Here is a 57,117-nt window from a genome sequence, read left to right as displayed (position 1 = left end):
GATGGACGGAAAAGATCGCGACTTGGTCTTCAGTCAATTGGGTCAGAAGCGGGATCGACTTGAAGCGACGTGTGCGCTTACGATCGCGGTTGAAAGCTTCTTCACGCTCTGGAGATATCTCTAGATATTGCCGTAGTGCCTGAATGGTCGCATCCATGTCTTTGACTTTTTCTGGCGTCACTTCTAGGTTGAAGACAGGGCGGTTTTCAGCAAGCAAGATCCCGTTACGGTCGTAAATAAGTCCGCGGTTTGGCGCGATAGGCACGACTTTGATGCGATTATCGTTCGAGCGGGTCTTGTAGTCTTGATACTGGTTGATCTGGATGTTATAGAGGTTAGCGACGAGCACTAACATCATCACAACGATACCAACAAACGCCACAATGGCGCGACTTTTAAATAGTCGCGCTTCGGCCTGATGGTCCCGTATCTGGCTGCGTTTACGTTTCATCGCTAGCTAAATTACTCTCTGTGATACGGGTGGTTAGCGGTGATTGACCATGCTCGGTATAAACTCTCCGCCATTACAATGCGTACCAGCGGATGGGGAAGAGTCAACGCAGACAACGACCAACTCTGGTCTGCAGCGGCTTTACAAGCAGGCGCTAACCCTTCAGGACCACCAATCAGGATTGAAACGTCACGGCCGTCGAGCTTCCAGCTTTCTAGCTGCTCAGCAAGTTGCGGTGTGTCCCATTTTTTACCGGGAATATCCAAAGTGACAATACGGTTGCCCTTTGGCACGGCAGCAAGCATCGCTTCACCTTCTTTTTGAAGGATGCGCGCGATGTCGGCATTTTTGCCTCGCTTACCTGCGGTTATTTCGATGAGCTCAAGTGGCATGTCGTGTGGGAAGCGGCGGCGATACTCTTGAAAGCCTTCTTCTACCCACTTCGGCATTTTGGTGCCAACGGCGATCAGTTGAAGTTTCAAACGATTAGCTCCAAAGCTTTTCTAGTTGGTATAGCTCACGGTGCTCTTCTTGCATCACGTGCAGCATGGTTGAACCCATATCAAGCACCACCCATTCACCTTCGGTACTGCCATCGATACCAAGCGGTTCAAGGCCGAGCTTTTTCACCTCTGCAGCGACATGATCCGCAATTGAAATGACGTGTCTTCTAGAAGTGCCAGTACAGACGATCATGAAGTCTGTGACGCTAGACTTACCTTCAACATCAAGGGTAACAATGTCTTGGGCCTTCATATCGTCCGCTTTATCAGCTAGAAAAAGTTTCAATTCTTCGCGTTGCAAAAGAGATTCCTCAGTATGTGTATAGTTAGGAGAGTATCGTTACTCAATCGATCAATTATTATATCACGATTTTATGGTTGCAAAGACAGGCCGTTGTCAGCACTGCTAAGGTTAAGCGAGAGTTGCTGCAAGTATGGCCAAGGGCTTTGCTCGTATTGGGTTTTCACTTGCACTTCAATGGCACTGAGCAACTGAATGTTTTGGCGCAGTTTTTCTGGTGATATTCGGTTTAGTGCCGAGCTATAGAGCGGCTTCTTATTTTGCCATACTCGAAACTGATCAAGCACCTGACCAAGTGACGATTGAGCTAACATGGCTTGCATCTTACCAAGCTGTACCAGCTCTTTTTGAATCGTACGGAGTAAAATCGTCGCTTCTACACCTTCAGCTTCAAGTTGGGTTAGCACACGGTGAGCGCGCTTTGGTTTGCCTTCCAACAGAGCATCAACCCAATGAAATACGGTGAAGTGATTGTGTCTGCTGAGTGACTCTTGAACTCGCAGCAGAGTCAATTGGCCATCAGGGTAGAGTAGGCCGAGTTTTTCAAGGCTTTGTGACAAAGCAAATAGGTTGCCTTCGTGCCATTGGCAAAGTAGTTGAACGGCTTCCCTATCAGGCATTAATTGATTTGCTCGACAGCGTCTCATGACCCATTGTGGCAACTGTTTAATATCAGGTGTGTTACAGCTAACTAGGCAGCCATTGAGTGCCTTAAACCATTTCGCAGACTCTTGCGCACGGGTGAGCTTGGTGCCTGTGATGATAAGCGCTATGTCTTCATGCAGAGTAGGCGCTAACTCCGCGAGTTGTTTGGCTATACTCGCGGTAACACCACCTTCAGGCATGGTAAGTTCAATGATCTGCTTTGACGAGAATAGACTGAGTGCTTGAGTACAGTCATATACTTCATTCCAGTCAATAGAGTTATCGACGCTAAAGCGGTGATGCTCTTCAAAGCCAAGCTGCTTAGCGTGGCGAATAACCGCATCTCTACTCTCTTGAACGAATAGTGGCTCATTACCAAACAATAAGAAGCAGTGGTGCCATTGCTTCGTTAGGTGCTCAGAAAGGCGGTCAGCAAAAATTCTCACAATCGGTTACCTATTAAGACGGTGAGTTGTCTTGCGTATTGCTATTCGATTCTTCAAGGTGTTGCTTTTCTTCAAACTCTTGAATTTCAGTTTTAAGTCTTGCCATTTGACGCATCATTTGCTGCGCAGAAAACTCGCGCATTTCATCTTCGATAAGCTTACGCTCAGCCGACTTAGCGAGCGCTGAAAGTGGGTTGTCTAGGTAGCTGCGAGTCATAGTCGCAGTAAAATCTTTTGCGCCCAGATCAGGAACGGTGACTCGATAGTTGACTTCGTACACTACTTCTTTCTCGGCAGCACGTGTGTTTTGGTACAGAGATAGAGTACGGTCGGTAATGGTTTCACCAATGATATGAATATTCGGAACATCTTTGTTTGGCGTCACTAGCTCAATTTGGCTGAGGCGCAGTTGCTCTTTTACCAAGCGAGTGATTTTGCTGTACTTATCATAACTCGTGACAGAGATAGCGGTAATGTCTTCGGGTACAGAGTACTCGCCACGTAGCTGAAATCCACATGCTGTCAGTAGAGAAGAGAGAAGAAGAATAAAACTGGCTTGTGTTAGTTTTTGTTTGAATCGAAACATAGCTACCGAAGGCTCTCGTTGAAAAGGCTTATGTAAATTTCCGAAGTAGAAACTTAAATAAGGCTTTGCTTAAAATGGACGAAAGAGCCGCAGTTGTTCGCTGCGACTCTTAGTATCATAAAGTGATGATGATTAGTTCGCTACAATATTCAGCAGCTTACCAGGTACATAGATCACTTTACGAACAGTTTTACCGTCTGTGAATTTGGTGACGTTCTCGTCGTTCAGACCAAGCTCTTCAACTTGCTCTTTAGACGCATCAGCAGGCACAGTCAGCTTAGCGCGCAGTTTGCCGTTTACTTGAACAACGATCAGCTTCTCGTCTTCGACTAGTGCTTTCTCGTCGTGTGTTGGCCATACTGCGTTGTCGACGTCCGACTCACCTAAAGCGACCCACATTTCGAATGAAATATGTGGAGTGATAGGGTAAAGCATTGCCACTACCGCTTTTAGTGCTTCATCTAGAATCGCACGGTCTTGCGCTGACTCTTGAGGCGCTTTCGCTAGCTTGTTCATCAGTTCCATGATAGCTGCAATAGCTGTATTGAACGTTTGACGACGGTCGATATCGTCCGTTACCTTCGCGATAGTCTTGTGAACGTCGCGACGAAGTGCTTTTTGGTCACCAGAAAGAGCGGCAGTATCTACTGCTTCTGCTGCGCCTTTCGATGAATGCTCATTCACCAGTTTCCAAACACGTTTTAGGAAGCGGTTAGCCCCTTCAACGCCAGACTCTTGCCACTCAAGTGTCATGTCTGCAGGTGATGCGAACATCATGAATAGACGTACTGTGTCTGCACCGTACTTGTCTACCATCTCTTGAGGGTCGATACCGTTGTTCTTTGACTTAGACATCTTAATCATGCCTGAGTGCTCAACGTCACGGCCTTGGTTGTCTTTCGCCGATGTGATGCGACCTTTACCGTCACGTTCAACAGCAACGTCAGTCGGTGCAACCCACTCTTTACCGCCTTTACCGTTCTCTACGTAGAACGCATCTGCCAGTACCATGCCTTGACACAGTAGCTGCTTGAACGGCTCATCAGAGGTTACGTAGCCCGCGTCACGAAGTAGTTTGTGGAAGAAGCGAGAGTACAGTAGGTGCATACACGCGTGCTCGATACCACCAATGTACTGGTCTACTGGTAGCCAGTAGTTTGCTTTTTCTGGGTCTAGGATGTCATCTGCTTGTGGTGAGCAGTAACGTGCGTAGTACCAAGAAGATTCCATGAACGTATCGAACGTGTCTGTTTCACGAAGAGCTGGTTCACCGTTAAATGTGGTCTTCGCCCACTCTTTGTCGGCTTTAATTGGGCTGGTTACGCCATCCATCACTACGTCTTCTGGAAGAATAACGGGCAGTTGATCCGCTGGTACTGGATGAACTTCACCATCTTCTGTTGTCACCATCGGAATAGGAGCACCCCAGTAACGCTGACGAGATACACCCCAATCGCGTAGACGGAAGTTCACAGTCTTGTGACCTTTGCCTTCTGCTTCCAGTTTCGCTGCGATGGCATCGAATGCCGCTTGGAATTCAAGACCATCGAACTCACCAGAGTTAAATAGAACGCCTTTCTCAGTATACGCTTCTTCAGAGATGTTTAGCTCGCTACCATCAGCAGGCTGAATCACAGGAAGAATGTCGAGACCGTATTTAGTCGCAAACTCAAAGTCGCGTTGGTCGTGACCAGGAACTGCCATAACCGCGCCTGTGCCGTAATCCATCAACACGAAGTTAGCCACGTAAACGGGTACTTCACGGCCGTTCAATGGGTGAACAGCAGTAAGGCCAGTCGCCATGCCTTTCTTCTCCATTGTCGCAAGCTCAGCTTCCGCCACCTTGTTGTTTTTGCACTCTTCGATGAATGCAGCAAGCTCAGGGTTGTTCTCAGCCGCGATCGCCGCTAGAGGGTGACCTGCAGCGATACCTACGTACGTCACACCCATTAGCGTGTCTGGACGCGTTGTGTAGACTTCTAGATCTTGTTGACCGTTAACCTCGAATTTAAGTTCAACACCTTCAGAGCGACCAATCCAGTTGCGCTGCATGGTTTTAACCATTTCAGGCCAACCTTCAAGGTTGTCTAGATCGTCAAGAAGCTCTTGTGCGTACTCAGTGATCTTGATGAACCACTGTGGAATTTCTTTTTGTTCAACCGGAGTGTCACAGCGCCAGCAGCAGCCATCTTCAACCTGCTCGTTTGCAAGAACAGTTTGGTCATTTGGACACCAGTTAACCGAAGAAGTCTTCTTATACACTAGGCCTTTTTGGTAAAGCTTAGTGAAGAACTCTTGCTCCCAACGGTAGTACTCAGGCGTACACGTTGCGAACTCGCGGTTCCAGTCGTAGCCAAAACCCAGCAATTTAAGCTGGTTTTTCATGTATTCGATGTTTTCGTACGTCCAAGGCGCAGGAGCCGTGTTGTTCTTAACAGCTGCGTTCTCTGCTGGTAGACCAAACGCATCCCAACCGATTGGTTGCATTACGTTTTTACCTTGCAGGCGTTGGAAACGAGATACCACATCACCGATGGTGTAGTTACGTACGTGACCCATGTGCAGTCGTCCGCTTGGGTAAGGGAACATTGACAGGCAGTAGAATTTTTCTTTATTTGGGTCTTCACTTACAACAAAGGTTTCATTGTTGTCCCAATGCTGTTGAACTTTACGTTCAATATCTTGTGGGTTGTATTGTTCTTGCATCGATGATGTCCGGTTATCTTGGAATTTGTGAGTTCTGTTACTACAGAGACTAATAGATCGTCATAGAATACCTAAAGGAAGCTCGGTCAACAATAGCCAATAACAGGGGGATGTATGCCTAAGCGTAAAACCAGTTATGAAGAAATGATCGAAGATGTGGTTGAGAACCTCAAACACAGTCCAGAAGAGTTACAGCACGTGCTTGAAAAGTCGGGACAAGTGGTGGAAGCTGCGAACGACATGACCAAGGATGAGATGGCGCTGATCTCAGCGTATGTTAAATCGGATCTTAAAGAATTTGCCGATAACTACGAAGAGAGCAAAAGCGGTCCCTTCTACCTAATGATTGCCAATTCTATTTGGCAAGGGCTATTGGACATTACTGATCGAACGAGAGTGGAATGGGTTGAGTTGTTCCAAGATTTAGAGCATCAGGGTGTATACACGTCGGGTGAGATGATTGGGCTTGGGGTATTGGTTTGTGAGCAGTGCGGTCATAAAACCGAGTATAACCATCCAACCGTGATCGGAGACTGTGCTAAATGTGGCAATCAGTCGTTTAGTCGTAAGCCATTAAAACCTTAATTGATAGAAACAAAAGCCCCAATCAAGGGGCTTTTGTTTTGTGGGAAATGTACGTAGCAGTTCACACCGTATTTAGGTGTGCTGCTGTTTAAATTCTTGCACCCACATAGCGGTCGCTCCGCATACTGAAACAGGTACGATAAACAGGTTTAAAATCGGAATAGCGGTAAATAGAGATACCAGCATTCCAAACCCATATGCCTTGCCTTGCTTTTGCTTAATAGATAAGCGCATGTCGTTGAAAGGGACTTTGTGGTTGTCAAACGGGTAGTCACAATATTGAATCGCCAACATCCAAGCGGTAAAGATAAACCATGCGAAAGGACCGATTGTTTGGCCGAGAGCTGGAATCAAGAGTAATAAGAACAGACCAATAGCTTTCGGTAGCGTGTAAAGCAGTTTGCGCCACTCGCGCGCCATAATCCTCGGCACATCTTTGACAACGCTCATCAGTCCTTCATCATTGATTTTATTACCGGTGAGCATTTCTTCTACTTTCTCTGCCAGCAATCCGTTAAACGGGGCGGCAATAAAGTTAGCCAGTGTGCTAAAAAAGTAGGAAAAGGTCGCCAGGATAGTAAGCGCTAACAAAGGCCATAGGATATAGCTGAGCCAAGATAAAAACTCAGGTAGGTAACCAAGCCAACCCTCAATCCAAGCGTTCAAGTGGGAGAATAGATAATACATCGCTGAGCCAACTAAAAGGATGTTGGCCAACAAGGGCATCAGCACATAGCGTCTTATCCCAGGCATAAAAGCGATTTGAAAACCTTGTATGAAGTAGCCAAACCCAGTGTTTGCTTTGTTCAAAATTGCTGTCCTTTATCTGGTTTTTGTATTGCTTATGATTTCGACTATAACAAAAAAGGGTTTACGAAATCACAAACTTCTTATACTTAGGTGTTCTAATCATCCATAGAGTTTTGGTAAAGTAGACAAAGTTGAAGTGTGTAAGCGCTTCTTTAAGGACTATTTTTAACTTTGAGAGCAAACAATGCAGGAATTGCGATTCGTACTCATTATTGTCGGTGCCTTAGCTATCGCGGCGCTGTTGTTTCATGGCTTGTGGTCAAGTAAAAAAGAAGGCCAAAAGAAATTCGGTGATAGGCCGCTAGGAAAGTTGGACGACAATGATAACGCTGACGATGAATACGTCGCTCCTGAAGATGATTTCGAAATCATCAGAAAAACACGCACCGAGCCTGATTTTGGACTGGATACCCAAAAGCCTGCCTATGACCCTCTAGAGTCTAGCCCTTCTGATGATGATACATTAGAGCCAGCGCATGACGCCGCGCCTAAATATGATACAAAACCAAAGTATGATGTTGAACCAAAGCACAACGAGCCTTCTCAGCAGTCAAAACAGGATGGGGAAATAGAGCCGACCTTCGCCTCTTCTCAGGAAACTGATGAACAAGAATCACTGCCATCATTCTCTGCGAGTAAAGATGCTGATGATATCGAAGCCAATGAACCTAGCATCGATTTAGACTCTTTGGACGAAAACTTAGAGCAAGAGCCACAAGCTGTAGTGAGTATTACTGACAGTGAAAAAGAGGTCAAAGAAGAGCCAAAAGAGCCTGAAATGCAGGTATTGGTTCTTAATGTCCATTGCTCTGGTGAAGTACCATTTGACGGCACCCAACTGTTTGATAGCATGCGTCAAAACGGCTTGATCTATGGCGAGATGGACATTTTTCACCGTCATACTGACCCCTCAGGCACTGGCAAAGTGCTATTTAGCGTCGCCAATATGATGCAGCCAGGTACGCTTAAACATGATGACCCTGCTACTTTTAGTACCAAGGGCATTTCATTTTTCATGACGCTGCCTTGTTTTGGCGAAGCTGACCAAAACTTCAAGCTGATGCTGCGTACCGCTCAACAGATATCTGATGATCTTGGCGGCAACGTGCTCGATGACCAACGTAATCTAATGACGCCACAGCGTTTGGATGCTTATCGTCAGCAAATTAAAGATTTTAACCGAGCGAAAGCCAGCGCTTAACCTAATAAATTCGAAGCAAAAAAAGGCTCCTTAGGAGCCTTTTTTATCAATACTATCAAGGTATAACATGTCGCAACAACGATTAAACGAACTCAAGCAACAGCTTCACTATCACGGTGTGAAGTACTATGTTGAAGACAGCCCTGAGATCCCAGACGTCGAGTACGACCGTCTAATGCAAGAGCTGATCGCAATTGAAGCCGAGCATCCTGAGTGGATAACGGTGGACTCTCCAAGTCAGCGAGTGGGTGGTTTACCGTTGGACAGCTTTAGCCAAGTTCAGCATGAAATTCCGATGCTCTCTCTCGATAACGCCTTTTCTGATGAGGACCTTGATGGTTTCAACAAGCGAATTTGCGAGCGCCTCAATCGAACCAGCATCGGTGATTACTGTTGCGAAGTGAAACTCGATGGTCTGGCGGTGAGCCTTCTTTATGAAAATGGCATTCTTGTTCAAGCGGCGACACGTGGTGATGGTACGACGGGTGAGAACATTACTGAGAATGTTCGAACCATCAGCGCAATTCCACTCAAGCTTCAGGGCGATGACATTCCTGCTCGTATCGAAGTGCGTGGCGAAGTCTTTATGCCAAAAGCGGGCTTCAACAAGCTCAATGAAATCGCTGCGAAAATGGGCGAAAAAGTCTTCGTTAATCCACGAAACGCCGCTGCGGGTAGCTTGCGCCAATTGGACTCTCGTATTACCGCTAAAAGACCGCTTAGTTTTTATGCTTACAGTCTAGGTGTTGTTGAAGGCACTGAGCTACCGGCAAGCCACTACGACCGCTTCCTGAAACTAAAGTCACTGGGTTTCCCTATGGGGCCTGAAACCAAACGAGTGAGCAGTATTGAGGAAGTGAAGCAATACCATAAAGCGATTCAAGAGAAGCGCGACGAGCTAGCGTATGAGATTGATGGTGTGGTTATCAAAGTCGACGAGATTGCGCTTCAGGAGCTGCTTGGCTTTGTCGCTCGTGCTCCGCGCTGGGCTATCGCATACAAGTTCCCAGCTCAAGAAGAGATCACTGTGCTGAACTCGGTTGACTTCCAAGTGGGTCGTACAGGCGCGATTACACCAGTGGCGAAGCTTGAGCCTGTATTTGTTGGTGGTGTAACCGTAAGCAATGCCACGCTTCACAATGCGGATGAAATTGAGCGTCTTGGCGTTAAGATCGGCGACAGTGTGGTTATTCGCCGTGCGGGTGACGTTATCCCTCAAATCGTTTCTTACGTGCCAGAGCGTCGTCCTGACGACGCCAAAGAGATTACGTTCCCAGCACACTGCCCAGTTTGTTCCTCGCTCGTTGAGCGCATCGAAGGTGAAGCTGTAGCAAGATGTACCGGCGGCCTAGTTTGCCAAGCTCAGCGTAAAGAAGCACTGAAGCACTTTGTATCTCGCAAAGCCTTGGATGTTGATGGGCTGGGTGAGAAAGTGATTGAGCAGTTAGTGGATAAAGAGATGGTGGAAACGCCAGCCGATCTGTTCCGCTTGTCAGCTGGTCAACTGACGATTTTGGAGCGTATGGGACCTAAATCGGCACAAAATGTGGTGAATGCCCTCAACGTATCTAAAGAAACCACATTGGCTTGTTTTCTTTACTCGCTGGGTATTCGAGAAGTAGGCGAAGCGACTGCGGCTAACTTGGCTGCGCACTTTAAGACACTAGAAGCAATCAGCAAAGCGACACACGAGCAGCTTATTGAAGTGCAAGACGTGGGTGAAATTGTCGCTAAGCATATTCAATTCTTCTTTAAAGCGGAATTGAATCAATCAGTGATCAGCGCGTTAATTGAAGCGGGCGTGCATTGGCCTGCTATTGAAGAGCTTGCAGAAGACACTCTTCAGCCGCTTGCCGGCAAGGTGGTGGTATTGACTGGTTCATTATCAGTACTTAACCGCAACGATGCGAAAGCAGCGCTGCAAGCCCTCGGTGCGAAAGTGACGGGCAGTGTATCTAAGAAAACAGATATTTTGTTTGCTGGTGAGAATGCGGGATCTAAACTGGCGAAGGCGCAAGAATTAGGTATTGAAATAAGAACTGAAGCTGATTTGATAGCGTTAATTAATTAAAGCTGCATTATTTGAAACTAGCCCTGCTTATAGCGGGGCTTTTTTTTGCGAGTAATATCAAATTATTCTCCCCTAGTGCAATGGTAATTTAAAAGCAAATGTCGCGATCGCTATATTTTTAATAATTTAAATAAAATAAATACCATGCGAGTCACTTCACGAAAAGTCATGGTTAAACTGCCCAAATAGCGTTGATTTATCAGTGTAAAGCATTTCATTAAAGTGCGTTTTAAAAATAAGATCTCCATCAATAACTAACCTTAAAATTTGTACTGCCTCCTATTTTTCCTACCCAAAATAAGTCTTGAATTGATATTTTTTCTCGCGAAGTTAGTCTTGTGATTATGGATACACAGAGTGTAGACAGTAACTTTAATCAGAAGTTCTGATTATAAATATAAAGGAAATAATTTGTTCTTCGGCGGCCAACTTAAGAATGAATTATGGATAACAGCTATACCCATTTTTAGGAGTTTATTCCATGGAAAAAATGTTTAAACGCACCCTACTCGGTGCAGCAGTGGCGTCAGTCGTTTCATTTGGTTCTTTTGCTGATGAAGGCGCTGGTGGTCAGGTTGGTATCAACTCGGATTTTGACGTTGAGGTTTATGGTGTTGCAGCAATTTCCGCAGTGAACTACAACACAACAGACAATAAAAGTGATAGCTCTGGCTTCGCTGTAGAAAATGAATCTCGAATTGGTTTCCGTGCGTCAGGTGATATGACAGACAGCATTCGCGTAACAATGCAGATTGAGTCTGGATATGTTGATAATACAGACTGGGCTCACGGTGGTGCTTCTGGTGGTGTGTTAGGTTTCCGTGATACATATATTGGTATGTCTGGCGATTTCGGTAACGTTCGAATTGGTCGTGTACTTACGCCACTATACGAAATTGTAGACTGGCCTTTCTCTAACCCAGGTCTTGGTTCTGTCTTTGATTGGGGTGGTATTAATGCTCACTACGATCGTCAATCAAACCAAGTACGTTACGACTCTCCTAAATTTGGTGGATTCACTTTTGCAGCTTCTGTTGGTCGTGATGACGATGATAATGGTGGCGGTAATGCAACACGTGATGCGTATTTTGCGGGAGCCAACGCGCGCTATGCATTTGAGAAACTGACATTAATGGGTGCGGTAGAGACAGGTAAGCGTCCAGGCAGCACAACGGCTGCTGAATGGAAGATTGCGCAAGAAAGTGGTACGGATGATAACGGTAATGCTTATCAACCAGGAGACAGCTACTATACCGCAGCATCTACAACAGACGACACAGACACTCTAGCGTACATCGTCGGCTTTGAAGCATCATTACCAGCAGGTTTCGGTTTAGCTGCAGCATATAAACAAGAGCAGTTGAAGCAGGGCGGTATTAAACATGATCAAGGATCTTACTCAGTTATTGGCCAATATTGGAATGGTCCAATTGGCTTTAAACTAGGCTACGCAGCGAACCTTGATTCGGAGAAAGGTGGTGTAAACCAAGATGACGCAGACCACACAATTTCAGGTCAGTTGATGGCAGTTGTTAATGGTTTTGTTCCTTATCTTCGTGTAGCTCAGCGCACAACAAATGTTGCGGACAGCACGGAAAACCGTTCAGATATCGTTACTCGCATCGGTCTTGAGTACGGTTTCTAAACCAAGTATTTTAAAAATAGTAATTTCGGAGCGTTAGCTGCTTTAAGTTAACGCTTTTTCTGTCAAAGGAGAGGAATATGTTGAGAAAAACTGTAGTTGTAATGTCGTTGTTGTTAGGAGCATGCTCTTCCCTTGATTCAGAAAGTGATTTTTCTCAGTCAGTGGAAAGCGTAAGCCACAAAGGTGATAAGATTACTGTGGTTGGAAAGAAATATAGCCCAGAGATCGATGCATCGAACGGTGGTGATATTCTTAAATCTAATGCTTTGGTTGTATTACAAGCTAGTCGAAACCCTGAAGAAAAATCAGTTACTGGTTACATGAACATGGAGGTGTCTTACTTTAAATCGTATACCGAATTTGAAAAAGCATCCTATCAAGGAAAGCTCTTTGATCTTACTGAGCTCAAACCTTCAACCAGTGTTTGTACAGAACATTGTACAGCCACCCAGTATATTAGTTTCCCGATAGACCAATCGGTATTAAACAGTGCTAATGGTGGAAACTTTAAATTTGATTTGGTCACTAATAGTGATTATAAAGTTACCTTTTTCATTGCGAACGGGTATATAAAATCTCTTAGTGATGAGCTTGCGAATCAGCGTGGCCAGACGAATGCAGTAGCGACTACTGCGGCAATAGCAGCTGCTCCTGTGATTGCAACTTCTGTGGGAGAGCCTGAAATCGAATCAGGAGCCAAATCGGTTCAGATGATTCAGTATTGGTATGATAAAGCACCTGCAGCAGAACGAGAAGAATTAGTAGATTGGGCATATCAATATCGCAAGACTGGCAGTGATGTTGCGACGTTTAAGTCTCAGCCTGCACAAATGATGCAGTATTGGTATAATGAGGCATCGCTTGAAGAGCGCCAAAAAGCTCTAGGTTGGTTGATTTCTCGTTAAATACAGAGTCTTGAGAGGGTTGAAATGAACATTAGTCAAGTGGCGAAGCTAACAGGCTTGTCATCCAAGTCGATTCGTTTTTATGAAGAACGAGATGTCATTTCAGCCCCAAAACGTGCTGAAAATGGTTACCGAATCTATTCAATGGATCAGGTTGAGGACCTAAAATTTGTATTTAACGCCAAAAAAGCTGGCTTTTCACTTGATGAATGCCGAGAGCTCTTGAAGTTGGCAAACAACTCTATGCGAACCAGTGCAGACGTAAAGAACTTTGCCACTAATAAGCTGAGTGATGTCAGAGAGCAGATTGAGACTTTGCGAAGTATTGAATCTAAGTTGCTAGAATGGGTTGAGCGCTGTCCTGGTGATGATCAGAGCGCTTGCCCAATCATAGATGGATTGAAGGAGGGGAGTTAACCCCCTCTCCTCTAGGATTCGCCTCGTTAGTATCGGGCGTGTCCATTTGCCATTTTACAGTAAAGTTGATAAGTGGTCTTTGTACTTCCGTCTGGTAATGTACACTCAACAACGCTTCCAATAACATTACCACCCGCCGAATAACTACTCGCTATGGATGGCATAGAAAACATCACAGCACAGACCATTGCTATAAATAAACGCTTCATCTTGATTCTCCATATTAGTTGTATAAAGTTTGCAAAAGCAACTTAAGTATGAAGCTAAAAGGATAAAGATCAAAAAAACTTGTGATTTTTAAAATTTTTTAAAGATAAATAAGGAGTTTGTGGTTTCTAGGTAGGGGGGGGGAAGTATCTGAATATTAATGGGTTATTAATTCGCTCATTATTGCTAATATGACTGCTTTGATAGAGCTAGTTATTGTTATCTCGTTACTTTGTTTCTAACATTATCTAACTACCAGTTAATTTAAATTATTGATTTTACAAATTATCTGTTTTTACACATTAATCGATAGCGTTAAAGATAAAACGAATGACCCCGATTTCAGATAATAAGTGCGACATTCATGGAAAAGTGTAGAAGAGGAAGCCAACTGCTGAAAGTGGTACGCTCTTCTCGCCAAAGAAACAAGCATTACTACCATGAATTATCAGCAGTTGACCGAGGGCAGAAGATACCAGATTTCTGCTCTTTTGGAACGGGGAATTTCGGTTTCTGAAATAGCTAAAACACTTCAGTGCCATCGCTCTACAGTGTACCGAGAGCTTAAACGGGGTCGCAAGGGAAGTCATTACTGCCCAGTTGAAGCTCAGATGTTGTCAATCAAAAAACGTATCTCAGCGCGTAAATACAGAATACCTCCGGAGCGTGTTGATTTTATCCGCGTCCTTTTAGAGTCAGATTGGAGTCCAGAGCAGATCTCCAATGTGTTAACTAAAGTCGGTGCCGCTGTCAGCCATGAGTGGAGCTATCGGTTTGTTGCGCAGGATAAACGCTCGGGCGGCAAGTTATACCGTCACTTGAGGCAAGGTCACAAGCGGTATCATCGCGGTAAAAAAGAGAAAGCCCCAGCGATCAAAAATGCGATTTCTATCGATGATAGACCAAGTATTGTTAACAGTAAGGAGCGATTTGGCGATTAGGAAATTGACACCGTATTAGGCAAGCACGGCACTGGCGCTATGGTGACTATTTTAGAGCGTAAAACACGGTTTTATGTAGTAAAGAAAGTGCCATCCAAGTCAGCGGATGATGTGACCAAAGCAACCATAGAGCTGCTCACGCCATACAAGGAGCATGTCCATACCATCACAGCAGATAATGGGAGGGAATTTGCGGGTCATGAAATCATCGCAAAGGAGTTGGAGGCTGATGTGTACTTTGCCCACCCTTATAGTTCTTGGGAGCGTGGAGCTAATGAAAATGCTAACGGTCTTCTGAGGCAATATGTGAAGAAAGGAACCGATCTAACAACGGTCACAGACAGCGATATTGAATTCGCTTTAACGCGGATAAATTATCGACCGAAAAAGTGTTTAGACTTCAAGCAACCAGCGATTGTTATTAAAGAAATGGTATTGGCTGCTTGATATTGGCGAGTGTCGCACTTCGCAGTTGAATTCGGACTAAAAAACAGTATTTCCTTTGATAGCGACAGATTTAATCGAAGATATTGTCTTAAAAATAAGACGCTATGCATGTGGTTTGATACTGCAGTATGCAGTTTCGGAATGACTTATTTGTTTAATTGAGAATTCTTTCTTCTCTAATAATGCCACTACACTCTCCTTTCCAACTAAATGCAGCGCCCCAACAGCAATGAAAAAAGTACCGTTCTGATAGCCATGTGATGTCGTTAAGTTCTTAACCCAGTCTTGATTTCTATCGACAAGAAATCGTTGGTAAAAGTCATCGTTTTCACTATCGATTTGTAACATTGCTTCAAGGTTGGTGATATCCCCACTGAGCCATGACCTCATCAAACATTGAATGTTGTTTTCGGTATAAGGCCATGCATCAATTGTTTGCAGCAGCATTTGCTTACCGCCTTTTGGCTGTTCGGCAAGTAAATTGATCTGAAATTGTAGGGATTCAAACCCTTTTATCGGTAAAGAATGATGCTGTGCCCAGTGACTGAGCTGACGTTCAACGCCAAATTCTGAGTGCAATTCGAGCTCTGAAAACACATGTTGTTGCAATACTAGCGCTGCTTGCCATGAGGGGAGAGTTTTTAGCATGTCGAGACTCAGTTGGGTTTGTGAGGCAATGCTATTGAGTTGTTCAAGCTCGCTGCTCGTTAGTACATCTCTGACGGGATGAGCAATACGGCTGGGAAAATGGATGTTGCCACCGAGTTTGGCTTCTAAAACCAGAGCATCACTCTTCTTTAGTGCATTTTCTACCTGCGGTGTTATGGCTTGCAGAGACCTTGAACCCACGTGAACAGTGCCAAATAGGTATAGAGTTTGAGTGCCCTTTTGAGCTTGAAACAATAATGGTTCAGCGAGTACACCAAAAGAATGTAACGAAATCAGCAATGTAGAAAACATCAAAACTAGTTTTCGTAGTCTAAAAGCTGACCAAATGAACTGCGAGACGACTAGCATTTTTAGGCTCAATGAAAATAAGGGGTAACCAAAGAATATCAAGTGCTTTGGATATGGGGAAGAAGTTCTAAAACATGCAGCAATAAAAGCATCATCTTACATGACAAAATGGATGCAAGAGCGTTTAAAAACTTAAACTATTCACGGTTGAATCTTAGTGGTTGCTCGATTGCTTTTGACACGACGGTAGCCGGCTTTGTTACCTCTTAGCCGACTAAGTCTGGTATTTATTACTTATACTTTGACGTGAATTAAGTGGTATTGCCCGTTAAAAAACAGCGTTGTTTTTTCTAAAATACATCACCAAGATCACAGTTTTAGCGTCTATTGTTAGGCTGACACCTACAATTTTCTGCCATTCTAACTACGAATTGTATATAAGTAGGACTTTTTTCGTGATGGCGATCTGGTTACATCGCTTTACAAAAATAGATATTGGTTTTTGTTTTGATTTAAGCTGTTGTTTTGGTTGGTTTTATATTTTATTTGGTTTGTTATTGGTGATAAGGATCACTAAAGGGCGCTTATTATTTGTTGGTGCGAATTAAATGTCGTTATATTGTGCTCAAGCCAAAACGGCAATGTAACAAGACGACAACATAAGTCGCCCACATACAATTAATTAAAGGTGTTCTAACCATGAAAAAAGTTCTCGCTCTTACCGCTCTAGCAGTAGCATCAACAAGCGCATTCGCAGGTTCTTCTTACGTAACAGGTAACGTTCAATTCCATGACTCTTACCTACAAGGCGCAAAACAAACTTCTACACTAGAAGCGGGTCATACTTTTGATTCAAACACGACTCTTTTGGTTGAAATCGATGCAATCCCTCTAGGTGATGTGCGCGATGCAGATCGCCCGCTACCATTCACTACTCTGGGTGCTGAGCAAGTGTTCAACATCAATGACAACTTCTGGGTAGCAGCCGGTTACCACCACCTAATTCAAGCGGGTGAAACTTTCCAGTACCGTCCACTTATCAAAATCGGTTACAACTTCGATAACGGTATCTCTCTGAGCAACCGTACTCGTCACCACATCCAAGCAGATGACGTACGTGGCGGTGTAAAAACTAACGACGAAACACGTCTAGATAACAAAATCGCTTACTCTTTCCAAGATCAGCCTCTAGCGGTTAGCTACAACAACATTTACGTAATTAAGCAAGGCGATGCTGACAACTCTATGGACCACGAGCTTCGTGCAACTTGGACACGTAGCGGTGTTCAACCATACATCGAGTACCGTAATCAAGCTAACAACGAAAACAACGCGTTGGTATTTGGTGCATCTTACGGATTCTAAGTCGTAATTTGACCCTATTGATTCAGGCTCCCAAATTGGGAGCCTTTTTTGTATTTTATAAGTGCGTAAAAAATACTAATGTTTGATGTTTACTATTTTAATGAGAAATTACTTTAATTGATGTGGTGTTTGTTTGAGCAGAGTGTGGTCGTAAAATGACACGTTAGGTCTTAACAGTGTCAACTTTAAATAAAACCTTAACGTTGACCTGACGTTTAAAGCCGTATTTGGCTTCTTTGTAGTTAACTGTATGATTTTTAATGTTTTATGTTTACATCTTCCTTACATTGTAAGTATTTGCCCTACTGTTGGTCGTGCCGCACAATCGCTGCAAATTTCTAATAGGAAGCTAGATAAATGCGCGCCACTATTGCCGTCTGCTCTTTACTTTTTTCAATAGCAGCAAGTGCTGCTTCCTCGTATATCGAGGGCAACATCCAATTCAACAGTACCTATCTCTATGAATCAAAGACCACCGCTAAAATGGAAGCGGGTCACACGTTTGATACCGATACAACAGTACGCTTTAAGATTGAAGATATTCCAATCGGTCAAACGCCACACAGTCACCATCATCACCATGACAATGTCTATTACGGTCACTCAGCACGTGCACCTCTGACGACGTTGGGGATTGAGCAAAAGTTTCAAATGTCGAAAAATTTTTGGCTAGGAGCTGGGTACGAGCATTTGATGCAACTTGGTGAGACGATGCAGTATCGACCATTGTTTAAGATTGGTTATGATTTTGATGAGGGAGTATCTCTCAGTCACCGTACACGTGTGGAAGCCTATGCGCAGCATGACCGTTTGGGCTATAAGCCAGACATCGATTATCGCTTTGACAACAAGATCGCATACCAACTGAAATCACATCCTATTAAATTACACTATAACAATGTGATTCATATGGGCGGCGCTTACTACCCATATTACAACTATCGCGATAATGCGATGGATCATGAGTTTAGGCTCACGCTCACGAAATACGCGTTTCAGCCGTATTTTGAATACAAAAGCCAAGGGCACTTTAGAACGCCTTACTACCCACGTGGTACCGCAAACTCGGCGTTTGTTGTCGGTGGTAGCTACCATTTCTAACGCATTGCTCTAGACGGCTTGTTAAACCTTGGAGTCGTTCAATCTGAAAATGGCCCAATGTAAAAGCGCCCACGGTAACGTGGGCGCTTTTGACTACATGTTATGCGAGCGGTAAGAAAAAACCTGCCCTTTTTCATTGTAAGCATAGACATGGTAAGGGTCTTTTTGATCGCCATACTCCATACCTGGTGAGCCTACTGGCATGCCAGGTACTGCTAGCCCTTTCGCGCCTTTAGGTGGGTTGTCTAAAAATGCTTTGATATCGTCTGCTGGAATGTGGCCTTCAAATACGTAGTCACCAATCACCGCGGTGTGACACGAAGCGAGCTCTGGTGTTACCCCTAACTTTTGCTTAATCGGGTTCATGTTTTTGTGGTCTTCTACAGTAACGGTAAAACCCGTGTCTTCCATGTGAGTCACCCAGTCCTTACAGCAGCCGCAGTAAGGCGATTTGTAGGTCAGTACGTTGGTCGCAAACGCCGAACCAGTGAATACGGCCAGTGATAGTGTGGCCAGTTTTACCATTCGTTTAGTGGTCGACATAATTCTTCCTTTTAAGTAATTATTCTTAGAAACAATGAGTTGCTATGTTATTAATGTCGCTCATAGCAACGGTTAGCCTTTGTGCTGAAACTTTCTTAACCTATTAGCATTAGTTACGACAGTAATCGACGAAAGTGCCATTGCTGCTCCCGCAAAAACGGGGCTTAGCAAAAATCCGAACAGAGGATACAGCACACCCGCGGCAATAGGGATACCTAGGGTGTTGTAGATAAAGGCGCCAAATAGGTTTTGTTTAATGTTGCGTACCGTCGCGCGGGATAGCGAGATGGCATAACTGACACTCGCTGGATTGCTGTTGAGTAGCGTCATAGGAGCACTTTCAATGGCGACATCACTGCCAGTGCCCATTGCAATGCCCACATCAGCTAGCGCAAGTGCAGGTGCATCGTTAATGCCATCGCCTACCATAGCAACATGTTGATAGCGGCCTTTTAGTGAGGCAATGTGCGCGGCTTTTTCGTCCGGCAGTACTTCAGAAATGACCTCATCTATGCCCAGTTGTTCTCCAATCACACTAGCAACATGCTGGTTGTCGCCAGTCAGCATAATAGTGTGAATGCCTTGTGCTTTTAGAGAGTTGATGGCATTCGCGGCATCGGTTTTTATCCCATCTGCAATTGCAATTAATGCGACAGCTTGACCATCGATAGCAACAACGATTGGTGTATGTGCTTGATTGGCGGCCTGAGCAAGAGGGACTTCAAGTGCCTGTAGGTCGACCCCTAGTGCTTTAATGTGATTGATTGAGGCAATCACTACTTGCTTGCTGTCAACGATGCCTTGCACGCCTTTACCTTTGAGGTTCTCAAATTGCTCTGGCTCAAGGGTATTCGCGTCACTCCAATAGTCAGTGACAGCTTTAGCTAGCGGATGTTCCGAGCGCTTTTCGAGTGGCACGACCCACTTTGCCAGTTCTGTTTCACTAATACCGATAGGATGGACAGCTTGCACTTTTGGTTGCCCAAGCGTTAAGGTGCCGGTTTTATCAAATACTACTGCATTGACTTTGCTTAGTTTTTGCAGCGCATCCGCATCTTTGATCAGTATGCCTGCTTGGGCGGCTTTACCAATACCGACAGTGATGGATAGCGGCGTCGCTAACCCAAGAGCACATGGGCATGCAATAATGAGTACTGTGGTGGTCACCACGAGCATATAGCTCGCCTTTGGCTCTGGCCCGATGAAAAACCAGACCAAGGCAGAAAGCAGTGCAATCGCAACGACAATGGGAACGAACAACGAGGAAATAGAGTCCGCAAGCTTGGCGATGGCTGGTTTACTGCTTTGAGCGTCTCGCACTAAATGGATGATTCGCGAAAGCATGGTATTTGCGCCAATTCCAGTCGCTTTGATCACCAAACTTCCATCGGTATTTACCGTTCCTGCGGAAACACTATCCTTAATACCTTTTAAAGCTGCGATTGGCTCACCCGTCAACATCGACTCATCAAGATAGCTGTGACCTTCAATGACTTCTCCATCAACGGGCACTTTTTCTCCCGGTTTAATGCGCAGCAGCATACCAAGCTGAATGTCACTAACAGAAAGTGTGACGTCCTGGTCATCGACAATGGCCGTTGCGACTTGAGGCTGCAAGTTCATCAATGCCTGTAAGGATTGATTGGTTTTCGCTTTCGCTTTCGCTTCAATAAAGTGACCGAGGGAGATCAAACCGACAATCATCGCGCTCGCTTCAAAATAGATATGGCGTGATGCTTCTGGAAACCAAGATGGCATGATCACAACGAGCATGGAATAAAGCCAGGCTGCACCCGTGCCAAGGGCGACTAATGTATCCATGGTTGCGCGTTTGTGTTTGAGGGCTTGGTAGGCGTTGGCATAAAAGGCACGACCAGCGGTGGCAAGAAGCCACAGACACAGCAAGCCAACAACGCCCCACGCAAGCTGATCTGTTGAGTTTTGTATCGTCATGCTGCCACCGAGTACACCCCACAGCATAAGAGGTGCGCCCATGGCCAATGCCCACATCGTATTGCGTTTTTGCAGCGCTTGATGCTGCTGTAGTGCTTGCTGCTGTTTTTTCTGTGTTGAGGCTAAGTCTTCAACTATTTCACCTTGATAGCCAGCTTCTCTGACAGCTTGAAGCAGTGGTTGTTCAATCTCAGAGTTGGCTAAGCTAGTAAGTACTAACGCGCTTTGTTCTGCAAGGTTAACTCTCGCTTTGTCGACGCCAGTTACCGATTGCAGCGCTTTTTCAACCGACGAAACGCAGCTGGCACATGTCATCCCTTGAATCAGTAGTTGAATGCTGGAGGCTGATTGAGAAGAAGCCGGTGAGTTGGTGGCTGAAGTTTTCACAGATTCGCGAGGCGTATTTTCGATCGTACTTTCTGTCGTATGGCTTAGCTCATTGCTAGCAATATCGCCTTGCGGGATATCGCTTAATATGGCTTGGAAGCCGACTTGCTTAATGTTGTTTTGGATGAGATTAACATCAAGATTTGATTCAATAGTAAGTGATTGCTTACTTAGCGCAATAATAGTACTTGAATCAAGCGTTTCAAGTTGAGCCTGAAGCTTGTCGACGCACTTGCCACAGTTAAGACCCGAGAGCTCAAAATGTCGTACAGGTTTCGCCTCAAAACCTAGGTTGGCGATAGGCTGGATAATGTCATCGATATGGGCATCCGTCGAGACAGTTAAAGCGTGCTTATCAAGCTGTTTGATTTCAATATCAGTCGAAGCCTGCTCCAATGCATTGCGAACTTTTTTTACGCAACCCATACAGGATAAGCCTGATAAATTGAGCGTATAAGTGACCATAACCAACCTCGATACTTGTTCATTAACGGTAAACATAAACCTTCCCTCAAGGGTAAGGTCAAGCGGTTTCATCTCATTTAGGTATAGAGATTGTAGAATTAGTGTAAGGTGATAAAATAGCGCCCAAAATTTGCAACGCACGATGACAAGCATTGTGCGACGTTGACAATAAGGTACTTTCGATGACGGTTAAAACACGTTTTGCTCCAAGCCCAACTGGCTATCTTCACGTCGGTGGTGCGCGTACTGCACTTTACTCTTGGTTATTTGCTAAAAACCAGGGCGGTGAATTCGTTCTACGTATTGAAGATACGGATCTAGAGCGTAACTCTCAGGAAGCGGTAGATGCGATCCTTGAAGGTATGCAGTGGATGGGACTTGAGTGGGACGAGGGTCCGTACTACCAGTCGAAGCGTTTTGATCGTTACAACGAAATGGTCGACAAGCTACTTGCTGAAGACAAAGCTTATAAGTGCTACGCACCAAAAGAGCTACTTGAAGAGATTCGTGCTGAGCAAGAAGCAAATAAAGAGATCCCTCGTTACGATGCAAACCACCCGAAAATCGTTGCGGCTAATGCGGCGGCGAAAGATGGTGACCCATGTGTGATTCGTTTCCGCAACCCGAAAGAGGGCAGCGTAGTATTTGATGATCAAATCCGTGGTCGTATCGAGATTGCTAACAGCCAAATGGATGATCTTATCATCCGTCGTACTGATGGTGCGCCTACCTACAACTTCGTTGTTGTGGTAGATGACTGGGATATGGGTATCACTCACGTAGTTCGTGGTGAAGACCATATCAACAACACACCACGTCAAATCAACATCTATGAAGCACTAGGTGCGCCAGTTCCGACTTTTGCACACTGTGCAATGATCCTAGGTGATGATGGTGCTAAGTTGTCAAAGCGTCACGGCGCCGTATCGGTTATGCAATATCGTGATGAAGGCTACTTGCCAAACGCACTAAACAACTACTTGGTGCGTCTAGGCTGGTCTCATGGTGACCAAGAGATCTTCTCTCAAGAAGAGATGATTAACTTGTTCTCACTGAATGCAATCTCTAAGTCAGCATCAGCGTTTAACACAGATAAGCTAAACTGGCTGAACAACCACTACATCAAGACATCTGAACCTGAGTACGTGGCTAAGCACCTGCAATGGCATTTAGATGAGCAGAAGCTAAGCACAGAAAACGGTCCAGCTATCACAGAAGTGATCAAGCTTGTGGGTGAGCGCTGTAATACGCTTGTTGAGCTTGCTGAGCAAATCCGTTACTTCTACGAAGATTTCTCTGAGTTTGAAGCGGGTGCAGCGAAGAAGCACCTACGTGGTGTTGCTAAACAACCACTCGAAGTTGCGCTTGCTAAAGCAGAAGCACTAGAAGAATGGACAACGGCAAACATTAAAGATCAAGTGATTGCTGCAGTTTGCGAAGAACTAGAAATTGGCATGGGTAAAATCGGTATGCCACTTCGCGTTGCAGTGACTGGTGGTGGTCAATCACCTTCAGTTGATGCTGTTATGGAGCTTGTAGGCAAAGACCGTGTGATTGCTCGTATTAAGATGGCACTAGAGTTTATCGCTGAGCGTGAAGCAAACGCGTAATTGCCATGCAATGAATTTGAAAAGCCGCAACTTAGGTTGCGGCTTTTTTTGTGTCTTCTGAACGAGACAAACTAGCAATAAAAAAGCGACCCTAGAGTCGCTTTCTTTGCTTAACTTGTGGATGCGTCTCTACTTGGAGATGTAATCGCGAATAGAGGCTTCGATGCCAGCAGCATCAAGGCCGAGTTCAGCGTGAAGCTCATCTTGTGTGCCTTGTGCGATAAACTTGTCGGGAAGACCAAGGTTAAGCACTGGCTTCATTAGCTTCTCACTCATCATAAACTCAATCACCCCAGCACCAGCGCCGCCAGCGATAGCGTTTTCTTCGAGAGTGACGATCACATCATGATTGTCACACAGCTCACGGATAAGCGCCTCATCGAGAGGCTTAACAAATCGCATGTCAGCCACGGTAGCATTGAGATTGTCTGCTGCAACCAAAGCGCAGTCCAAAAAGGTTCCGAATGATAAAATCGCTACTTTCTCACCTTCGCGAACAATACGGCCTTTACCGATCTCTAAAGCGGTAAACTCAGCTTCTGGTGCCGTACCATTACCGCTGCCACGAGGATAGCGAACAGCACTTGGACCTGTGTGCATGTGACCGGTGTAAAGCATCTGACGACACTCGTTCTCATCACTTGGTGCCATGATCACCATGTTCGGAATACAGCGCATAAAGCTAAGGTCAAACGCGCCTTGGTGGGTTTGACCGTCTGCACCAACAAGGCCTGCACGGTCGATGGCGAACATCACTGGCAGATCCATAATCGCAACGTCGTGGATCAGTTGGTCGTAGCCACGCTGTAAGAAAGTCGAGTAAATCGCGACGATTGGTCTATTACCAGCAATAGCCATTCCTGTTGCTAGTGTTACAGCATGCTGCTCAGCGATAGCAACATCGAAGTACTGACCAGGATATTCTTTAGAGAAACGAACCATACCCGAGCCTTCACGCATCGCTGGCGTAATCGCCATTAGCGATGGATCTTTAGCTGCCATATCACATAAAAAATCGCCAAAGATTTTCGAATATGTTGGTTTGCTTGAGCTGCTTTTCGGTAAGGTTGAGTGCGACGGATCAAACTTAGGTACGCCGTGATAACCGATAGGATCTTTCTCTGCAGGCTCATAACCTTTACCTTTCTTAGTCATGATGTGCAGGAATTGAGGGCCTTTAAGTTCACGCATGTTTTTCAGCGTTTTTACCAGTTCATTCACATCGTGACCATCAACAGGGCCGATGTAGTTGAAACCAAGCTCTTCAAATAAAGTTCCAGGAACAATCATCCCTTTGAGGTGTTCTTCTGTACGCTTAACCAGTTCTTTGATTGGTGGCAGACCCGATAGCGCTTTTTTACCGCCTTCACGAATAGAAGTATACAGGCTTCCAGATAACACTTGAGCAAGGTGATTGTTTAGGGCTCCAACGTTTTCCGAGATCGACATTTCATTGTCGTTTAGGATAACAAGCATATCCGGATGTACATCACCTGCGTGGTTAAGCGCTTCAAACGCCATACCCGCAGTAATTGCACCGTCACCAATGACGCTGACGACTTTACGGTCTTTGTCTTCTTTGGCAGCTGAAATCGCCATACCAAGTCCGGCGCTAATCGATGTTGAAGAGTGGCCGACAGACAGCGTGTCGTATTCACTCTCTTCACGCCACGGGAATGGGTGCAGACCGTCTTTTTGACGGATGGTTGAAAGTTGCTCACGACGACCCGTTAAGATTTTATGCGGGTAGGCTTGATGGCCAACATCCCAAATTAGTTGGTCGAAAGGCGTGTTGTAGACGTAATGCAAGGCGACGGTAAGTTCTACCGTGCCAAGTCCGGAAGCCAAGTGTCCACTAGACTGGCTCACTGAATTTAGCAAATACGTCCTAAGCTCCTCACACAGCTTAGGTAGAGATTCCTTCGGCATTAGACGAAGTTCTTCTGGCGTGTTTGCTAATGTCAGTGTCGGATACTTTGAAATATCAAGTGTCATAGTTATTTAGCGCTTTAATATAGTCTAGTTGTTGCGCTCGATGACGTATCGGGCGAAGTCTTCGAGTAGTTGCGTATTGTAGGGTATCGCTTGCAAAGCACAAAGTGCTTCTTCAAAAAGCTGTGTGGCTTTTTGCTGAGCCCCTTCTAGCCCCAACAATGCAGGATAAGTGCTCTTGTTAAGTTCGACATCAGAGCCTTGCGGTTTTCCTAGGGTTTCAGTGTCACCAATAATGTCTAAAATATCATCTTGAACTTGGAACGCGAGGCCAATGGCTTCAGCGTAGGTTTCAAGCTGTGGCAAGTATTCGCGACCTTTATCGCCCGCTGCCAATGCGCCCAGTTGAACCGCGCATTTTATCAGTGCGCCCGTTTTGTGGCGATGGATACGCTCAAGCTCATCCAATGTAACTTGGCGGTTTTCAGCTTCGAGATCCAATGCCTGGCCGATGCACATACCCGCAGCACCTGAAGCACGCGCAAGCTCTTTTACCATAGTAATACGTTGCGACTCGGCAAATGGCGCCAAAGTCCCTTCTGATAATATGGTGAAGGCTAGCGTTTGCAGAGCATCACCGGTCAAAATCGCGGTGGCCTCATCAAATTCTATATGGCAAGTTGCTTTGCCGCGGCGCAATTCATCATCGTCCATAGCCGGCAAATCGTCATGGACGAGAGAATAGGCGTGAATACACTCAATCGCAGCGGCTGGTGTGTCGAGCTGCTCTTCACTGCAACCAAAGATAGAGCCAGTGGCATAGACTAAGAATGGTCTCGCACGCTTGCCACCCAAAAGCAGGGCGTAGCGCATGGCTTCAATCAGTCGTTGTTGCTGAAAGGGGTAGCCATCCAACCAAGCGTCCAGCTGCTGGTTGTTACGGGTTTGATAAGACTTCAAAGTCTCAATCATGGGGATACTCACTTTTGAAATTATTCTGACGGCTGAGTAAAGTCTTGAAGATCGGCGTCATCATCCTTAGCCAATAAGATGCTAACTTTTTGTTCCGCTTCGGTCAGCTTTTGCTGTCCAGCTCTCGCTAGGGCGATACCACGCTCGAACTTCTTCAGCGCATCGTCCAGTGCCAGATCGCCGTTTTCCAGTTGTTCTACGAGTGTATCGAGCTCGTCTACTGTCGCTTCGAACGACATGTTCTCAGGTTTCTTAGTCGCCATAACGTACTTATTTTTTATGAAATGATCGAACGTTACATGAGCGGCTAGCGATGGTCAAACTTATGGTGCGAAAAATGCTGTTAACAACCACTGTGCGGATTTTGATTGCTAAAAAAAACGTCAATATTGCCAGCTGAGCCGTTATCTTCTCTGTAGAAAGCGAATGGAAGCGAAGGAGTTCTGACAGTTGGCGACGCAATTTTGTGATTTTGTGGTCATAAATCACTTAAAGATATGGCCACTTGGTCGATAACCTAAAAGTAACGAGATAGACTCGGGCTGCTTTTCGGTTCGTCTGAGTGGCTAAGATGTCAAATTTTCTATGGAGTGTTGAGTGGATTTAGCAACGCTGATAGGCCTCATTGGTGGGGTCGCTTCGATAATTATTGCGATGGTGCTCGGTGGCAGCATCATGACTTACTATGATACTACGTCGGTATTTATCGTTATCGGGGGATCGACATTTGTCGTCTTGATGAAATTCACGCTAGGGCAATTCTTTGGTGCCGCCAAAATCGCCAGTAAAGCGTTTATATTCAAAACCGATGAACCAGAGGATCTGATCGCTAAGATTGTTGAAATGGCTGACGCAGCGCGTAAAGGTGGTTTTCTAGCGCTCGAGGAAATGGACATTCAAAATAGCTTTATGCAAAAGGGCATTGATCTTCTCGTTGATGGCCATGATGCAGAAGTGGTGCGCAATGCGATGCAAAAGGATATCGCCCTGACTGATGAGCGCCACGAAAAAGGTGCGGCAGTGTTTAGAGCTTACGGGGATGTTGCGCCCGCAATGGGCATGATTGGTACCTTGGTTGGCTTGGTTGCGATGCTATCGAACATGGACGACCCTAAATCCATCGGTCCAGCGATGGCGATTGCGCTACTCACTACGCTTTATGGTGCGATGCTTGCGAACATGTTGTTCTTCCCAATTGCCGATAAGCTAACCTTGCGTAGGGAACAAGAGAATCTCAATCGTCGTCTAATAATGGATGGTGTGCTGGCAATTCAAGATGGCCAGAACCCTCGCGTTATCGATGGCTACCTTAAAAATTACATCAATGAAAACAAGCGCGCGTTTGATCTCGATGGCGAGTAGCGTTTCCGTAATGATTAATAACGGGATTAAGTGATGGAACAGAAAGGCAAATGTAAATGTCCACCTCCAGGTGCTCCCGCTTGGATGGCGACCTTCTCTGATCTCATGTCGCTGTTGATGTGTTTTTTCGTTCTTCTGCTGTCGTTTTCAGAAATGGACGTGCTGAAGTTTAAACAAATAGCAGGTTCGATGAAGTTTGCGTTTGGTGTGCAAAACCGCCTTGAGGTGAAAGATATTCCGAAGGGCACGAGCATTATTGCTCAAGAGTTTAGACCTGGCCGCCCAGAGCCGACGCCAATTGATGTGATCATGCAGCAAACTATCGATATTACTCAGCAGACGTTAGAGTTTCAAGAAGGTGACTCCGACAGAGCGGGTGGTAATCAGCGTGATGATGGCAAGATCACCGGAGGCCAAACCGCTGATCGTACTCAAAAGAATCAGATTGGTACTGCGTCTTCAGAGAGTGAACAGCAGAACGAAGATCTTGAAGAGCTGGAGCAAGTAATTAAGCAAGCGCTACAGCAAGAGATCAATCAAGGTGCCGTTGAGGTGGAAAACCTAGGGCAGCAGCTTGTTATTCGTATTCAAGAAAAAGGTGCCTTCCCTGAAGATTCTGCGTTCTTACAGCCGAAGTTCAGACCGTTGGTTAGGCAGGTTGCCGATCTTGTGAAAGACATTCCTGGTCAGGTTCGTGTCTCTGGGCATACCGATAACCTGCCACTCGACTCTGAGCTTTATCGCTCAAGTTGGGATCTCTCTTCACAGCGTGCCGTGTCGGTCGCGCAGGAGATGGAAAAGGTGAAAGGCTTCTCACACCTCAGACTCAGAGTCATCGGCGTCGCCGATACAGAGCCGCTGGGGCCGAATGATACCGAGCGACAACGGGCTCGAAATCGCCGAGTTGAAATCAGCATCATGCAAGGTGAGCCAGTGTATACTGATGAGGTATCGGCTGATGGCAACTAATGGATAAGTAATTGCCGTGACTTCTAAAAGCGCCAGAGCTCAGCTCTGGCGTTTCTGTTTTTATACCACAGAGTACCGCCCTTTGTTTGAATTAGGTGGATTGCTCGCATCTTATAAAGGTTGCGGGTATACTTGCGCCCCTAATGAACAATCGCTCAGTGAAGTCTCATAGTTTGCACTCTGAGTTGAGCGAATTTGTACTACAGTTGATATGTGTTTCCCCATACTGTCGCGCTCAGACAGCATTGCAACGAGATGTGAAAAGACTATGAGATTTATCGTAAAGCCCCATCCAGAGATTTTTGTAAAAAGCGATTCAGTGCGTAAGCGCTTTACAAGGATCCTTGAGTGCAACCTGCGAATCATTATCCAGCGCCGTACGGAATCGGTGGCGGTGTTTAACCGTCGTGATCACATTGAAGTGAGTGCAAGTTCAGACCAATATCATAAAGAAGTATTGGAGATCCTGACTCAAACCCCTGGTATCCATCACGTGCTTGAGGTTCAGCAATCTGATTTTACTGATATGCACGATATCTATGAGCAAGTTCTTGATCTTAATGGCAAACGTATCGAGGGAAAAACCTTCGTGGTACGTGCGAAGCGTCGTGGTAAGCACGACTTTACTTCGATTGAGCTTGAGCGTTACGTGGGTGGCGGTCTTAACCAAGCGGTAGAAAGCGCTCGTGTGAAGCTGTCGAAGCCTGATGTGACCGTTAACATCGAAGTGGCGAACGACAAGTTGAATCAGGTTATCGCGCGTCATAAAGGTCTGGGCGGTTTCCCGCTAGGAACGCAAGAAGATGTGTTGAGCTTGATCTCGGGTGGCTTTGACTCAGGTGTTTCGAGTTACCTGCACATCAAACGCGGTTCAAAAACGCATTACTGCTTCTTCAATCTTGGCGGCCCTGCGCACGAGATTGGTGTAAAACAAGTAGCTCACTTCCTGTGGAACAAGTACGGCTCGTCAGCGAAGGTGAAGTTCCTCTCTGTAGACTTCGAACCGGTTGTTGCTGAGATCCTTGAGAAAGTGGAAGACGGCCAAATGGGCGTTATCCTTAAGCGCATGTTTATGCGTGCTGGTGGTATGCTTGCTGAAAAGTTCGGCATTGAAGCACTAGTGACAGGTGAAGCGCTAGGTCAGGTTTCTAGCCAAACACTGACTAACCTTCGTCACATCGATGGCGTGACAGACACGCTGATCCTTCGCCCTCTTATCAACTGGGATAAAGAAGACATCATCGATCTTGCACGTGAAATCGGTACTGAAGATTTTGCTAAGACCATGCCTGAATATTGTGGTGTGATTTCTCGCAAACCAACGGTAAAAGCAGTTAAAGCGAAGCTTGAAGCGGAAGAAGAGAAATTTGATTTCGCTGTACTTGAACAAGTGGTGCGTGATGCTCGTATGATCGATATCCGTGATATCGAGAAAGAGAGCCAAGAGCAGGCGCCGGAGGTTGAGCAAGTGGAATCGGTTGAAAACGATGCTATTGTACTAGACATTCGCAGTGCAGAAGAGGAAGAGGCAAGTCCACTTGAGCTTGATAATGTGGAAGTGAAACATCTGCCATTCTTCAAGCTAGGCACTAAGTTTGGCGACCTTGACCAATCGAAAACATACCTGCTGTACTGTGACCGTGGCGTAATGAGCCGTTTGCAAGCCCTGTACTTGCAAGAGCAAGGCTACAGCAACGTTAAAGTGTATCGCCCATAGCGAATACCTTACGTAGCTCACTCGACGAGTTTAATAGGAAAACGCCAAGCTAACTGCTTGGCGTTTTTTTGTTTGAGTCTTTGCGAGTAATTATCAGGTGTAAAAAAGCCAGTCAACAGACTGGCTTTACAACTTAAACTCAAGTAACGGTTAGGCGCTGGTCTTAGTGACGTCAACGTACAGTTTTAACTTCTGACCGGGTTTCAGGTATTTGTTTTTCTGTAGGCTGTTCCACTTCACCACGTCATTAGTGCGCACTTTAAACTTGTGTGCAATACCGCTAATGGTGTCACCGCTGCGCACTGAGTAGAAAATAGTGCGAATGATGGCACCATCTCCGCCATTCTTCCAAATGACTAGCTCTTGTCCGACACGCAATGTGTCTCTCGGTCCCATACCATTCCATTTTGCTAATGATTGGTGTGACACCTTGTTCGCTTTCGCAATCGACCACAAGCTATCACCACTTTCTACCTTATGGGTGACTTTGTAGTTACCACGAGAGGTCGATTGAGTTTTCGCTAAGCGATTCGACGCACTCAAGCTGTAGGTAGAGTCGTCTTTGGTTGATGTTGGAACCAACAGATGCTGACCAGCACGAATGTTATTGTTGCTTAGACCATTCGCGTTACGAATCACATTCGTCGTTGTCTGGTGGCGCTGTGCAATGACACTGAGTGAATCGCCAGATTTCACTTTATAACGAACTAGGCGCATGCCTTTGCCACGGTTTTTCTCCAGTTCAACGCGGAACTGATCAACACTGTCGATAGGCAGTAGCAAGGTCTGTGGGCCATTTGGCGCTGTTGCCCATTGGTTGTACGCTGGGTTATAGCTCTGTAGCTCTTTGACGGAGATACCGGCGTATTTAGCAGCAATTGCTAGGTCAAGCTGCTCATTAGGCTCAACCAATTCAAGAACAGGTTGGTTTGGGATTGCAGGGATGTCCACGCCGTATTTCTCAGCGTTGGCGAGAATATCAGCCAAAGCCAATAGTTTTGGCACGTAGCCACTGGTCTCTTTAGGTAAATCTAGCGAGAAGAAGTCGATAGGTTTACCTGCATTGCGGTTTTTTCGAATCGCGCTAGAGACTCGGCCGCCGCCACTGTTGTAAGCCGCAATTGCATGATTCCAGTTACCGTCAAAGCGTCGGTTAAGCTGCGTTAAGTAATCGAGCGCAGCATTGGTCGATAGCGTTACGTCGCGGCGACCATCAAACCAATACGTTTGATCTAGGCCGAATGCTTTACCTGTGGCTGGAACAAATTGCCACAAACCCGCCGCACTGCCGTGTGAGTATGCAAACGCATCAAACGAGCTTTCTACGATGGGAAGTAGTGCTAGTTCAAGCGGCAAATCACGTGCTTCGATCTCTTCAGTAATGAGATATAAAAATGGTTTAGCGCGCTGCGAGACCGTTTTTAAGTGATTAGGGTGCTTGATGTACCATTTGCGATAGTAATCGACTTTCGCATTGTCCGGGATCTCCATCTCCAACTGCATCGCGATACGCTTCCAAACATCCTCTTGTTGTTGAGGCGTGAGTGCTTTCGGTGCAGGTTTTACTTCAGGAGTGGTAACGGAAACGGGCTTTGTTGTTTTAGTTGTCGCTGTTTCTGCAGGAGAGTTGGTTGGCTCTGTTGTGGTGCTGCTTGTATCTGGCGGAGTCATTTGACAACCAGCCAGCAACAGGGCAAATGCCCAACTGTATTTCTTATGCATTGTGTTTGCTACAACCTCTTACTTGAACGGCTGAGCATAATACTAATAGGCGTTGGGCCAAACAAGCAGCAAAACGTTAAAATTCGTTCTTCCACTCACGTAATGCGGTAAAAGTGGCTAAGGGATCATTATTCGCACTGCGATTTGTTACCGAGTTCACAACTTCGGTTTGCGTAGTACGTAAGAACGGGTTGATACGTTTTTCCACGGCAATCGATGTAGGTAAAGTCGGAAGTCCCTTGGCTCTTTTCTGATTCGCGTCATCGCGATATTGGTGCAAGACCTCATTGTGTGGTTCGACGGCGAGGGCAAAAGCGAGGTTGCTCAACGTGTATTCGTGTGTGCAGTACACTTCGGTTTCTTCCGGGAGTAGCATGAGCTTTTGCAGTGAGTTGAACATTTGATCGGGCGTGCCTTCAAAAATGCGGCCGCAACCGGCAGAGAATAAAACATCACCGCAAAACAGCTTACCATCACCCACAAAGCCAATGTGGTCGAGAGTGTGTCCGGGCAAATTCAGTACCAGAAACTCCTCGTGGAAAAGGTTTATGCGGTGACCTTCGGCTACCCTATGGGTCAGGTGTTCGGTAGAAGAGTGTTCAGGACCAATGACACTGATAGATGGATATTTCTCAATCAGCTTGGCGATACCGCCGGTATGATCCCAATGATGGTGGGTCACAAGAATCGTTACAAGCTCAAGTTCGTGCTGCTCTAGGTAGTTAATGACGGGCTCTGCGTCGCCTGGATCGACAACGGCACACAAGTTTTGGTTATTTTGAATAAGCCAGATGTAATTGTCATTAAATGCAGGTATGCTTTTGATATGTAACATTGTTGTTTCTCCAGTTCGGTTTGGGAGATTACCCGAATATGAAACCAGCTCGCAGCAAGAAAAAAGTAGACCATCCCCACTCCTGGGATGAGCTCGCTAATGGGCTCTGGGTCTCAGAGTCGATTCAAACGCGCCTTGACGAGTGGTGCCCTAAACTATTTGGCTATCACCTGCTTAAGTTAGGTGGTTTAAGCTGCGAGTTAACCAGCTGCAATTGCAATATTCAGCATCAAGTCAATCTTGATATTAAAAATCCTCTTCACAATGTTATCGCTGACCGCTACGAATTGCCATTTTTAGAAAAGAGTTTTGATGCGATCGTGATGTCGCATCAACTTGAGTATGCGGAAGATCCCCACCGTCTACTGCGCGAAGTTGATCGGGTGATGATGGATGATGGCTATTTGATTTTGACAGGGTTTAATCCCATGAGTTTTACCGGATTGGCAAGTCTGATGCCATGGCGAAAAAACAATTTTCCATGGAGTGGTCGAATGTTCACTCCCGGTCGTATCAAAGATTGGCTCGGAGTACTTAATTACCAAGTCGTGTATGCCGACACCTACGCACTGTTTCCAATGAAACGTTATCGCACCATGTGGACTTGGTTAGAGAGTAGTATTGGTGACTGGGCATCGCCAATGGGCAGTTTGTATTTTATCGTCGCTAGAAAGCGTACCTATCCACTAAAACCGATCAAGCCCCACTGGCGCTTGAAAAAGAAACTGACACCCGCAAGCGTCAGTTATCGGACTGCAGATAAACAGCAGTCCAGCGATTGTCGTTAGCTAGGCTGATAGCCGGTATCTTCTTCGGTTGGGTTTTCCGCGGCCGCTCTGGCTAGCTCGTCACACATCTCATTTTCGCGATGACCTGCGTGACCTTTAACCCAGCGCCAATCAACCGTGTGACGAGCTGTTTCGGCATCGAGCGCTTTCCATAGGTCAGCGTTTTTCACTGGTTTCTTGTCTGCGGTTTTCCAGCCTCGTTTTTTCCAGTTATGGATCCATTGTGTAATACCTTGACGCACGTACTGGCTGTCGGTGGTCAGGATCACGTCGCACGGCTCTTTAAGCGCTTGTAATGCGACAATGGTGGCCAGCATTTCCATGCGGTTATTGGTGGTGAGGGTGTAGCCTTTGGCTAGGGTCTTTTCATTCTGCTTGTAGCGCAGCACAATACCGTAACCGCCAGGGCCCGGGTTGCCTAAACAAGAGCCGTCTGTGAAAATTTCAACCTGCTTCGTCATGATTTGATACTATAGAGTCTTGAACGTTTATCTACATAGTCTGACATACAAAACGCCATGAATACCAGTCACAATCCAGAACAGCGCCGAATCGTGGTACTCGATACCGAAACCACGGGTATGAATCGTGAGGGTGGCCCTCACTATATGGGACATCGCATCATTGAAATTGGTGCTGTTGAGATCATCAACCGCAAGCTGACTGGCCGTCACTTTCACGTCTACCTTAAGCCTGACATGCCAATCCAGCCTGACGCGATCGACGTTCACGGTATTACCGATGAGTTCCTACTCGATAAGCCGGTTTATAAGCAAGTGCATGAAGAGTTCTTAGACTTCATCAAGGGCGCTGAACTTGTGGCGCACAACGCGCCCTTCGACGTGGGCTTTATGGATCATGAGTTCGGAATGTTGGATGCCTCAATAGGCACCACAGACCAATATTGTAAGGTCACCGATACCCTTGCCATGGCGAAGCGTATGGCAAACATGCCGGCGAGAAAAAACCTCGACTCTCTAGCAAAACACTACACCATCGATACCTCAGCACGTATTCTCCACGGCGCATTGCTCGATGCGGAGATCTTGGCTGACGTTTATCTGGCGATGACGGGCGGTCAAACGTCAATGCAGTTTAATGCGGGGCAGTCAGATGGTGATGCTGGTGGCGAATCTATTAAGCGCCTCACATCTTCAAGAAAATCATTAAAGGTTTTGATGGCCTCTGCCGATGAATTGGATGCGCACAGTGCGCGTTTAGATATCGTTGAAAAAGGCGGCAGTTGTCTCTGGCGTCAGTAGGAGAGAATCATGCAGAGGATAATGCTAGCGATAGCCATGTGGTTATTGCTGACAGTGGGTGCGGTCGCGAGTGAATCCTCAATGCCTTTTCTCGACAACCGCTTTCGAGTCGATGAAACCGTCGATAGGATTACTTTCTTAGTCTATCGCCAAGAGCGCTCTAAGCCTGTCACACTGGTTAGACCCGATGGTAAAAAATACTATGCTTGGCGTCACCCATCTCACGTCCGCTGGATAGAAGAACCAACCGTTGATGTGATTACCATCGAGCGTCCTATGCCGGGGCCTTGGCAGGCGATCGGCAAAGTGAGCCCGAAAAACAATATTCAAATCATTTCTCAGTTAAGTCTTAAGGCAGAGACGCTCCCACAACGTATTTATCAAGGCGAAAAGCTTAAGTTCACCGCTCGGTTGATGAGTGACGATGAGCCGCTCATTGTAGAAAACATTCTTGATAGGGTTAACCTTCGTGTTGTGATGACCCGGTATCTAGAAGAGCAGGCTCAGAAAAATAACCAGCAGAGCGAAAAGATAGCGCCGGTGCCTATTGTGATTGGCGAGTTCTTTGATAATGGTGAGGGATTAGATGAGCGCTCTGGTGACGGTGTGTTTACCGTCGAGTTGCCGATCTCAGTCGAACCGGGCAAATACAACGTACGAATTACCACGGGCAACGGAGTCTTCTTGCGTGCGCTTGAACAAGAAGTCTTTATCTACCCAACACCATTTGTTACCCGCTTTATTCAAGGGGAAGGTGAAACTCCACATCAGGTGGTGGTTCGCGGTGAACCGGCGACTCTGGAGACGGGCTCGCTTGCCGCGTCAATTGAACTGCAACAGCCAGATGACAGCCAAAGCGTCGCTCAGAATCAAGCAGATAACGATGAAAATGACACGGTAGTATCATTTCACGATAGCGATCAAATCGGTACTTATAGTTGGTCTGGTAGCGTCTATGCCAATGAATCGGCCTCCGGACGACCTCTAGTGTTTGAGTTGCCAAACCGTACCTTTAGTGTAGTGGGCACTATTGATCTTGCGAAAGCGGAGCAAATGCAGCAGGCAGCTCGTGAGGCAAGGAAGAAAGCGGAACAAGAAGCGCAGGTTTTAGCGCATCGTCAACAGGTGCGTCAAAACGCCATCATCGCGATCGCGGTGGGCAATGTTGTGTTGATTGTGGTGGGAGGTTTGATTTGGTGGTTCTTCAGACGCCGCAGAGCCATTAAGGCTTCGCTGCCAGAAATGCAGTTGAAAATGCCTGGTTGATATTAGCCAAATAGCGGCAGACCAAAAAGCAATATACCGCAAATACGAATTAAAAAAGCCAGCAAGGTTTCTTGCTGGCTTTGCTTTATGTTTCTAAGCGCACGTTATTCAGAGCTTACGCGACTTCCTCCATCGCCGGATAAACGGGCTTTGCTGCCAGCTCCTCCGGTGAGAAGTCATCAACATTGATGGTGTATAGGCGATGTGCTTCTGCTGTGGTCAATAGTTGTGCTTCTTCCTGACTAATGATGCCTTTTTCTAAGCCAATCACTGCCACTTTATCCAGTTGGGTAAACGGACGACGCTGCTCAATGGCTTTACACACTTTGGTAAATACAGGCTCAGCGCGCAGAATGATGTCTAGCGCTTGCTCAATACGGCCAACGGCATTGTACTCAGTTGGTTCGAAGTACTGACCATAACCTAAGCGAGTACGTGCTGCGCTTGGAGTTTGCAGAATACGCGCAACCTGGTTATCGAGCTTGTCCGATGGCGCTTTACGTACTGTACCGAGAGGCAAAACAATCACGCGTAGTAAGCGGCCGATGGCTTTGTTTGGAAAGTTTGCTAAGAAGTCATCTAGTGCTTGCTCGGCTTGCAGCAAACTGTCTTGCATGCCCCAGTGAAGCATAGGTAAATCTTCACTATTGCGCCCTTCAACGTCGTAGCGCTTAAGTGTCGCACTGCTTAGATAAAGCTGACTTAAAATATCACCTAGACGAGCGGATAAGCGCTCTTTGCGTTTCAGTGACCCGCCAAGCACTGCCATGGAGACGTCCGATAGCAGAGCTAAGTTGGCGCTGTAACGATTGAGTTGTTGGTAGTAACGAGTGGTGACATCTTTATGTGGTGCAGAAGAGCCACGACCATCAGTTAGACCTAGCCAGAAACTGCGCACTAGGTTACTGACCGTAAAGGCAACGTGACCGGCTAGTGCTTTATCAAATTTATCGACGGCATTTGAAGCGGTTGAGTGAGCAGCTTCCATTTCTTCCAACACGTAAGGATGGCAGCGAATGGCACCTTGACCGTAGATGATCATCGAGCGAGTTAAGATATTGGCACCTTCTACCGTAATAGCAACAGGTGCACCTTGGTAGCCTCGACCAAGGAAGTTTGAAGGACCAAGACAGATACCTTTACCGCCGACAATATCCATCGCATCAATGATGCTGCGTTGCCCTCGGTGAGTACAGTGGTATTTGACGATGGCAGAGATAACTGATGGTTTTTCCCCTAGGTCGATGCCTGTCACGGTTAGGCGACTTGCAGCGTCCATCACGTACGCATTGCCACCAAGGCGTGCTAATGGCTCTTCAATGCCTTCCATGTGACCGATAGGCTGCTTAAATTGACGACGAATGCGAGCGTAAGCGCCGGTTGCGAGAGCCGCAGTCTTGATGCCACCCGTTGAGCTTGATGGCAGAGTGATACCACGACCAACAGACAAACATTCAACCAACATACGCCAGCCTTGGCCGGCCATCTTTTGACCACCAATAATGAAGTCTATGGGAACAAAAATCTCATTTGCACGAGTTGGACCGTTCTGGAATGGCACATTCAGTGGGAAGTGGCGATTTCCGATTTCCACACCTTTTAGATGAGTCGGGATAAGAGCACAGGTAATGCCAAGATCTTCTTTGTCACCTAATAGACTGTCTGGGTCTCTAAGCTTGAAAGCTAGCCCCAACACAGTAGCTACAGGTGCAAGGGTAATATAGCGCTTGTTCCACGTTAGCTTCATACCCAAAACTTCTTTGCCTTCCCATTGACCTTTACACACTACGCCAAAATCTGGAATTGAGCCCGCATCAGAGCCAGCTTCTGGACTGGTTAGAGCAAAACATGGGATCTCTTTACCAAGGGCAAGTCTTGGTAGGTAATAGTCCTTTTGCTCTTCCGTACCGTAGTGCTGCAGAAGCTCACCTGGACCTAATGAGTTCGGAACACCCACTGTTGAAGAGACAACGCTCGATACACCACACAGTTTTTGCAGCACGCAAGACTGCGCGTAAGCGGAAAATTCAAGACCGCCATACTGCTTTTTGATGATCATCGCGAAGAACTTATTGTCCTTAAGGTATTGCCAAATCTCTGGTGGAAGGTCCGCCAGTTCGTGGGTGATTTGGTAATCATTGATCATCGCACACACTTCATTGACAGGACCATCTAAAAAGGCTTCTTCTTCTTCAGTGAGTTTCGATGGAGTGATGTTTTGCAGCTTTTGCCAATCAGGCTTACCTTTAAACAGTTCCGCTTCCCACCATACCGTGCCTGCATCTAAGGCTTCTTTCTCGGTTTGTGACATAGCAGGGAGCACTTTTTTGAACACAGCGAGTGCTTTAGCAGAGACGAGCGATTGTCTTATCGATGGTACACACAACACCACCACAGTGGCGACATAGAGTGCCCATGAGATAGCGCCAAATACACTAAGCAGGGTGCCAAGCACCATTGCTGAGGTGATTAGCAAAAGGGATTTTGCCAGTGACGCTCGTTGATAAAAGCTGATACCAATAGCGCCGAGCAAGGCGATGAGAGAGAGCAAGATGTCCATGATGGTTCCTTTATCTGGGTACTTATTGTTGTTTTGGGTCAGTTTGCGATGGCATTGACTCTTATTTGTACGTGCAAGGTAAGAGGTCATACCAGTAATAATTGTAATTAAAATATTGCACAGATGTAAAATCTGTCAAGTAATTGCTCTAGTTGATTGCAAAATAAGCGGCTTAGGCAGCACTTTGTCTGCCAAACGTCAATTTGAACAACAATAATGATGAAATTGGTGCTGTGGTCATGTGCCATCTATCGACAGAGTTGACGGTTTATAGGTAAACTCAGAGTTAACAGCCATCGCATAGGTATGGCGAAAAAACAAAGAGAACAATACTATGTACCAAGACTTGATTAGAAATGAGCTAACTGAAGCTGCTGAAGTACTGAATAAATTCTTAAGTGACGACCACAACATTGCTCAGATTGAAGCTGCTGCGAAGATGATTGCTGACTCGTTTAAGCAAGAGGGTAAAGTGCTGTCTTGTGGTAATGGTGGTTCGCATTGTGATGCTATGCACTTTGCTGAAGAGTTAACAGGTCGCTATCGTGAAAACCGTCCGGGTTACGCTGGTATTGCGATTTCTGATCCAAGCCACCTTTCTTGCGTGAGTAATGATTTTGGTTACGATTTTGTCTTTTCTCGTTACGTAGAAGCAGTAGGTCGCCGTGGTGACGTGCTGTTTGGTTTATCAACGTCTGGTAACTCTGGTAATATTCTTAAGGCGATTGATGCGGCTAAGGCAAAAGGCATGAAAACCATCGCTCTGACGGGTAAAGATGGCGGTAAAATGGCAGGTCTGGCGGATATTGAAATTCGCGTACCACACTTTGGCTACGCTGACCGCATTCAAGAAGTCCATATTAAAATCATCCACATCATCATCCAGTTAGTTGAAAAAGAGATGGAATAGCAGCTTGCTATTGTGATGACAACTAGGAACAAAAAGAGTAGGGAACTCAATGTGTGAATTGCTTGGCATGAGCGCTAATGTGCCAACAGATATTTGTTTTAGCTTTACTGGCCTAATTCAACGGGGCGGCAATACTGGCCCTCACAAAGACGGTTGGGGGATCACCTTTTATGAAGGGAAAGGTTTTCGCACCTTTAAGGATCCGCAGCCAAGCTGCGATTCGAAGATAGCTGAGTTAGTACAAAGCTACCCGATTAAAAGCAGGGCGGTAGTGAGTCATATTCGACAAGCGAATCGAGGCCAAGTGAATTTGGAAAACACTCATCCGTTTACTCGCGAGTTATGGGGACGTTACTGGACCTTTGCTCATAATGGTCAGCTAACAGATTACCAAAAACTCGATACGGGTCACTTTCGACCTGTAGGTGAAACTGACAGTGAACTCTCGTTTTGTTGGTTGCTGAAAAAGCTAGAGCAGCGTTTCCCTGAGCCACCGCAAGACATGGAGGCCATGTTTTCTTATGTGGCCGAGTGTTGTGATGAACTAAGAGAGCTTGGTGTCTACAACATGCTGCTGAGCGATGGCGAGTACGTCATGACTTACTGCACCAATCACCTTTATTGGATTACGCGAAAAGCACCGTTTGGTAAAGCAACTTTGCTGGATGAAAATGTCACTATCAATTTCCAAGAGGAAACGACACCCAACGATGTGGTTTCGGTGGTGGCGACTCAGCCATTAACCGGCAATGAAACGTGGCATCGAATGAAGCCAGGAGAGTATAACCTGTTTCATTTTGGTGAGCGTGTTGGTAGTAATGTGGAACAGCTAGCCGATGTAGCATTTGCAGAGGCCAAGCCAAAAAGCCAAGCGCCGACCGAGCCTTTGTAGTTTTGATAGGCCGATAAAATTAAAAAAGCGAGTGATGAAAATCACTCGCTTTTTAGATCATTCGCAATGCCGTTTGGCGTTTGAACTATTTATCAGCGTAGCCTTGTGGCCCGAGAGCCTCGCCATCTAATAGGGCTCTACTTCCATCCATGATCAAGCGATCTTCAACAAACCATTTTACAACCAATGGATAGATCTTATGCTCTTGGCTTTGAACTCGTTGCTCTAGTGTTTCGACGGTATCGTCATCGAATACTGGCACTTTTGCCTGCAAAACAATCGGCCCACCATCCAGTTTTTCTGTAACGAAGTGGATACTGGTACCGTGGTGTTCATCGCAGTTCTCGATGGCACGTTGATGCGTATTCAACCCTGGGTACTTAGGCAGTAGCGAAGGATGAATATTAATCATTCGACCCATATAGTGGCGAACAAACTCACCGCTAAGAATGCGCATATAGCCCGCTAGCACTAATAGGTCAGGTTTGTGCACATCGATTCGACGCATCAACTCAGCATCGAATGCTTCTCGTGTTTCGCTCAGCTTAGGGTCGAGAAACTCAGCCTCGGCGCCAGCATTACGCGCACGTTCCAGTGCAAATGCAGATTCTTTGTTAGAAAAAACAGCACGCACTTTCGCATTCGAGATAGTTGACTCACAGGCATCAATAATTGCCTGCAAGTTGGTACCATTACCTGAAACTAAAACAACGATATTCTTCATGAAATTAATTGATCTCTACTTGCTCTTCACCAGCTTCTGCAGTCGCGATCTCACCAATTACCCATGCGTTCTCGCCTTCTGCTTTTAGCAGTTCAACTGCAGCATCTGCTTGCGCTTTAGGAAGCGCTACAATGAGACCTACACCACAGTTGAAAGTACGGTACATTTCGAATGTATCAACGTTGCCTTTCTCTTGTAGCCAGTTGAAGATAGTAGGCCACTCCCAGCTATTACCGTCGATAACGGCTTTAGTACCTTCTGGTAATACGCGTGGGATATTTTCCCAGAAACCGCCGCCAGTAATGTGAGAGATTGCATGGATATCGTGTTCAGCGATCATCTTAAGAGCTGATTTGATATAAATTTTAGTTGGCTCTAGTAGGTGCTCACCGATAGTGCGCTCACCCAGATTCTCGTTTTTATCTGCGCCAGACACCTCAAGGATCTTACGGATAAGCGAGTAGCCATTTGAATGTGGGCCGCTTGAACCCACAGCGATCAGTGCATCACCAGCAGCAACTTTAGTGCCGTCGATGACGTCTTCTTTTTCAACAACACCTACGCAGAAACCAGCAACGTCGTAGTCTTCACCTTCGTACATGCCAGGCATTTCAGCAGTTTCACCACCAATCAGTGAACAGCCTGCTTGGATACAGCCTTCAGCAATACCCGATACCACGTCTGCAGCAGTATCAACGTCAAGTTTGCCCGTTGCATAGTAGTCTAGGAAGAATAGTGGCTCAGCACCTTGAACGATTAGGTCGTTCACACACATAGCAACAAGGTCGATACCAATGGTGTCGTGCTTGTTCATGTCTAGAGCAAGGCGAAGCTTAGTACCTACACCGTCAGTACCAGATACCAATACTGGGTGTTTGTATTTTGTTGGCAACTCACATAAAGCACCAAATCCACCGATGCCTCCCATTACTTCAGGGCGACGAGTGCGCTTAACCGCGCCTTTAATACGGTCAACTAATGCGTTACCAGCATCAATATCTACACCAGCGTCTTTATAGCTTAGGGAAGTGTTGTTTCCGCTCACGGGACAGTCCTCGATAAATAAATGGATGTGAAAGCGGCGCTATTCTAACAGGGGTTTATCCAAAAAGGAAAACGTTTGCGTAAGAAAATACAAACTATTTTATCGAAGCATCATTCTGTGGATTTACAGTCTGTTGTGACATTTTATTGCGTACAAATACCATTTTGACCACATTGCTAACTGAAATAGTGAAAGAAACCATGTATAATTTGCAGGTTTTGTAAAATTTTGCCGGAGTTGGACATGAAAGTTGTTGAAGTTAAACACCCCCTAGTAAAACACAAGCTTGGTTTGATGCGTGAAGGTGACATCAGCACGAAGCGTTTCCGTGAGCTTGCGACCGAAGTGGGTAGCTTGTTAACGTATGAAGCGACTGCAGACTTTGAAACTGAGAAAGTGACGATTGAAGGTTGGAACGGCCCAGTTGAAGTTGACCAAATCAAAGGTAAGAAAGTGACCGTAGTGCCGATCCTACGCGCAGGCCTTGGTATGATGGACGGCGTTCTTGAGCACATGCCTAGCGCACGTATCAGTGTAGTGGGTATCTACCGTGATGAAGAAACACTTGAGCCAGTACCATACTTTAACAAGTTAGCATCGAACATTGACGAGCGTATCGCTCTTGTTGTTGACCCTATGCTAGCAACAGGTGGCTCTATGATCGCAACTATCGATCTACTAAAAGAGAAAGGCTGTAAGCACATTAAAGTTCTAGTTTTGGTTGCTGCACCTGAAGGTATCGAAGCACTAGAAAAAGCACATCCAGATGTTGAGCTTTACACAGCCGCTATCGATGAGTGCCTAAACGACAAAGGCTACATCGTACCTGGCCTAGGTGATGCGGGTGACAAGATCTTCGGTACGCTATAAGTTCCGACTTTCTGCTTGTAAATAGGAAATAGTAAAAAGGCTGACAACTGGTCAGCCTTTTTTGTATCAGTAGGAATTAGTCTTCCATTTGAGCGTTATCGACAACCTTGTTCTCACCAAGATCGTGAGGCAGGATCTGGTTGAGGATAATCGCAACAATACCACACAGACTCACGCCTTGAAGGCTGAAGTCACCAATACCAAATGCCATACCACCGATACCAAATACCAAGGTAATCGCAACGATCACTAGGTTGCGTGATTTATGCAGATCCACATTGTTTTTGATTAGTGTATTCAGACCAACGGTTGCGATAGAACCGAATAGCAAAATCATGATGCCACCCATCACTGGAACAGGAATGGTTTGTAGAATCGCACCAAGCTTACCAACTAGTGCAAGGACGATAGCAGTGACCGCAGCCCAAGTCATGATTACTGGGTTAAATGCTTTGGTTAGCATTACAGCACCCGTTACTTCACTGTAGGTTGTATTTGGCGGCGCACCGACCAAAGATGCTGCAATCGTAGCCACGCCGTCACCTGCAATTGTGCGGTGAAGACCTGGTTTCTTCAGGTAGTCTTTACCGGTTACGTTTGAAATAGCTAGCATATCACCTACGTGTTCAACCGCTGGAGCGATGGCAACTGGCAGCATGAACAAAATCGCATTGATGTTAAATTCTGGCGCAGTGAAGTTAGGTAGCGATAGCCAAGATGCTTCAACAACAGGCGTGAAATCAACCACACCATAGAAGAGGCTGGTCGCGTAGCCTGCCAAAATACCGCTCACGATAGGTAGAAGTTTGAGGAAACCTTTTGCGAACACACTGACGCCAACGGTGACGATGAGCGAAATCGCTGAAATCCATAGCGCAGCATTACCATCAATAAGCTGAACGGCACCATCGCCTGTTTTCCCCAGCGCCATGTTTACTGCGACAGGGGCAAGACCCAAGCCGATAACCATGATCACAGGCCCAACCACCACTGGCGGCAGTAGCTTGTGAATGACTTCGACACCTTTCACCTTAATTAGTGCGCCCATTAGTACATAGACAACACCCGCAGCCATTAGGCCACCCATCGTTGCACCAATACCCCAAGTTTGCACACCAAACATAATTGGCGCGATGAAGGCAAACGAAGAGGCAAGGAAGATAGGCACACTGCGGCGTGTTACCAATTGAAACAGTAAGGTGCCGACACCCGCACCAAATAATGCTACGTTAGGATCGAGGCCAGTTAAAAGAGGTACGAGTACCAAGGAGCCAAACGCGACAAACAGCATTTGCGAGCCTTGTAAGATCGTTTTCATAATGATTTTCCAAGCAAGTCAAAAAGAGTTAAGCAAAACGGATGGGATTCTAGCATCTTGTAATCGTTTACTTAATGATCTAGTTAAAGAGAACGCTGTTTTTGTTGCCTGAATCTCAATAGCTCGAGTGAGTTACTATTTGATCTGTCGATGCGAGCCAGTAAACTCACTTATTGACCAAACCTTGAAGTAGTGAGCTTGCTCCAAAACGCATACTTGCTTATCATTTCCGCTTATCTGTATGTAATTTAGGATGCTTATGCGTTATTTAGCTTGGTTGTTGGCCGCCGCGTGTGCTTTGCCAGCGTATGCGTTGACAAAAGTCGATATCTATTCGACAGAAGTAGTAGTGGATGCCCAGCAGCCGAATGCCGATGAACTGGCACGCCAAAAAGGCATGTTAGAGGTGTTGGTTAAGGCCAGTGGTGATCTCAATGCAGCGTCCAACCCGGTTGTAAAAAAGGCATTAGGTAAGAGCTCTCAATACATCACTCAGCTTGGCTACACTCAAGTGGACGGTGAGCAGGCGATGCGCTTGAGCTTTAATAGTCAGCAAATCAATACGCTACTGACGCAAGCTGATTTGCCGTCGTGGCCTGTTGAACGTAAGAACGTCATGGTATGGCTGGTGGAAGACAGTGGCTATGACCGCACCATCGTTTGGGAGCATAGTAACTCGCAAGCCGCTAGCCAGCTGAAAAAAGAAGCCAATCGCCGGGGGTTGCCAATTACATTCCCAATTGGTGACTTTGACGACATTACAGGGATTCAAACCACGGACCTTTGGGGTAGTTTTGTCGACCCTATTGCAGAGGCAACGGCGCGCTATCCGGTTGATGCTATTGCGGTGATTCGCCTGCAAGGCAATAATCTTCGCTACACTCTGTACGACCAAACGCCAGACAAACTCGGTAAAAACACATTATCGCCAGTGACGGGCTCAACATCTGGTGAACTTGCTATTGCCAGCGCTATTGATGAGATCAGCGATTACTATGCTTCTCAAAATGCGGCGACGACGCTGGGCGAGAGCGCAGGTATGATCTCTGTGTCTTTCTCTCGTATGAGCAGTGCTGATGCGTTTTTCACACTCGAGCGTGCTCTTGGTCGCTTAGCTTCAACAGCAAAAGTCGATGTGGCTGAAGTGAGTGGTGATGTCGTGACAATGCGTGTGTCTCTGCTTGGTTCACTAGAAGCGTTTGAAGAAGAAGTGCTGAAATTGGGTTTGGTGAAAAAACTTGAACAAGCACCAGTAGAGGTTCCTGTGCAAGCGCCCGTTCAAGACGGCGAAGTGCTAGCAACAGAAGAGATGATCACACCAGAGCAAGGCACGGCAGTTGAACAGAGTGAGAGCGGCGTAGCGCCAACCAATACTGCAACTGAAGAACTTGTGACTGATGGCATGAGCGAGCTGGGAAAGCCGGCGCAGCCTGAACTTAGCTTTGAGTGGCTGTATTAATCGGTAACGATAACTTTCGTTTTCCCATTGAAGAAGGAGGCATGATGCCTCCTTTTTGTTTTTATCGCTCAGCTCTTCAAAGGCTCAGCTGTTTCTAGCGCTCCGCTATTTTCCAAAGCGCTCGCGTTCTTTCTTTTCTACTGAAGATAATCTGGGTAGCTTCAATCCCATGTCTCGGCCTTTCAGGCGTGCATAGACGGTATTACCCACAAAGGCGAAACTCGTCAGAATCAGCTCAACAACTGCTAGCCAACGCTCGCCTTCATCAGCGTAAAGCAGTGTCAATGCGTGCAAAAAGTACAGCATCAACACAAAGTTTGCCCAAGCGTGAGTATAAGGTTTTCCCGCTAATATGCCCGGCAGAGGCAGCAGCAGCGGGATCAACCAAGCTACCGTTAAAGCATAAGGATTGATATGCGGTGACAAATAGCCGTGCCATAAGCCTACCCAAAAGAGCAGGGCAAAGTTGGCACTGAGGGCAAAGGCGCGCATGTTTGCAGTATTGATAAGGGAATTATGGCTCATCGATTGTACCTAGTCCTTGATACAGATTGGTCTTCAGTTAACACGTTTAAGCTTGCTTGCAGTGGACGCCAGTCGTTGGCCAAGCGCCGTCGCTAACGCGTACTCATCATCGCTCAGCTGTACACTGTTGTTCGCCACATGAGAAGCACCGTATGGGGTGCCGCCAGTGGTGGTTGAGTGAAGTTTTGGTTCACTATAAGGAATGCCCATCAGCATCATGCCATGGTGCAGTAACGGTAGCATCATACTCATCGCCGTGCTTTCTTGTCCGCCATGCATCGATGATGATGAAGTGAACACGCAAGCCGGCTTGTCGATGAGACTGCCGCTGAGCCAAAGTGAGGTGGTTTGATCCCAAAAATGCTTCAATGGCGCTGCCATATTGCCAAACCAAACTGGGCTTCCCATTGCGAGCCCATCACAAGCTTTTAACTCGGCGAGTGTGGCGGCGGCATCGGTTTGCGATTCTCGCTCACCTTCCAGCTCTGGCACAGTTCGCAGCAGCGCTTCGCAGTCCTCTACCGACTCAATCCCACGAGCTATGGCGCGAGCCAGCCGTTGGGTACTCCCATGACGGCTATAGTACAACACCAAGATTTGGCAAGACATTATAGGATCTCAAGTACTTGCTCTGGTGGGCGGCCGTGTTTGGCTTTGCCGTTAGTCACGACGATAGGGCGTTCGATAAGCTTTGGATTTTCAAACATCGCTTGGAACAGTTGGTCATCGGTGAAGCTTGGGTCAGCGAGGTTGAGCTGCTTGTAGGTATCTTCTTTGGTACGCATCATTGCACGCACGCTGTCTAGTTCAAGTTGTTCAAAGATCTCTTTAAGCTTTTCAACCGTTGGCGGTGTGTCTAGATACTTCACAACCTCTGGTTCAATGCCTTGTTCTTCCAACAGAGATAGTGTTTGACGGCTTTTTGAGCAGCGTGGGTTATGAAAAATGGTGACTGACATAAGGGTTCCTTTCTGTTTTTATTGTAGTGCCATGAAACGCTCACGGGCGACCAGTAGCTGGTCGATTCGTGCGTCATAGCGAGCTTGTTTTAAACTGCCAAGTTCGGCGAGTTGGCTGGCCTGGGAGTAGAGCTGAATCGACTTATCCCACTGAGCATTTAACGCCATGAGTTCAGCGCGTGCTGCTAAGTCCTCAGCACTGTTACCTAGTTTAATGTTAGCCTCAGATAGCAAGTGCCAGCCGTTAGTGTCTTTGGGTCTATCGTGGGTAAAGCGTTGCAGCACCTTGATAGCCTCATCCGTTTTTTCGCTTTCAAGCAGCGCATTAGCATAGTTGATCGTGATTACCGCATTGCTTGGTTTGACCGTCAGTGCGCTCTTCATCAGTTTGACCGACTTCTCAGGCTGTTTTTTCGCGATGTAGAGATCCGATGCAGCATCGAGATAGAAGTTGTTGTTCGGATCATGTTTGAGCAATTTGTCGAGTATTGCTTCAGCTTTGTCTAGTTGGTTCGTGTCTAGGTAGACCAACGCTTTACCGTACTCAAAGGAGTTCTGAATTTTTGGTGGCGCTTTTCTGGCGGTACGCTTAAACCAGTCCATTGCCGCATCGGATTTGATGCCAGCATGGCGAGCAACAATGCGTGCTCTAGCCAAGTGGTAACTGATTGATGGCTGGACACGCAGCGGCGGGTAAGCCTGAGCACGTTCACGAGTATCGGTAATACGATCTTCTGGCAATGGGTGAGTCAGCAGCATTGGTGGTGGCTTACTGGCGTATCGGTATTCATCGGCAAGTCGGCCGAAAAAGCGTGGCATGTCATTCACGTCGAACTGAGCGCGCGCCAAGGTGGCGATGCCAAAACGGTCTGCTTCTTTTTCGTTACTGCGGGTGTAGTTGATAGAAGCCTGCATTGAGCCCGCGGTTGTTGCCGTGAGCGCCGCCATACCAGCTTGAGGGGCTGCGATTGCGAGCAGCAGTGAGCCCACTAGCGCGGCAACGGTTGCTGGGGAACGGCGTGCCTCGTCTTCCATTCGGCGTGCGAGGTGACGCTGTGTCACGTGGGCAATTTCGTGCGCCATAACAGAGGCAAGCTCACTTTCTGAGTGCGCATGCAGAAATAAGCCTGAATGAAGCGCGACATATCCGCCAAAGAAGGCAAATGCGTTGATGTTGCGATCGCGGATCATAAAGAAAGTAAACGGCGTTTTCACATCGTTAGCGCTGGAGACTAGTCGATGTCCAACCGAGTCTATGTATTCGTTGAGCACAGGGTCGTTGATGATAGGTGAACTGGCACGAATCATACGCATGTAGGCATCGCCATAGATAAGCTCTTGATCTATGGTTAGAGTTGCACCCGCAGCCGTGCCGATATCGGGCAGATCCATCTCGGCGTACGACACTTGGGGAGTAGATAATGTGGCTGCAATACATAAGCAAAGCAACGAACGGGTACGTTTCAACATGCTGGTGAGGTAACTCCTTTATAGTTGGTAAGTAAGACCACAAAACTGACGCTGGGTTTCCTACCATATCCTCTTGGGCAACATTTTTGCATACGGATAGACGTTAGAAAAGGACTTATCCGTGACAAAGATAGACTTTAGTTATTGTTTGTTGGTGATACATTGTTGAGGTAATTGGTGTTCTGTAACACATACGGGTTGGGGATGCCTGAAAAAGTCTTTACAATAGACGCATTGAAGGTAACCCCCATACTGCGCGTGCAAGATGATGAGTGAAAACAAACTGATGACGCACATCGAACTCGATTTAGAGCAAGAGCGTTGTCCTATGTCACTGCTTTTGGTTAAGCGAGCCTATAAGGCACTGGGTTCTAACCAGACATTAAAGGTTAGAATTATCGATCGTCAGTCCGTACGTGATTGCAGCAGCTACCTGATCAAGCATAAAGCGAATGTGCAGTGCCAACAACAAGGTGAGGTTACCGTAATGACGATAGTTAATAAGAAGGATAGCGAATGCTAGAAATGGTCCGTCGTTGGTACAAACGACGTTTTTCAGATCCAGATGCGGTAAGTCTGGTGGTTATTTTGCTATTTGGTTTTATCACCATTTACTTCTTTGGCAACTTAATTGCACCATTGCTTGTGGCGATCGTGCTAGCTTACTTACTCGAATGGCCAGTCAGTCAGCTAAGAAAGCTTGGGTTACCGCGAACGTTCGCAGTAATAACCGTGATTTTGGTGTTCATCGGTTTGATGCTGATGGCTATCTTTGGTTTGGTTCCGACTATATGGAACCAGATCGGTAACCTTCTTAACGATATCCCTAATATGTACAGCGGATTACAGCAGTTTGTGGCATCTATTCCAGAGCGCTACCCAGACCTTGCTGAAGTGCATATTGTCGAGACCATCATTAGTAACGTCAAAGATAAAGTTATGCTGCTCGGTGAGAGCGTAGTTAAAGGGTCATTGGCGTCTTTAGTGAGCCTAGCGGCGCTTGCCGTGTATTTGATTCTAGTCCCGTTATTGGTGTTCTTCTTGTTGAAAGATAAAGACGAGATGGTGGATATGGCGAGCGGCGTGCTCCCAAGAAATCGCCGCTTAGCGAATAAAGTATGGGTTGAGATGAACCAGCAGATCTCCAACTATATTCGCGGTAAAGTGCTGGAAATCATTATTGTAGGTACAGTCAGTTACATCACCTTTGCGATTCTAGATTTACGCTATGCGGTACTCCTTGCTGTGCTTGTCGGCTTCTCTGTACTTATTCCATACATTGGCGCTGCAGCGGTCACTGTGCCAGTAGCGATCGTTGGTTTGTTCCAATGGGGATTAACCCCACAATTTTACTGGTTGCTGGTGGCTTACGGCATTATTCAAGCGCTAGATGGGAATGTATTGGTGCCGATCTTGTTCTCTGAGGCAGTGAACCTTCACCCTGTGGCGATCATCGTTGCTGTATTGGTGTTTGGAGGCTTGTGGGGCTTTTGGGGCGTGTTCTTTGCGATACCGTTGGCAACGCTTGTAAAAGCGGTATGGAATGCACTGCCAAGCCAAGATGAACCAATACAGCCCGCCACATAGAAGTAAATAGTATCCACAGTAAAAAGCCGCTCAAGAGAGCGGCTTTTCTATATCTAAATTTAATTGAAGGCTTAGCCGTTCAAGTAATCCAGCACGACTTCGTGGTGAGTTTTAGTTTTGAACTTGTTAAACACGTGCTCAATCACGCCTTCTTCATTGATCAAAAAGCTGATGCGGTGCAGGCCGTCATAGACTTTGCCCATGAACTTCTTCTCGCCCCAAACACCAAACTGCTCAGCGACAGCGTGGTCTTCGTCGGACAATAGCGTGAAGTTAAGTTGGTCACGTTCGATAAACTTACCCAAGCGCTTAACAGGATCAATACTCACGCCCAATACAACGACATTGTGAGCGTCGAGTTCTGCTTTGGTATCGCGAAGGCCTTGTGCTTGAACGGTACAGCCTGGCGTCATCGCTTTAGGGTAGAAGTAAAACAGCACTTTCTTACCTTTAAAATCTGCCAAAGACACCGTGTTACCATCTTGGTCAAGCAGTGAAAATTGTGGGGCAGGTGTGCCCGCAGTCAATGTGTTCATTGAATTTCCTTTGAAGATTGTGTTCTTTATAGATCGAATTGTTATTTTTAGTGGCCGCTGCTGATGAAGTTTAGCGACCCTTTTACCGAAAGCTGATTGCACAGCGCTTCAAACTCTTCCTGAAGCTGCATGAGATTGCAGTCTTCTTCGACGTTGGCACTTAACGCAATTTGGAACTGATCAACGTCGGTGCCCGCTTTTTCTTTGACAATGGTTTGCGCGCTGAGCGAGGCGAGACCAATGTTTTTATCGGCGAAGAACTGGGTAAATTCCTCAGTCAACCCAACGCGATCCTCAGATTCAATAAACACCTCTACGGTGTATTGGTTCGGGATTGAGTCGTGTTTGGAAGTACGCTTCATCATGGTGATCAGATCATGTTCCTGACCTAAAAGCGGTAGGGTGGTTTCTACGCGAGTGATGTAGCTTGGGTTACCAGATATCAGCATGATGAGTGTGAACTCATTGCCGAACATGGCGATGCGACTATCGATGATATTACAACCTGCGTTGGCAACGAGGTGGACGATTTCATTGCAGATCCCTGGTCGGTCTGAGCCAACTGCGGTAATCACTAAATACTGATTCATAGTGTCACTCTAAGTTCCTTGTTGGCTATATGTTAGCATAGCTGAGGGCAAAGCTCTTGTGATTGATGTAACCGATTCTCGCAAATCAAAAATCTTAATACCCGTGCTGAACGCGAAAGTGTCGGTTATGTACGCAGCTTGACTGCTCAAGAGTAAAATTAACCCACCACTGACACCTTTTGGGCGAAATAGCGCATCTTACACGTGCCTCATATCTGAAATCTGACATTATTCATCCACTTCTTGATGGGATCTGTTTTTCAGCTCTTGTGTTTATCAATAGCATTACAGTACCATGCAGTAAGTATCAATTTAGGGAGATCACCATGTTTTCAGGAAGTATTGTTGCGCTTATAACCCCACTTACCACCGATGGCGAAGTCGATTTTGTTAGTTTACGAAAACTGGTCGAGTATCATATTGCTGCGGGTACGGATGGCATTGTTGCTGTTGGTACAACTGGTGAGTCAGCAACATTAACGGTTGAAGAACATGTAAAAGTCGTCGCGAAAACGGTTGAGTTCGCTGATGGCCGCTTACCAATTATTGCTGGCACTGGTGCCAATGCCACTCATGAAGCGATTACGTTTAGCCGTCTATTTAACAACGTCGGCATTGCAGGTTGCTTGAGTGTGACTCCTTATTACAACAAGCCGACACAGGAAGGTTTGTACCAGCACTACAAAGCGATTTCTGAAGAAACTGACATTCCACAGATTCTTTATAATGTACCGGGTCGTACTGGTGTGGACATGCAGCCAGAGACGGTTGCGCGTTTGGCCGAGATTCCAAACATCGTCGCATTGAAAGATGCGACGGGTGATCTATCTCGAGTGCAAATTCATCGTGAACTTTGTGGCGAAGATTTTATCTTACTAAGTGGTGATGACGCGACTGGCCTTGATTTTGTTCAAATGGGCGGCAAAGGCGTTATCTCTGTGACCAACAATATCGCAGCAGCAGACATGGCCAACATGATGCATCTAGCATTAGAAGGTAAGTTTGAAGAAGCTAAGCTTATCAATGAGCGCCTGATGACTCTGCACAAGAATTTATTTGTTGAATCAAGCCCGATCCCAGTTAAGTGGGCGGCGCACAAAATGGGTCTCATCGCCAATGGCGACCTGAGACTGCCAATGACAGAGCTGTCTGAAAATGCGAAGCCGATAGTGGCGAAAGCACTGACAGAAGCCTGCATTTACTAAATTGAATGATAAGAGGAGCAATATGCTCCTCTTATATAAGGGAGTATCAATGAAATTTTCACGTCAGCTAGCGGTCTCTACGTTAGCTGTTATTGTTTTAGCCGCGTGCTCAAGTGATCCGAAAACCCGTCGCGAAGCCAAAGATGACTTCAATTATCTTGAGTCACCAGATCTAAGAAGCTGGACGTTACCTGAAGGCGCGACTCCTCAGTTTTACCCTAACTATGAGATCCCTCAAGGTGACTTTTCTGGTGGAATCGGTCGTGAAGTCGATATTCGTCCGCCGCAACAAGTCTTAGAGCTGATCCCCGGTGCTCGCGTAGAACGACAAGGTTCAGAGGTAACGCTGTGGCTTCTTCAACAAGAAGAAATGGATAAGGTTTGGGCAACGGTGAAAACCATGCTTACTGAAATCAATGTTCAAGCCGTTGAAGAGACCGACGATCGCATTGAAACCGACTGGGTAACTTGGGTATCAGAAGACGAAGACGTTGAAATCGGTAGTCGTTATGACATTACGCGCTTTGAAGCGAACAGTCGTTATGGCTTCAAAATGAAGCTCATCGATTGGCGTGAAGGTGGTTCTGTGAAACCCGTTACTCGCGTTAATGAAGAGCGTTATAACACCTTAATGACGAACTTGGTCACAGCGCGCTATGACCGTGACCTTCGTGAAGAAGCGGCGCTGCGTGCTCAAGAGTTGGTGAAATCTATCCCGATCAGCATGGGTACAGACCGTAGTGGTTTGCCGGTCATCATTGCACGTACGCCATATGACGTATTGTGGCAGGAACTGCCAACGTTGCTACCTAAGATGGGCTTTACTATCGAGGAGCGTAACCAGTCTCAAGGTACCGCGAAAGCGAAATATGCGTCACCAGATGATGATTTCTGGAATGATGTCGGGCTTAAGCCAATTGACCTTGAACCGGGTGAGTACACCTTCTTGTTTGGTGATTTAGGTAACCGTACGTCGATTAATGTGACTGACAGTGATGGTAAGCCAGTTGCGGAGAATTTACTGCGCTCACTTGAGCCTCTTATCGCGACAGTTATCAAGAAAGACGAGTAAAAGCTAAAAGCAAAACTCATGAAAAAAGGACCGTTAAGGTCCTTTTTTTATATGTGCGTTACCAGCTTAAACCTGTGAACACTAAACCAAAGTGATAGCGTTACTGAGGCTTATTGTGCTCATCGTTGGGGTTGTCGCCATACTTTTGTTTGTCTAACTCATTGAGACGGTCTAGCTGATTTTTGCGTGAGTTGACCTTGTCACTTTGCTGAAACTTCATGTTCGCGGTGTACTTGAGCGCAGCAATGTTGCCAATCACCACGGCCAGTACCACGATAATGATTACCCAAGGGTTAAATAGCCATTCAATCATTGTCTGCTCTTAACGGTTTATGTTGGTCACATATTGATTGTAGATGGAATTGAGTTCAGAAAGTATCGCCTCACGTCCCAAAACATCCGATTGCTGTAAAACTTTTCGCCACTTATCGCAAGAAAAGTGAGCTAAACAGGCAGTACTCATTTGGCGGTGACTGATATGCCAAGGCTCCATCGCTACACCACCTAAGTCTTTGCCGTAAGGGAAGAAAAAACCGTACTGAGCGGCATGCTCTTTCAGCCAAAGATAAAAAATGCGCTGGTGGCCATCTAAATACTCCCAAGGTTCTAACTGTAACTGAGTGTCTTCTGGAAGCAAATTTCCGGCATAGACATCGAAATCCGTGCCCCAGTGATGGCGACTCGCGCCGGGTAAGGCGCTCCACTTCAAGATTGACTGAACTCTTTCGAGTTCAGTCATCTGCTCTGTCGCCATTGGCTGACTGTTTTGATCCAAAATTGGCGTTATGTCTGCCATTTTGTTGTTCCAAATTGTCAGCTGACGTTCAAACGAGCGATAGCCGCTTGCTAGGAATAACTCAAATCCTGCTTGGTTTGCTGCATTCACTAACGCGAGTAAGTCATCCTGTACCTGATCGTGCACCAAAAACGACTTACTCCCAATGGTAGTGTCAACCAAGGCATCTGTGGACTGCCCAACAAGTTGCGCTATCTGCATATTACTTTCTACCGAGTGCTCTGAACGTGACTTAGGATTTGGCGAACAAGTTAGCTAAAGTGTGTTCATACATGTCAGTGAGTTTTTCAAGATCAGCAACATTCACGCACTCATTTACCTTGTGGATGGTGGCGTTGACAGGCCCTAGCTCAACCACTTGTGCTCCCATTCGAGCGATGAAGCGACCATCAGAGGTGCCGCCCGTTGTCAGGAGCTCAGGTTTATGGTGATTCACTTCTTCGACTGCACTAACGACGGCATCAAGTAGGTTACCTTTATCCGTTAGGAACGGGTGACCGCTTAGTGTCCACTTAAGGTCGTAATCCAGTCCATGCAAGTCTAGCGTTGAATGAACACGGCTCTTGATGGTTTCATCAGTCAGTTCGGTACTGAAACGGAAGTTAAACTGCACGTTGAACTCACCTGGAATCACATTGCTCGCGCCGGTGCCTGAATGTAGGTTCGGGATCTGAAAGCTCGTTGGAGGGAAGTATTCGTTGCCGTCATCCCACTTAGTGGCCGCTAACTCCGCGAGTGCAGGCAGTGCTTGGTGAACGGGGTTGTTGGCTAGATGAGGATAAGCAACGTGGCCTTGCGTGCCTTTTACTGTTAGATCGCCAGTGATGGAACCACGGCGGCCATTTTTAACCACATCGCCAACGCTGTGTGTGCTGGATGGTTCCCCGACAATACACATGTCGATGATTTCATCACGTGCCATCAGGGTGTCTACAACGCGTGTCGTACCATTGATAAACGGGCCTTCCTCGTCAGAAGTGATTAAGAAGCCAATCGAGCCAGTATGATCTGGATGGTTCTCAATAAAGCGCTCAACCGCAACAATCATACAGGCGAGTGAGCCTTTCATGTCCGCCGCGCCGCGACCGTGCAAATGACCGTCAATGATAGTTGGCTCAAATGGAGGCGTATGCCAGTGGTCGAGGTTGCCCGCAGGCACTACGTCAGTGTGGCCTGCAAACGCAAACAGTGGCGCTTCAGTGCCACGACGAGCCCAAAAGTTAGTGGTGTCTTCAAATACCATGACTTCGATTTCAAAACCGAGTTTTTCTAGGCGCTCGATCATCACTTTCTGACAATCGGCGTCTTCTGGTGTCACGGATTGGCGGCTAATTAAATCTTTTGCAAGTGCCAATACAGGGCTGTCATTCATCCTTGAGGATCCTTGTTTCTAAATTTACTAATGAGAGGGAGTTGATGCGGCGGTTAAATTACACACCAAACACTTGTTGGTACTGCTCGGCTTTGAAACCAATGTGCAGCGTGCCGTCCACATCAAGGATAGGGCGCTTGATCATCGCTGAGTGTTCAACAAGTAGCGCAATCGCCGTTTCTTGATTCAAGCCGTCCTTTTGCTCTTGAGTCAGTTGACGGTATGTTGTGCCGCGTTTATTGACCACTTGTTCCCAGCCGAGTTGTTCGCAGAACTGGCGAACCATTTCTTCACTGATACCATCTTTACGGTAGTTGTGAAATTGATAGTCTAACTCATTGGCTTCAAGCCATTTTTTTGCTTTTTTAATTGTGTCGCAGTTGGGAATACCAAACATCGTTGTGGCCATGATGACTTCCTTATGGGCGTTGAACTGTTTACTTTTTTATTGTGTGTAGAGCGCTCAGAAATAGAAAGTAACGCTCAACACTTGCTTGTGTCTAAGCATCCTATCAAGAAGTGCTGCGTTAAACAAAACCTTGTCAGTGGTCACAGTTTTTATGCTTGTTTTCGCCACTCAAGGTTACAAATTGTTGAATTTCGAAATTAACACGATGAGCGAGAACTTGATCAAGCGCAAAACGGCCAAATGGAAATGCAATATATTGGAAAAGCACATAAATAGGAGGTGTCAATGGAACTGAGTCCTGTTTTTGCACGTCGTCTCTATCTTGCCTTGCTCGTCGAGAGCATTGAAAGACCGAATGTGCCAAAACTAATCGAGAAAACGGGTTGGCCTCGCCGTACCATTCAAGATGTTATCAAAGCGCTACCAGGTATCGGCATTGAGCTCATGTTTGTTCAAGATGGGCGTCGACACAATGATGGTTATTACCAGTTATCAGACTGGGGGCCTTTTGACAGCCAGTGGGTCATTGATCGCCAAGGCGACATTGAAACTACGTTGGGCGTATAGCCTCTGTTGCAAGAGGGTTTGAATATTCATTGTTCACTAGAGTCGCGGTGCACTAGAATCGCGTTTGTGCTGGAATCAACAGTGCATGAGAATGAAAAATAAAGCCGAAGCTAAGCTTCGGCTTCAGACTGCTGACAAAGGTCTAGCTTTCAAGCTAGACCTTTGATCTAATAGGAGT

The 57,117-nt window shown here is 46.4% G+C and carries 54 protein-coding genes and 1 pseudogene (1 of these 55 only partly in view); 25 read left to right on the top strand and 30 right to left on the bottom strand.

The annotated features are described in order from the left end of the window. The 6 genes from mrdA to leuS all read right to left on the bottom strand — a co-directional run. Positions 1 to 451: the 5' end (the start) of a penicillin-binding protein 2 gene (gene mrdA / locus ACJB0T_RS17815; protein ID WP_479291157.1), read on the bottom strand. It extends 1,436 nt beyond the left edge of the window; 451 of the gene's 1,887 nt are visible here — the first part of the coding sequence; the start codon lies at positions 449 to 451; the stop codon falls past the left edge of the window. Between the two features lie 11 nt (positions 452 to 462). Further along, a complete protein-coding gene (rlmH, locus tag ACJB0T_RS17810) occupies positions 463 to 933 on the bottom strand; it encodes a 23S rRNA (pseudouridine(1915)-N(3))-methyltransferase RlmH (protein WP_042473711.1) in 471 nt (156 codons plus the stop codon). Between the two features lie 4 nt (positions 934 to 937). Then, positions 938 to 1,255 carry a ribosome silencing factor gene (gene rsfS, locus ACJB0T_RS17805; RefSeq protein WP_112480652.1) on the bottom strand — a complete coding sequence of 106 codons (318 nt, stop codon included), beginning with the start codon at positions 1,253 to 1,255 and terminating at the stop codon, positions 938 to 940. Between the two features lie 71 nt (positions 1,256 to 1,326). Continuing rightward, positions 1,327 to 2,346: a DNA polymerase III subunit delta gene (gene holA / locus ACJB0T_RS17800; RefSeq protein WP_479291153.1), complete on the bottom strand. Its 1,020-nt coding sequence runs from the start codon at positions 2,344 to 2,346 to the stop codon at positions 1,327 to 1,329. A 13-nt stretch (positions 2,347 to 2,359) separates the two neighbouring features. Then, positions 2,360 to 2,932, bottom strand: a complete 573-nt coding sequence (locus ACJB0T_RS17795; protein WP_353496903.1) for an LPS-assembly lipoprotein LptE — start codon at positions 2,930 to 2,932, stop codon at positions 2,360 to 2,362. Between the two features lie 132 nt (positions 2,933 to 3,064). After that, positions 3,065 to 5,638, bottom strand: coding sequence for a leucine--tRNA ligase (gene leuS / locus ACJB0T_RS17790; protein WP_479291150.1), 2,574 nt, complete (start codon positions 5,636 to 5,638; stop codon positions 3,065 to 3,067). Positions 5,639 to 5,752: 114 nt separating this feature from the next. Between leuS and ACJB0T_RS17785 the strand changes: the two genes are divergently transcribed. Continuing rightward, on the top strand, positions 5,753 to 6,223 hold the full coding sequence (locus tag ACJB0T_RS17785; protein ID WP_112459645.1) for a zinc ribbon-containing protein: 471 nt from the start codon (positions 5,753 to 5,755) through the stop codon (positions 6,221 to 6,223). A gap of 72 nt (positions 6,224 to 6,295) precedes the next feature. Here ACJB0T_RS17785 and cysZ read toward each other — a convergent pair whose 3' ends face one another. Beyond that, positions 6,296 to 7,033, bottom strand: coding sequence for a sulfate transporter CysZ (gene cysZ, locus ACJB0T_RS17780; protein WP_479291147.1), 738 nt, complete (start codon positions 7,031 to 7,033; stop codon positions 6,296 to 6,298). Positions 7,034 to 7,217: 184 nt separating this feature from the next. Here cysZ and zipA point away from each other — a divergent pair, with 184 nt between their 5' ends. The 6 genes and pseudogenes from zipA (at position 7,218) to ACJB0T_RS17750 (ending at position 14,867) form a co-directional block, all read left to right on the top strand. Next, on the top strand, positions 7,218 to 8,234 hold the full coding sequence (gene zipA, locus ACJB0T_RS17775) for a cell division protein ZipA (RefSeq protein WP_479291146.1): 1,017 nt from the start codon (positions 7,218 to 7,220) through the stop codon (positions 8,232 to 8,234). A 67-nt stretch (positions 8,235 to 8,301) separates the two neighbouring features. Next, complete coding sequence (gene ligA / locus ACJB0T_RS17770; RefSeq protein ID WP_479291144.1) at positions 8,302 to 10,305, top strand: NAD-dependent DNA ligase LigA; 2,004 nt, start codon at positions 8,302 to 8,304, stop codon at positions 10,303 to 10,305. Between the two features lie 481 nt (positions 10,306 to 10,786). Further along, positions 10,787 to 11,950 (top strand): porin, encoded by a 1,164-nt coding sequence (locus tag ACJB0T_RS17765; protein WP_042473731.1) that lies wholly within the window; start codon positions 10,787 to 10,789, stop codon positions 11,948 to 11,950. Between the two features lie 77 nt (positions 11,951 to 12,027). After that, positions 12,028 to 12,855 carry a DUF2057 family protein gene (locus ACJB0T_RS17760; RefSeq protein WP_479291140.1) on the top strand — a complete coding sequence of 276 codons (828 nt, stop codon included), beginning with the start codon at positions 12,028 to 12,030 and terminating at the stop codon, positions 12,853 to 12,855. A gap of 24 nt (positions 12,856 to 12,879) precedes the next feature. Beyond that, entirely contained in the window at positions 12,880 to 13,272 is a 393-nt protein-coding gene (cueR, locus tag ACJB0T_RS17755) for a Cu(I)-responsive transcriptional regulator (RefSeq protein WP_479291137.1), read from the top strand. A 647-nt stretch (positions 13,273 to 13,919) separates the two neighbouring features. Next, positions 13,920 to 14,867: pseudogene (locus ACJB0T_RS17750) on the top strand (IS30 family transposase). Between the two features lie 102 nt (positions 14,868 to 14,969). On the opposite strand, the gene ACJB0T_RS17745 reads toward ACJB0T_RS17750, so the two are convergent. Further along, positions 14,970 to 15,827, bottom strand: coding sequence for a TraB/GumN family protein (locus tag ACJB0T_RS17745; protein ID WP_479291134.1), 858 nt, complete (start codon positions 15,825 to 15,827; stop codon positions 14,970 to 14,972). 696 nt (positions 15,828 to 16,523) lie between these two features. On the opposite strand from ACJB0T_RS17745, the gene ACJB0T_RS17740 reads away from it, so the two are divergent. Together ACJB0T_RS17740 and ACJB0T_RS17735 are read left to right on the top strand one after the other, a co-directional pair. After that, complete coding sequence (locus ACJB0T_RS17740; protein ID WP_479291130.1) at positions 16,524 to 17,189, top strand: oligogalacturonate-specific porin KdgM family protein; 666 nt, start codon at positions 16,524 to 16,526, stop codon at positions 17,187 to 17,189. Between the two features lie 357 nt (positions 17,190 to 17,546). Further along, on the top strand, positions 17,547 to 18,290 hold the full coding sequence (locus ACJB0T_RS17735; protein ID WP_479291128.1) for an oligogalacturonate-specific porin KdgM family protein: 744 nt from the start codon (positions 17,547 to 17,549) through the stop codon (positions 18,288 to 18,290). Between the two features lie 93 nt (positions 18,291 to 18,383). Here ACJB0T_RS17735 and ACJB0T_RS17730 read toward each other — a convergent pair whose 3' ends face one another. Further along, complete coding sequence (locus ACJB0T_RS17730) at positions 18,384 to 18,833, bottom strand: DUF411 domain-containing protein (RefSeq protein ID WP_479291126.1); 450 nt, start codon at positions 18,831 to 18,833, stop codon at positions 18,384 to 18,386. A gap of 72 nt (positions 18,834 to 18,905) precedes the next feature. Next, on the bottom strand, positions 18,906 to 21,638 hold the full coding sequence (locus ACJB0T_RS17725) for a heavy metal translocating P-type ATPase (RefSeq protein ID WP_479292308.1): 2,733 nt from the start codon (positions 21,636 to 21,638) through the stop codon (positions 18,906 to 18,908). Positions 21,639 to 21,820: 182 nt separating this feature from the next. Between ACJB0T_RS17725 and gltX the strand changes: the two genes are divergently transcribed. After that, positions 21,821 to 23,248: a glutamate--tRNA ligase gene (gltX, locus tag ACJB0T_RS17720; RefSeq protein ID WP_479291125.1), complete on the top strand. Its 1,428-nt coding sequence runs from the start codon at positions 21,821 to 21,823 to the stop codon at positions 23,246 to 23,248. Between the two features lie 129 nt (positions 23,249 to 23,377). Here gltX and dxs read toward each other — a convergent pair whose 3' ends face one another. The 3 genes from dxs to xseB are packed head-to-tail and all read right to left on the bottom strand — an operon-like array spanning position 23,378 to position 26,415. Beyond that, positions 23,378 to 25,243, bottom strand: coding sequence for a 1-deoxy-D-xylulose-5-phosphate synthase (dxs, locus tag ACJB0T_RS17715; protein WP_479291124.1), 1,866 nt, complete (start codon positions 25,241 to 25,243; stop codon positions 23,378 to 23,380). Positions 25,244 to 25,267: 24 nt separating this feature from the next. After that, positions 25,268 to 26,152, bottom strand: a complete 885-nt coding sequence (gene ispA, locus ACJB0T_RS17710; RefSeq protein ID WP_479291123.1) for a (2E,6E)-farnesyl diphosphate synthase — start codon at positions 26,150 to 26,152, stop codon at positions 25,268 to 25,270. A gap of 20 nt (positions 26,153 to 26,172) precedes the next feature. Beyond that, complete coding sequence (gene xseB, locus ACJB0T_RS17705) at positions 26,173 to 26,415, bottom strand: exodeoxyribonuclease VII small subunit (protein WP_353496884.1); 243 nt, start codon at positions 26,413 to 26,415, stop codon at positions 26,173 to 26,175. Between the two features lie 334 nt (positions 26,416 to 26,749). Here xseB and pomA point away from each other — a divergent pair, with 334 nt between their 5' ends. The 3 genes from pomA to thiI all read left to right on the top strand — a co-directional run bounded on the left by pomA (position 26,750) and on the right by thiI (position 30,200). Further along, positions 26,750 to 27,514, top strand: a complete 765-nt coding sequence (gene pomA / locus ACJB0T_RS17700; RefSeq protein ID WP_353496883.1) for a flagellar motor protein PomA — start codon at positions 26,750 to 26,752, stop codon at positions 27,512 to 27,514. 33 nt (positions 27,515 to 27,547) lie between these two features. Next, positions 27,548 to 28,483: a flagellar motor protein MotB gene (locus tag ACJB0T_RS17695; protein ID WP_479291121.1), complete on the top strand. Its 936-nt coding sequence runs from the start codon at positions 27,548 to 27,550 to the stop codon at positions 28,481 to 28,483. Positions 28,484 to 28,751: 268 nt separating this feature from the next. Next, on the top strand, positions 28,752 to 30,200 hold the full coding sequence (gene thiI, locus ACJB0T_RS17690; protein WP_479291119.1) for a tRNA uracil 4-sulfurtransferase ThiI: 1,449 nt from the start codon (positions 28,752 to 28,754) through the stop codon (positions 30,198 to 30,200). Between the two features lie 150 nt (positions 30,201 to 30,350). Here the strand turns inward: thiI and ACJB0T_RS17685 are convergent, their stop codons facing one another. Together ACJB0T_RS17685 and gloB are read right to left on the bottom strand one after the other, a co-directional pair. Then, positions 30,351 to 31,922, bottom strand: coding sequence for a lytic transglycosylase (locus tag ACJB0T_RS17685; RefSeq protein WP_479291117.1), 1,572 nt, complete (start codon positions 31,920 to 31,922; stop codon positions 30,351 to 30,353). Between the two features lie 76 nt (positions 31,923 to 31,998). Continuing rightward, positions 31,999 to 32,757 (bottom strand): hydroxyacylglutathione hydrolase, encoded by a 759-nt coding sequence (gene gloB, locus ACJB0T_RS17680; RefSeq protein ID WP_479291113.1) that lies wholly within the window; start codon positions 32,755 to 32,757, stop codon positions 31,999 to 32,001. Between the two features lie 38 nt (positions 32,758 to 32,795). On the opposite strand from gloB, the gene ACJB0T_RS17675 reads away from it, so the two are divergent. After that, the gene (locus tag ACJB0T_RS17675; protein WP_479291111.1) at positions 32,796 to 33,545 is read left to right on the top strand and encodes a class I SAM-dependent methyltransferase; all 750 of its coding nucleotides are present in this window, start codon (positions 32,796 to 32,798) and stop codon (positions 33,543 to 33,545) included. Here ACJB0T_RS17675 and rnhA read toward each other — a convergent pair. Continuing rightward, positions 33,542 to 34,006 carry a ribonuclease HI gene (rnhA, locus tag ACJB0T_RS17670; RefSeq protein WP_479291108.1) on the bottom strand — a complete coding sequence of 155 codons (465 nt, stop codon included), beginning with the start codon at positions 34,004 to 34,006 and terminating at the stop codon, positions 33,542 to 33,544. The two genes, ACJB0T_RS17675 and rnhA, sit on opposite strands and share 4 nt — an antisense overlap. A 57-nt stretch (positions 34,007 to 34,063) precedes the next feature. Between rnhA and dnaQ the strand changes: the two genes are divergently transcribed. Together dnaQ and ACJB0T_RS17660 are read left to right on the top strand one after the other, a co-directional pair. Continuing rightward, positions 34,064 to 34,807, top strand: coding sequence for a DNA polymerase III subunit epsilon (dnaQ, locus tag ACJB0T_RS17665; RefSeq protein ID WP_112459665.1), 744 nt, complete (start codon positions 34,064 to 34,066; stop codon positions 34,805 to 34,807). Positions 34,808 to 34,816: 9 nt separating this feature from the next. Next, entirely contained in the window at positions 34,817 to 36,073 is a 1,257-nt protein-coding gene (locus ACJB0T_RS17660) for a TIGR03503 family protein (protein WP_479291106.1), read from the top strand. A 115-nt stretch (positions 36,074 to 36,188) separates the two neighbouring features. On the opposite strand, the gene fadE is transcribed toward ACJB0T_RS17660, so the two are convergent. After that, entirely contained in the window at positions 36,189 to 38,633 is a 2,445-nt protein-coding gene (gene fadE / locus ACJB0T_RS17655) for an acyl-CoA dehydrogenase FadE (RefSeq protein WP_479291103.1), read from the bottom strand. A 334-nt stretch (positions 38,634 to 38,967) separates the two neighbouring features. On the opposite strand from fadE, the gene lpcA reads away from it, so the two are divergent. Beyond that, positions 38,968 to 39,543, top strand: coding sequence for a D-sedoheptulose 7-phosphate isomerase (lpcA, locus tag ACJB0T_RS17650; protein WP_353496873.1), 576 nt, complete (start codon positions 38,968 to 38,970; stop codon positions 39,541 to 39,543). A 49-nt stretch (positions 39,544 to 39,592) separates the two neighbouring features. Next, positions 39,593 to 40,435 (top strand): class II glutamine amidotransferase, encoded by an 843-nt coding sequence (locus ACJB0T_RS17645; protein ID WP_479291100.1) that lies wholly within the window; start codon positions 39,593 to 39,595, stop codon positions 40,433 to 40,435. An 85-nt stretch (positions 40,436 to 40,520) separates the two neighbouring features. Here the strand turns inward: ACJB0T_RS17645 and purN are convergent, their stop codons facing one another. Continuing rightward, on the bottom strand, positions 40,521 to 41,159 hold the full coding sequence (purN, locus tag ACJB0T_RS17640) for a phosphoribosylglycinamide formyltransferase (protein WP_479291098.1): 639 nt from the start codon (positions 41,157 to 41,159) through the stop codon (positions 40,521 to 40,523). A 4-nt stretch (positions 41,160 to 41,163) separates the two neighbouring features. Further along, positions 41,164 to 42,204, bottom strand: coding sequence for a phosphoribosylformylglycinamidine cyclo-ligase (gene purM / locus ACJB0T_RS17635; RefSeq protein ID WP_479291097.1), 1,041 nt, complete (start codon positions 42,202 to 42,204; stop codon positions 41,164 to 41,166). A gap of 243 nt (positions 42,205 to 42,447) precedes the next feature. On the opposite strand from purM, the gene upp reads away from it, so the two are divergent. Continuing rightward, entirely contained in the window at positions 42,448 to 43,074 is a 627-nt protein-coding gene (upp, locus tag ACJB0T_RS17630) for a uracil phosphoribosyltransferase (RefSeq protein ID WP_112459669.1), read from the top strand. Positions 43,075 to 43,150: 76 nt separating this feature from the next. On the opposite strand, the gene ACJB0T_RS17625 is transcribed toward upp, so the two are convergent. Continuing rightward, entirely contained in the window at positions 43,151 to 44,392 is a 1,242-nt protein-coding gene (locus ACJB0T_RS17625; RefSeq protein ID WP_479291094.1) for a uracil-xanthine permease family protein, read from the bottom strand. Between the two features lie 259 nt (positions 44,393 to 44,651). Between ACJB0T_RS17625 and ACJB0T_RS17620 the strand changes: the two genes are divergently transcribed. Further along, positions 44,652 to 45,851, top strand: coding sequence for a DUF8605 domain-containing protein (locus ACJB0T_RS17620; protein ID WP_479291092.1), 1,200 nt, complete (start codon positions 44,652 to 44,654; stop codon positions 45,849 to 45,851). A gap of 105 nt (positions 45,852 to 45,956) precedes the next feature. On the opposite strand, the gene ACJB0T_RS17615 is transcribed toward ACJB0T_RS17620, so the two are convergent. The 4 genes from ACJB0T_RS17615 to bepA are packed head-to-tail and all read right to left on the bottom strand — an operon-like array spanning position 45,957 to position 48,805. Further along, on the bottom strand, positions 45,957 to 46,376 hold the full coding sequence (locus tag ACJB0T_RS17615) for a DUF2069 domain-containing protein (protein WP_479291090.1): 420 nt from the start codon (positions 46,374 to 46,376) through the stop codon (positions 45,957 to 45,959). Between the two features lie 33 nt (positions 46,377 to 46,409). Beyond that, positions 46,410 to 46,985, bottom strand: a complete 576-nt coding sequence (gene wrbA / locus ACJB0T_RS17610; RefSeq protein ID WP_479291088.1) for an NAD(P)H:quinone oxidoreductase — start codon at positions 46,983 to 46,985, stop codon at positions 46,410 to 46,412. Beyond that, a complete protein-coding gene (arsC, locus tag ACJB0T_RS17605) occupies positions 46,985 to 47,335 on the bottom strand; it encodes an arsenate reductase (glutaredoxin) (RefSeq protein WP_479291087.1) in 351 nt (116 codons plus the stop codon). The genes wrbA and arsC overlap by 1 nt, the downstream gene beginning before the upstream one ends. Positions 47,336 to 47,353: 18 nt before the next feature. After that, the gene (gene bepA / locus ACJB0T_RS17600; RefSeq protein ID WP_479291085.1) at positions 47,354 to 48,805 is read right to left on the bottom strand and encodes a beta-barrel assembly-enhancing protease; all 1,452 of its coding nucleotides are present in this window, start codon (positions 48,803 to 48,805) and stop codon (positions 47,354 to 47,356) included. A 265-nt stretch (positions 48,806 to 49,070) separates the two neighbouring features. Here bepA and ACJB0T_RS17595 point away from each other — a divergent pair, with 265 nt between their 5' ends. Next, positions 49,071 to 49,328: a sulfurtransferase TusA family protein gene (locus ACJB0T_RS17595; protein WP_479291084.1), complete on the top strand. Its 258-nt coding sequence runs from the start codon at positions 49,071 to 49,073 to the stop codon at positions 49,326 to 49,328. After that, entirely contained in the window at positions 49,322 to 50,392 is a 1,071-nt protein-coding gene (locus ACJB0T_RS17590) for an AI-2E family transporter (protein WP_479291082.1), read from the top strand. Before ACJB0T_RS17595 ends, ACJB0T_RS17590 begins: the two co-directional genes overlap by 7 nt. 71 nt (positions 50,393 to 50,463) lie before the next feature. Here the strand turns inward: ACJB0T_RS17590 and bcp are convergent, their stop codons facing one another. Both bcp and ACJB0T_RS17580 read right to left on the bottom strand, forming a co-directional pair. After that, entirely contained in the window at positions 50,464 to 50,928 is a 465-nt protein-coding gene (gene bcp / locus ACJB0T_RS17585; RefSeq protein ID WP_112459676.1) for a thioredoxin-dependent thiol peroxidase, read from the bottom strand. 47 nt (positions 50,929 to 50,975) lie between these two features. Further along, positions 50,976 to 51,518 (bottom strand): glycine cleavage system transcriptional repressor, encoded by a 543-nt coding sequence (locus ACJB0T_RS17580; protein ID WP_479291081.1) that lies wholly within the window; start codon positions 51,516 to 51,518, stop codon positions 50,976 to 50,978. 326 nt (positions 51,519 to 51,844) lie between these two features. Here ACJB0T_RS17580 and dapA point away from each other — a divergent pair, with 326 nt between their 5' ends. Together dapA and bamC are read left to right on the top strand one after the other, a co-directional pair. Continuing rightward, positions 51,845 to 52,723, top strand: a complete 879-nt coding sequence (dapA, locus tag ACJB0T_RS17575; protein WP_479291079.1) for a 4-hydroxy-tetrahydrodipicolinate synthase — start codon at positions 51,845 to 51,847, stop codon at positions 52,721 to 52,723. A 49-nt stretch (positions 52,724 to 52,772) separates the two neighbouring features. Next, on the top strand, positions 52,773 to 53,795 hold the full coding sequence (gene bamC / locus ACJB0T_RS17570; protein WP_479291077.1) for an outer membrane protein assembly factor BamC: 1,023 nt from the start codon (positions 52,773 to 52,775) through the stop codon (positions 53,793 to 53,795). Positions 53,796 to 53,895: 100 nt separating this feature from the next. Here the strand turns inward: bamC and ACJB0T_RS17565 are convergent, their stop codons facing one another. From ACJB0T_RS17565 to ACJB0T_RS17550, 4 genes are read right to left on the bottom strand one after another with little or no spacing between them, the layout of a single operon-like run. Continuing rightward, positions 53,896 to 54,108 carry a DUF2897 family protein gene (locus tag ACJB0T_RS17565; protein ID WP_479291076.1) on the bottom strand — a complete coding sequence of 71 codons (213 nt, stop codon included), beginning with the start codon at positions 54,106 to 54,108 and terminating at the stop codon, positions 53,896 to 53,898. A 9-nt stretch (positions 54,109 to 54,117) separates the two neighbouring features. Continuing rightward, entirely contained in the window at positions 54,118 to 54,792 is a 675-nt protein-coding gene (locus ACJB0T_RS17560; protein WP_479291074.1) for a M15 family metallopeptidase, read from the bottom strand. A 31-nt stretch (positions 54,793 to 54,823) separates the two neighbouring features. Beyond that, the gene (gene dapE, locus ACJB0T_RS17555; RefSeq protein ID WP_479291073.1) at positions 54,824 to 55,963 is read right to left on the bottom strand and encodes a succinyl-diaminopimelate desuccinylase; all 1,140 of its coding nucleotides are present in this window, start codon (positions 55,961 to 55,963) and stop codon (positions 54,824 to 54,826) included. A 58-nt stretch (positions 55,964 to 56,021) separates the two neighbouring features. Beyond that, positions 56,022 to 56,372, bottom strand: a complete 351-nt coding sequence (locus tag ACJB0T_RS17550; RefSeq protein ID WP_479291071.1) for an ArsC family reductase — start codon at positions 56,370 to 56,372, stop codon at positions 56,022 to 56,024. 285 nt (positions 56,373 to 56,657) lie between these two features. Here ACJB0T_RS17550 and ACJB0T_RS17545 point away from each other — a divergent pair, with 285 nt between their 5' ends. Beyond that, entirely contained in the window at positions 56,658 to 56,939 is a 282-nt protein-coding gene (locus ACJB0T_RS17545) for a winged helix-turn-helix domain-containing protein (RefSeq protein ID WP_042473827.1), read from the top strand. The last annotated feature ends 178 nt before the right edge of the window (positions 56,940 to 57,117 follow it).

Source organism: Vibrio sp. CB1-5 (genome assembly GCF_059412285.1).
Note: the sequence above shows the minus strand (reverse complement) of the source record. Positions and strands in the feature narration are given on the sequence as shown.

What these genes read in the sequence shown, in the direction of transcription:
- ACJB0T_RS17795 (WP_353496903.1), bottom strand. Translation starts at nt 2,932, where the DNA reads ATGTTTCGATTCAAACAAAAACTAACACAAGCCAGTTTTATTCTTCTT.
- leuS (WP_479291150.1), bottom strand. Translation starts at nt 5,638, where the DNA reads ATGCAAGAACAATACAACCCACAAGATATTGAACGTAAAGTTCAACAG.
- ACJB0T_RS17785 (WP_112459645.1), top strand. Translation starts at nt 5,753, where the DNA reads ATGCCTAAGCGTAAAACCAGTTATGAAGAAATGATCGAAGATGTGGTT.
- zipA (WP_479291146.1), top strand. Translation starts at nt 7,218, where the DNA reads ATGCAGGAATTGCGATTCGTACTCATTATTGTCGGTGCCTTAGCTATC.
- ligA (WP_479291144.1), top strand. Translation starts at nt 8,302, where the DNA reads ATGTCGCAACAACGATTAAACGAACTCAAGCAACAGCTTCACTATCAC.
- ACJB0T_RS17765 (WP_042473731.1), top strand. Translation starts at nt 10,787, where the DNA reads ATGGAAAAAATGTTTAAACGCACCCTACTCGGTGCAGCAGTGGCGTCA.
- ACJB0T_RS17760 (WP_479291140.1), top strand. Translation starts at nt 12,028, where the DNA reads ATGTTGAGAAAAACTGTAGTTGTAATGTCGTTGTTGTTAGGAGCATGC.
- cueR (WP_479291137.1), top strand. Translation starts at nt 12,880, where the DNA reads ATGAACATTAGTCAAGTGGCGAAGCTAACAGGCTTGTCATCCAAGTCG.
- ACJB0T_RS17745 (WP_479291134.1), bottom strand. Translation starts at nt 15,827, where the DNA reads ATGTTTTCTACATTGCTGATTTCGTTACATTCTTTTGGTGTACTCGCT.
- ACJB0T_RS17740 (WP_479291130.1), top strand. Translation starts at nt 16,524, where the DNA reads ATGAAAAAAGTTCTCGCTCTTACCGCTCTAGCAGTAGCATCAACAAGC.
- ACJB0T_RS17735 (WP_479291128.1), top strand. Translation starts at nt 17,547, where the DNA reads ATGCGCGCCACTATTGCCGTCTGCTCTTTACTTTTTTCAATAGCAGCA.
- ACJB0T_RS17730 (WP_479291126.1), bottom strand. Translation starts at nt 18,833, where the DNA reads ATGTCGACCACTAAACGAATGGTAAAACTGGCCACACTATCACTGGCC.
- ACJB0T_RS17725 (WP_479292308.1), bottom strand. Translation starts at nt 21,638, where the DNA reads ATGGTCACTTATACGCTCAATTTATCAGGCTTATCCTGTATGGGTTGC.
- gltX (WP_479291125.1), top strand. Translation starts at nt 21,821, where the DNA reads ATGACGGTTAAAACACGTTTTGCTCCAAGCCCAACTGGCTATCTTCAC.
- dxs (WP_479291124.1), bottom strand. Translation starts at nt 25,243, where the DNA reads ATGACACTTGATATTTCAAAGTATCCGACACTGACATTAGCAAACACG.
- ispA (WP_479291123.1), bottom strand. Translation starts at nt 26,152, where the DNA reads ATGATTGAGACTTTGAAGTCTTATCAAACCCGTAACAACCAGCAGCTG.
- xseB (WP_353496884.1), bottom strand. Translation starts at nt 26,415, where the DNA reads ATGGCGACTAAGAAACCTGAGAACATGTCGTTCGAAGCGACAGTAGAC.
- ACJB0T_RS17695 (WP_479291121.1), top strand. Translation starts at nt 27,548, where the DNA reads ATGGAACAGAAAGGCAAATGTAAATGTCCACCTCCAGGTGCTCCCGCT.
- thiI (WP_479291119.1), top strand. Translation starts at nt 28,752, where the DNA reads ATGAGATTTATCGTAAAGCCCCATCCAGAGATTTTTGTAAAAAGCGAT.
- ACJB0T_RS17685 (WP_479291117.1), bottom strand. Translation starts at nt 31,922, where the DNA reads ATGCATAAGAAATACAGTTGGGCATTTGCCCTGTTGCTGGCTGGTTGT.
- gloB (WP_479291113.1), bottom strand. Translation starts at nt 32,757, where the DNA reads ATGTTACATATCAAAAGCATACCTGCATTTAATGACAATTACATCTGG.
- ACJB0T_RS17675 (WP_479291111.1), top strand. Translation starts at nt 32,796, where the DNA reads ATGAAACCAGCTCGCAGCAAGAAAAAAGTAGACCATCCCCACTCCTGG.
- rnhA (WP_479291108.1), bottom strand. Translation starts at nt 34,006, where the DNA reads ATGACGAAGCAGGTTGAAATTTTCACAGACGGCTCTTGTTTAGGCAAC.
- dnaQ (WP_112459665.1), top strand. Translation starts at nt 34,064, where the DNA reads ATGAATACCAGTCACAATCCAGAACAGCGCCGAATCGTGGTACTCGAT.
- ACJB0T_RS17660 (WP_479291106.1), top strand. Translation starts at nt 34,817, where the DNA reads ATGCAGAGGATAATGCTAGCGATAGCCATGTGGTTATTGCTGACAGTG.
- fadE (WP_479291103.1), bottom strand. Translation starts at nt 38,633, where the DNA reads ATGGACATCTTGCTCTCTCTCATCGCCTTGCTCGGCGCTATTGGTATC.
- lpcA (WP_353496873.1), top strand. Translation starts at nt 38,968, where the DNA reads ATGTACCAAGACTTGATTAGAAATGAGCTAACTGAAGCTGCTGAAGTA.
- ACJB0T_RS17645 (WP_479291100.1), top strand. Translation starts at nt 39,593, where the DNA reads ATGTGTGAATTGCTTGGCATGAGCGCTAATGTGCCAACAGATATTTGT.
- purN (WP_479291098.1), bottom strand. Translation starts at nt 41,159, where the DNA reads ATGAAGAATATCGTTGTTTTAGTTTCAGGTAATGGTACCAACTTGCAG.
- upp (WP_112459669.1), top strand. Translation starts at nt 42,448, where the DNA reads ATGAAAGTTGTTGAAGTTAAACACCCCCTAGTAAAACACAAGCTTGGT.
- ACJB0T_RS17625 (WP_479291094.1), bottom strand. Translation starts at nt 44,392, where the DNA reads ATGAAAACGATCTTACAAGGCTCGCAAATGCTGTTTGTCGCGTTTGGC.
- ACJB0T_RS17620 (WP_479291092.1), top strand. Translation starts at nt 44,652, where the DNA reads ATGCGTTATTTAGCTTGGTTGTTGGCCGCCGCGTGTGCTTTGCCAGCG.
- ACJB0T_RS17615 (WP_479291090.1), bottom strand. Translation starts at nt 46,376, where the DNA reads ATGAGCCATAATTCCCTTATCAATACTGCAAACATGCGCGCCTTTGCC.
- wrbA (WP_479291088.1), bottom strand. Translation starts at nt 46,985, where the DNA reads ATGTCTTGCCAAATCTTGGTGTTGTACTATAGCCGTCATGGGAGTACC.
- arsC (WP_479291087.1), bottom strand. Translation starts at nt 47,335, where the DNA reads ATGTCAGTCACCATTTTTCATAACCCACGCTGCTCAAAAAGCCGTCAA.
- bepA (WP_479291085.1), bottom strand. Translation starts at nt 48,805, where the DNA reads ATGTTGAAACGTACCCGTTCGTTGCTTTGCTTATGTATTGCAGCCACA.
- ACJB0T_RS17595 (WP_479291084.1), top strand. Translation starts at nt 49,071, where the DNA reads ATGATGAGTGAAAACAAACTGATGACGCACATCGAACTCGATTTAGAG.
- ACJB0T_RS17590 (WP_479291082.1), top strand. Translation starts at nt 49,322, where the DNA reads ATGCTAGAAATGGTCCGTCGTTGGTACAAACGACGTTTTTCAGATCCA.
- bcp (WP_112459676.1), bottom strand. Translation starts at nt 50,928, where the DNA reads ATGAACACATTGACTGCGGGCACACCTGCCCCACAATTTTCACTGCTT.
- ACJB0T_RS17580 (WP_479291081.1), bottom strand. Translation starts at nt 51,518, where the DNA reads ATGAATCAGTATTTAGTGATTACCGCAGTTGGCTCAGACCGACCAGGG.
- dapA (WP_479291079.1), top strand. Translation starts at nt 51,845, where the DNA reads ATGTTTTCAGGAAGTATTGTTGCGCTTATAACCCCACTTACCACCGAT.
- bamC (WP_479291077.1), top strand. Translation starts at nt 52,773, where the DNA reads ATGAAATTTTCACGTCAGCTAGCGGTCTCTACGTTAGCTGTTATTGTT.
- ACJB0T_RS17565 (WP_479291076.1), bottom strand. Translation starts at nt 54,108, where the DNA reads ATGATTGAATGGCTATTTAACCCTTGGGTAATCATTATCGTGGTACTG.
- ACJB0T_RS17560 (WP_479291074.1), bottom strand. Translation starts at nt 54,792, where the DNA reads ATGCAGATAGCGCAACTTGTTGGGCAGTCCACAGATGCCTTGGTTGAC.
- dapE (WP_479291073.1), bottom strand. Translation starts at nt 55,963, where the DNA reads ATGAATGACAGCCCTGTATTGGCACTTGCAAAAGATTTAATTAGCCGC.
- ACJB0T_RS17550 (WP_479291071.1), bottom strand. Translation starts at nt 56,372, where the DNA reads ATGGCCACAACGATGTTTGGTATTCCCAACTGCGACACAATTAAAAAA.
- ACJB0T_RS17545 (WP_042473827.1), top strand. Translation starts at nt 56,658, where the DNA reads ATGGAACTGAGTCCTGTTTTTGCACGTCGTCTCTATCTTGCCTTGCTC.